This is a genomic window from Acidianus infernus, assembly GCF_009729545.1.
Lineage (GTDB): Archaea > Thermoproteota > Thermoprotei_A > Sulfolobales > Sulfolobaceae > Acidianus > Acidianus infernus.
The window spans coordinates 160001-216745 of record NZ_WFIY01000004.1 but is presented as its reverse complement, the minus strand read 5'-3'; the positions used below and the strand labels follow the sequence as shown (position 1 = coordinate 216745).

Here is a 56745-nt window from a genome sequence, read left to right as displayed (position 1 = left end):
GGAAAGGAAAAATCTACAAGAGAGGACACAATAATTTCAGCAAGGTTATTATCAGACATAACAAATTTAATAGTCTTCGTAGGTGGAGATGGTACTGCAAGAGACGTTGTAGAAGGATCACAATCAAAAGTTCCTATCTTAGGCGTACCTGCAGGAGTAAAAATGCACAGCGGAGTTTTTGCTATAAATCCAGAAACTGCTGGAATGTTAGTTAACGCTTATGCAGAAGGTATGGCAAATATAGTAGAAGCAGAAGTTCTGGATATCGACGAAGACGCTTATAGAAAAGGAATTTATAAGGTTAAACTCTATTATATTACAAAAACAATAAATTTCAAAGGACTTCTTGTACATAGTAAAGAAGAAATCTCTTCACCTTCTTACGAACTTGACGAGATAGCTGAATACATCATAGATAACATGGACGACTCTGTATTTTATATCATGGGGCCAGGTAGTACAGTGAAGGCAATAGAAGAAAAACTTGGATATACCACGAATTTCTTAAGCACAGATTTATTCTTAGGTAAGAGATTAATAAAATCTGGAGTAAATTACATGGAATTATTACAATTAACCGGGGAGTTAAAGATAATTTTAACTCCAATAGGTGGTCAAGGTTTTTTAATTGGTAGAGGAAACCAAGAAATAGGCCCTGAAATTCTTAAAAGATCAGGAAAAGATAATATAATAGTAGTATCTTCAAAAGAAAAAATCTCAAGAATTGATTGTTTAAGAATAGATTCTGGGGATCCTAATGTAGATAAATTATTGCAGGGGATTTATAAAGTTATAGTAGGATATAATGAATTTTATACAATAAAGACGTGTAGTATGACTTGACGTAAATCTAATGATATTACTTTTTAGCGAATCTAATTATTCCGTTTTAAATTTTGGCGAATAAGTATTTGTGTGACTGACACAGACGTTGAGAAACTTGCTGAGGAATTAACTAAGCAACTAGAAGGCTCTCCAAGGTCAAAACTAGTTGAGGCAATAATAATACTTTTACATGCAAGGCCTTTAAGAACATCTGAAATTGCATCTAATTTAGGTTACCAAACAAAATATATAAGTAGCTACTTAAGTTATTGGAAAAAGAAAGGGCTAGTTTATCAAGATGGTGGAAGATGGTATCTTACTCCACAAGGAGAAAACTTAGCTAAGGCCATAATAGACTCATATTCAAATTCCAGGTTCAAGGAAATGCTTGTTATAGCTAAGCAAATGTTAGAACAAGTTAAAGAGCCAATGAACAACAAAAATGAACAAAAAGAGGAAAGAGAAAAGAAGGTAGTTTTGTCGTTTATTGACTCAAAAACCAGTAACACAGTAAAAAAACAACAAAATAAGGACCCAACGGTTTGCATTAAAGAAATTTTAGAAAAATTAGATGATGATGAAAAAGATATTCTATTATATTTAATTAATAAATACAAACAATGGGGCTCAACATATGTTTACATTGATCAAATCCAAGAAGAATATAAAGCGGACCCAGGTTGGTTATTTAAAGTTCTAAGGCAATTACAGACAAAGAGAATAGTTTACTTATATCAAGATCCTAAACTAGGCTTAAGAATCGGGTTCTCAAAATCCTTTAAGGAGAAATTGAACTGTTAAAATCTTCTACTTCTTTAAGTCTATTTTTGTCTCCTAACATTTAGCTTGCGTTTCATTATGCAAACTCTTATTTTTCTTGAAGACAAAAAAGCTAAATAGAGTAGTAGTAATCTATTTAATCAAATGCATCCAGACTTCACTTGAGGTGAAATATTTGTCTTCAAATAAGTCAGTTAAAATGACTGAGGACGAGATAGATAAAGCGTTGGCAAAAGCCGAAAAAGAGGCAGAAAAGAGAGATCATAAGAAAATTTGGATCGATAAAATGTTAAAAAGTGCAAAAACATATTATAAATTATGCCCATATTATGACAAGAAAACTTCTAACTGTTTCCTTATGTTAAGTAGTAATGATAGTAATAAGAAATGCAATAGAGAAGGTAGATACGATAATTGTCCTGTGTTCCTAGCATTTCTGGATAATAAATATCAAGAATATACTTCTAAAAAGAAAATACTTCCTCTAGATTTCTTAGATCTTGCACAGTCAGTGTAAGGGAATGATTTTTGCCCAGGAAGAAAAAAACTGATGAAGAAAACAAAAAAGAAAATAATGGTGAGGAGAGTAAAACCAAAAAGAAAAAAACTCAGAAAAAAGAGAAATTTGTTGATGCAGAAGCGTTATTAGACGAATACTTAGATGAAGTTATTTTAGGCCTAGGTATATCCTTTCTGAAACTAAAGCCTGAGGAGTACAAGGAAATACTAAAAGAACCGTTTGTTGCAGCTGTAGGTCAAGTAAAAACTAAACCTAAATCCAAGACTATAATTAATAGACTAACTGCAAATAGGGATGCTATGATGGAATATATTGCAATGAGATTAGTCAGGATAATTGATATAGAAAAAATGAATTGTGAGCAGTTGGAATTTGTAATTTATAATACTAAAAAAGCTATAGTAGATCTTGCGCCTAAACTTTATAAAGAAGCGTTAAAAAGAAATAGAAAAGATTTAATAGATGTATTGAGATATAATTGGAATTTATATGGAATAGTATCCCCTATAATATGTCCAAAATGCGGATTTAGCTCTATAATGCCTGACTTATCATGTAAAGTTTGTGAATATGTTATGAGCATGAAAGAATTAAAATCACAAATAAATGTTATACAAACACTGAAAGATTATTACTCATTAGATCCAGAAGGATTTAAAGAAATATTAACTTCAGGATATTTTTACTATACTGCAGAAGGTCCTATTCCTCCTTCAAAATTTAGACCTTCTCCGCAAGTTCTTGCTTTTGAGATTGTTTTGAACAAAGATGAGAAAAAGATTCTGAGCAATATTTACAACAATCCCCATGTTCAATAATTGCGTTACAAATCTTACATCTTCTCCTATTCTCTAACTTAATTATGTTAATGGAGTTTCCAAAAGTGTGGTATATTTCATTATCTACAAACTGTTTACTTTCCCATTTAATTATCTCGTTTAAGAAGGCATCTTTTGTTTTTAACTCCCCGGTTATTTCTGAGAAGCCTAAAAGCTCAAATCTTGGGGTAGAATAGAAAGGTATAAAGATTTTTTTGGAATAAAGCTGAATAGATTGTGAGTATAAATCCAAATATCCCATATATCCAGTACTTATTGAATATATAAGATATGATAAGAAAAAATCGGCTGTAAATGGTAATATGATCTTTTTAAAATCTGACTCTCTAATTTTTATCATGAGTTTCCACAAAGTCTTATTTATATCTTCCTCTTCATCTATTTTATCAATTAAAACGTCTAATTTGCACGATTTACATATATTATACAGCAGTTTTTCTATTAAGTTTGCAACGTCCATAAAATTCTCAGTAGTTAATATCATCACTTTATCTTCTCTATCTAAGAACTTTGATAAGCTTAATTCTTTCCTAAATCTTTTTACTATCTCACTTCTAGCACAATATACACAAAGATATTTACCACTAATTAGAACTTCAGCTTGATTTTTACCACATTTAGTGCAAATCAAACTTTCTTTTACTTTTCTTTAACCTTCTTTAAATTAATCTCGTGAAGTATATCAGTTAAATTTATATATAAGCGATACTAAAGGACTGCTGAAAGGTGTGAGGAGATGGCAGCTGGTGGAGTTCCTGTCTTATTATTCAAAGAAGGTACTTCTAGAAGTTCTGGAAGAGAAGCTTTAAAGAATAACATCCTTGCAGCAAGAACCTTAGCCGAAATGCTAAAGACTAGCCTTGGTCCAAAAGGATTAGATAAAATGTTAATTGATAGCTTTGGTGACGTTACGATAACTAATGATGGAGCAACTATAGTAAAAGAGATGGAAATTCAACATCCAGCTGCTAAACTTTTAGTTGAAGCAGCTAAGGCACAAGATGCCGAGGTAGGTGATGGAACTACAAGCGCTGTAGTTCTTGCAGGTCTTTTATTAGAGAAGGCAGATGCGTTATTAGATCAAAACATTCACCCAACAATTATAATTGAAGGATATAAGAAGGCCTTTAATAAATCTTTAGAATTATTATCACAGATTGCAACAAAGCTTGATGTATCAGACCTTAACTCATCTACTGCCAGAGAGAATTTAAGGAAAATAGTTTATACTACAATGTCAAGTAAATTCCTAGCAGAAGGAGACGAATTCAACAAGATAATGGACATGGTAATAGATGCAGTAGCGACTGTAGCCGAACCTTTACCTACTGGAGGTTACAATGTTAGCTTAGATTTAATTAAGATTGATAAGAAGAAAGGAGGAAGTATCGAAGATAGCCAGCTAATTAAAGGTATAGTGCTTGATAAAGAAGTAGTTCATCCAGGAATGCCTAGGAGAGTTGAGAAAGCAAAGATTGCAGTATTAGATGCATCATTAGAAGTCGAGAAACCAGAAATTTCTGCTAAGATTAGTATAACAAGTCCTGAGCAGATAAAGGCTTTCTTAGATGAGGAAGCTAAGTACTTGAAAGATATGGTTGACAAATTAGCATCAATAGGAGCTAATGTTGTTATATGCCAAAAAGGAATTGATGATATAGCTCAGCACTTCTTGGCAAAGAAAGGAATCATGGCAGTAAGAAGAGTAAAGAGAAGTGATATTGAAAAGTTAGAGAAAGCATTAGGCGCTAGAATAATAAGTAATATTAAAGACGCATCACCGGAAGATTTAGGATATGCAGAGCTAGTAGAAGAGAGGAAAGTAGGTAATGATAAGATGGTGTTCATTGAAGGAGCAAAGAATCCTAGGGCAGTGAATATATTATTAAGAGGATCAAATGATATGGCCTTAGATGAAGCAGAAAGGAGTATTAACGACGCATTACATGCATTAAGGAACATCTTATTAGAACCAATGATAGTTCCCGGCGGAGGCGCTATAGAATTAGAGTTAGCGATGAGACTAAGAGAATATGCAAGAACTGTAGGAGGGAAAGAACAATTAGCAATTGAAGCTTATGCTGATGCATTAGAAGAGATTCCAATGATATTGGCTGAAACCGCAGGAATGGAACCAATATCTACATTAATGGAGCTTAGAGCTAAACACGCTAAAGGATTAGTAAATGCTGGTGTTGACGCAATAAATGGTAAGATAGTTGATGACATATATACGCTTAATGTGGTAGAACCAATAAGAGTAAAGAGGCAAGTATTAAAGAGTGCTACTGAAGCAGCAACTGCAGTATTAAAGATTGATGATTTAATAGCAGCTTCTCAATTAAAGAGCAGTAAGGAAAAGGAAGGAGAGAAAAGCGGCGAGAAGAAGGAAGGAGAGGAGTCATCTTCAACCTCGTCAATTAGCTAAAATCTATTTTTATTATATAGTATTGCATCAGAATTTTCGATTTCCTTATATCCATCAATTTCGTCCAAAAGTTTTTTTGCCGTATTTTTTACTTCTTCTATGTCATAATCATTAATTATTTCCTCTAATAATTTCTTTGTTAAATCTATTCCTATAATAAATACAAGTTCAGTAAAATCTGGACTTAATAAGTAATCTACAAGTTTTTTTGGATTTCCTCCATATGAAGAAAAATTATATTTATTTTCAGCTTCTCCTAACAATTTTCTCACTTCATCTAACCTTTTAGGGTCTAGAGTATTTGGGGTCAGTACTTTATTAGCTATATGCCTCAGAAAATCTGGAGGGCTCAAAATTATTTCGCCTAAACATGATATATTATACTCACGTATAAAAGGATTAACGTAGTTAGTTCCTAATTAATATTTAAAAGTCTGAAAAGTAAAAAGAAAATAGTGGATAGTGATGAGTAGTAGAAGGAGGAAGAAGAAAGAATCAGATGATACAGAAGAGGTTGAAAATAAATTAAAAGTTGTTTATTCGGATAAAGACGTCGTGGTAATGACAGCTCCAAATGAGGAAGAACTAAAGCAGATTTTGTTAGATTTACTAAGTGAGAAACCAATGAACTTAAAGGAGTTGCATAGTAAATTATCTGGAATCGCTAGCGAAGATAAGATAAGAAGAGCTCTAGCTAGCCTCACTGAAAAAGGCCAAGTGACTTTACTAGAAGACGGAAGATACGCCAAGTTAGGTACAGAGTAAAAACTGTTTAAATTCGTCTTAATGGGCACGTCTGCCAGTATTTCGAGCATAATTGTGCTTGACTCTCTGTAATTATCCTGTTTAATATTTTGCAAGATGCAATAAAACCGTTTTCTGTTTTCATAAGTTGAAAGAATTCACAACCGCTATCGATTTTTTCTTGAATTAAGCTTATTTTAGGATAAAATTTTATATCTTGATCTATTTTTTCATATTGTTGGAAATTTTCTAATCCTTGTTTTTCCTCTCCTTGATCTACATAGTACCTACAGGTCTTGTAAGTTTTAAAACATCTGTTAGCACTTACTACTATATCTGAAGGAGAATCCAACATTGGAGAAATACAATATCCATTCTTATAAAAAGGGCATATATCACGTTTCTGCAACATCCCTCACTATTACATGAACTCCTAAGATATCATCATCTGATAACCCTGGTATATGAATTCTGTTTATATTTATTTTATCAAGTTTTTCTATATTTATTTTATCAAGTACTTCCTTTATCTTATTCTCATTTACCTTTTTTGAGGAATCTTCAACTATTAAAATATCTGCTATTTTCATGAATATGGAATTAAGTAACAAAGAATTAAAAATCAAACCCTCTAATACCACTTGTGTATGCTTTAGCAAAAGCAAAAGAGGAACTAGCCAATTATCTTAGTAATGTACTTAATGTGGATAAGGAGAAAGTTTTAAATAGTATTGAATATCCTGCAAAGGAGCAAATAGCAGATTTAGCCTTACCATTACCTTCCGTCACTAAGAAATTTGACATTGAGATTAGACGAGAATATAAAGGGAGGTTAATAAAAGAAGTTTGGAAAGATGGACTATTCATTAATGCAAGGTTAAACGAAAAGGAGTTATTAAAGGAGATTTTTACAAATTTTTCTGAAAATTATGGAATAATTAAGACAGAAAGACCTTTGAGAATAGTGGTTGAGCATACAAGTGCTAATCCTATTCATCCTTTACATATAGGACATTTAAGGAATGCCATACTTGGAGACACGTTAGCCAGGATGCTCAAGGCTAGAGGGCATGAAGTAAATGTTAGATTTTATGTAAATGATAGTGGAAGGCAGGTAGCTTTACTTATTTATGGCCTCTCAAAACTAGGATATCCGGATCCACCCAGTGGAGAGAAAAAAGACCAATGGTTAGGACTAATTTACGCAATGACTAACGTCATCTTAGAAATTAAGAAAATAAATGAGGAACTAAAGAGCACAACTAACGATTCAGAATATAAGGAAAAGATAGCTAGAAGGGATGAATTATTAATTTCAGCCTCTGAATTAAGTAAGAGAAATCAAGAATATTTTAACAAACTTTCTGATCAAATAATGAAAGATAAAGATCCAGAAGGCGAGATTTCTAAGATAATAGAAAAGTATGAAAAAGGAGAAGAAGAAATAAAGAAGATAGTAAGAAAATACGTTGATTTTGCATTAGAAGGATTTAAAGAAAGTTTAGAGAAATTGCATATAACGTTTGACAATTTCGATTATGAAAGTGATCTTTTATGGAATAATGATGTAAAATTAGTTTTGGATTTTGCATTAACCTCTGTTGCTAAAATTAACTACAAGGGGACTGTAGCATTAGATTTACAAAATTATATTGACGACGATATTAGGAAGGAGATAAGAATTCCTAAAGGTTTAGAAATACCCCCGCTAGTCTTAATGAGATCTGATGGTACAACATTATATACAGTTAGGGACATAGCATACACTATTTATAAATTTAGACAATTTAATGCAGACGAGGTAATAAATGTAATAGCCGAACAGCAATCCGTACCACAAATGCAATTAAGAGCCGCTTTATATATATTGGGATGGAAAAAATTTGCTATCAATTTGATTCATTTCTCATACGGAATGGTAACACTACAAGGAATGAAAATGAGTGGAAGACTGGGTAAGTACATTTCGCTGGACGAGGTGTACGATAAAGTAGCTGAAGTAGTTAAGGCAAAAATTGAGGAGAAAAAAGGAATATTGGATAATCTTAATGAAATAGTTAATTCTGCTATAAGGTATGCTATAATTTCGGTGTCTGCAAATAAGCCTGTATCGTTCGATGTAAAAAGAGTTGCAAATTTTGAAGAGAATAGCGGTCCTTATTTACAATATACATATGCTAGAGCTTACAACATATTATCTAAATCTACAGAAAATCTAGATATTTCTAAGATAGACGAGAATGAGTTAAAGAATGAGAAAAGAACGCTTCTTTTAATGATAGCCAAATTCCCAGATATATTTATCAATTCCGTAGATCATTTACAGCCTGAAGTTCTTACAGTATTTTTAAGAAGACTTGCGGATGTATTTAATTCATGGTATGATAAAGAAAGAGTCCTTCAAGAACCAGACGAATCAAAGAGAATAACAAGGTTATTTATTGTTAAAGGCGTAGAGACTGTATTAAGAAATGGACTTAATACTTTAGGTATAGCTTCTTTAACTCGTATGTGAAAAATATCTAGGACCCGTAGCTCAGCCAGGACGGAGTGCTGGCCTGCGGAGCCAGTGGTCCCGGGTTCAAATCCCGGCGGGTCCGTAACAATTTCACAAATTGAAAATTTTCTCTATTGATTTAGTAAGAATAAGGGTAATTAAATGGAAAAATTTAGGAGTATCTAATCTTATATATAAAGAAAAAATCACATATCTTTACAATGAAATAATACTTTCACATTTTCTTTATATTTTGTTTTATCTTATTTATTAGATCTTCTGGTATTTGTGGAATTCCGTGAGCTGATTTAGCGTGAACTCTAAGGATTTCTAATAATTCTTCTTCGCTCGACGAGCCTTTTACTTCAAATCCACAGTTCATTCCTATCGATTTGCATTCGAAGTAATACTTTTTCTTTGAAAATAGCTTCATAAGAATATAGGCATATTACTTGTATTAACGTATATGTTAGAAATCTTCTAACTAATCCTTTTGTATTATTTTCCCTTATAATGCATTATGAAATACACATTTAGTTGTGCGGATATAGGGATGAACTGTGGATTTGAAATAATAAATGCAGGAAGTGAAGAGGAGCTATTAGAAATGTTAAAAACTCATGCAAAGATGGAGCATGGAATAACATCAATTCCGCCAGAATTAATAGATAAGATAAAGAAAGCTATTAGGAAGTCTGGTAAATATTCATTTAGTTGTGAGGACATTGGAATGAATTGCGGATTTGAGATAATAGGAGCTTCAAGTGAAGACGAGTTACTTCAACAATTAAGCATTCATGCAAGAATGAGCCATAAGATGAACAATATTCCTCAAGATACAATAAATGCTATAAAACAGAAAATAAAAGTAAGCTAAAACTAATACATTTTTTAGTCTTTTTCTTCTGTTTTCGTGGTTATACCTTTGCTTATTACGGTTATCTAATTAAATGTTAGAAAATAATATAATATGATAGCAATGCAAACTAGTACTGTAAGTTTATTATCGCTCAATAAGATTAAAGTGATAAAGAGAGACGGAAGGAAAGAGGAATTTAAGCTAGAGAAAATCTTGGTAAAAATAGGTTTTGTTCCTTCTGAAGTTATAGACGGCATAGCTAGCGATATAATTCAGAATTCTAAGGATAACACAATTGATACAAGAACAATAGCAGATATTGTAGAGAGGAATTTGATAGAAAATTCTTTGGAACATCCAGAATTAATGGATTTGGCAAAGAAATATGTTTTAGCAAGGATTTATAACCACGTTTATGGAAAGGGCAAATGGAAAGATTTTGACCCAAAGGATCTTTTACTTACTTATAATGCACTTAAAGTTCTTGAAGCAAGATATTTACTAAAAGATCCTAATACCTTACGCTATATAGAAACCCCTCAAATGATGTTCAGGAGAGTTGCAAAGTACTTAGCTAGTGTAGAGCTCAAGTATGGCAAATCAGAGAGTGAAGTAAAAGCACTAGAGGAGAAATTCTACGAGATCATGAGTAATCTTAGATTCTTACCTAATACTCCAACTTTAATGAACAGCGGAACTAGACTGGGAATTTTGTCAGCGTGCTTTGTAATTCCAGTCAGAGATTCAATGACTACGCCAGAGGGCGACGGTATTTATGATGCTCTAAGAGCTATGGCCTTAGTTCACCAGCAAGGAGGCGGTACAGGTTTTGATTTCTCGGAGCTTAGACCTAAAGGAGATGTTGTTGCCTCGACAGCAGGTGTTGCTTCTGGTCCAGTATCATTTATGAAAATCTTTGACGTTTCAACTGACGTAGTAAAGCAAGGAGGAAAAAGAAGAGGAGCTAACATGGGTGTAATGCATGTATGGCATGCTGAAATTGAGGATTTCATTAATTCTAAATCTGGTAAGCTTAAGGACGTTCAATTGCAGAATTTTAACATTTCTGTAGGAGTTTATGATTATTTTATGGAAAAAGTTGAGAGAGGCGAAGAAGTCCCATTAATTACTCCTAGGAAGACTAGAATTCCTGGGACAGATCACGATTATTATATAAATAAAGCAAGAAATTATATGAGCGAAGAGTGGGTTCAAGAAGAGATATTAAATGAGTTGGAAGAAAAAGGTGGAGCAGTTTGGCTTGATGAGAGTAAGATAATTACTGTGGATGAAGCTCTAGCTATAGCAGAAAAAGAAGGTGCTATAATAAGGTGGATAAACGCTAGGTCACTTTTTGAAGAGATAGTAAAAAGTGCTTGGGATAGCGGAGATCCCGGCTTACTATTTATAGATGAGATAAATAGAAGGCATCCAGTTTGGTACCTAGGAAAAATTAATGCTACCAATCCTTGTGGCGAAGAACCCTTATTACCTTGGGAATCGTGTAATTTAGGTTCTATTAATTTAGAGAAGTTTGTTAAGGAGACGGAAAACGGTAAATATATAGATTGGGATGGATTGGCTGAAACAATAAAATACGCCGTTAGACTTCTAGATAACGTGATCGATGCTAATAAGTATCCGCTTAAGCAGATAGAGCAAGCTACCAAGAACACTAGAAAAGTGGGTTTAGGAGTTATGGGCTTAGCTAGGATGTTGATAAGGCTTGGTATACCTTATGATAGCGTAGATGCAATATACTTATCATATCAAGTGGCCAAGTTCATATATTATCATGCGTTTAAGACTTCAATAGAGTTAGCTAAAGAAAAAGGCTCTTTCCCTGCATATGACCCGTTAAGATATCACGATATATGGGAATCCGCTAGGCCATTCGAATACTTACTTGAGGTTACTAAGGTTGAAGGTAAACCTTCTGAGTATGTTCGTAAGCTAACTGCAATTGTTGATAAACTTGACTTTTCTGAGCTTAAGGCAGAAAGAATTAAGTATGGCTTAAGAAATTCTACTGTAGTTTCTGTAGCACCTACTGGTACCATATCAATAATTGCTGGAACTTCATCATCTATAGAGCCTTTATTTGCATTAGCATTCATTAGGAATGTTGCGGTGGGCAAATTTATGGAGATTGATCCTTTATTCTTGGAGTATTTGAGGAAGTATGAATTAGATAATCCAGAAGTTGTAAAGAAGGTTGCTGAAACTGGAACTGTTGGGGAAAACATGTTTATGCCAGCAACAATTAGGAAACTGTTTAGGACTGCTCACGAAGTTCCTCCAGAATTTCATTTATTACATCAAGCAGCGTGGCAACAATGGAACGATTCTGGTACTTCTAAAACTATAAACTTAAGGTCTGAGGAGCCTCCAGAAACTGTAGAGAGAGTATATCTGATGGCGTGGAAATTAGGAGTTAAAGGTATAACAGTTTATAGAGATAAGAGCAAATCACAACAAGTAATATACTTCGGAATAAAGAAGGAAAGGGAAGAGAAGGAGAAAAGAGAACAGGAAAAGAAGCAACAAATAATTCCATCGTCATTTAGAATGGAGAAGAAATTTGTCGAAGTAGATGAGAATTATGCAGGCGGATGTAAGACTTGTGAACTATAATGCAAAATATTTTTATATTTCTTTATCCTATTTTCAATTGATAAACTTATGTCTATTACTCCTCCATGTGAAATTTCAGTAAAGGAAATATTGCCTGCAGTGAGATCTATAATTGCTACAAAGCTCGTAAAGGAGAAAGGTCTTCCATTGTACGAAGCAGCAAAGAAAATGGGGATAACACCAGCTGCAGTGGCAAATTATATGAATAAAAAAAGAGGCAATAGCGTTAGAGAGCTTATAGAACATGACAAGAAAATGATGGAAATGATATCTGACTTTGTTGAGAAAGTATATCTTGGGACTAATGAAGATCTATCAAACTATTATTGTATGTTATGCTCTGAAGGCAAAAAAGTTCTTAAGCGTAGCGGTATAGATGTTCCTTTGTGTGCTTATGAATCATCCCTTATGCTTAAGCAATAATTTTTCTTTTTAAATAAGGTTCTATCAGTCTTCTTATTTTTATTCTAACGTTTTTTATTCCCCATCTTCTTATTGGAATTCTTACTCTATCGAATTCTGTAATTAACTCTTCTCCATCAGCTTTAACACTCTCTATTCTCCCAGAGAAAATTAATGTTGAAATTATGTCGTCGTCGGAGAAATTCTCTAAAATCAATGACAACTCTCCATTTTTATAATCAAAATACAGAGGAATTACTGATGATGGCTCTATTTTATAAATACTTACGTTATATTTAGGTTTACAATCTAATCTAATTATGTCGTTTTTTAGATCCCACGAAATTCTTGCAGGCTTAATTTCGTTCCATCTTCTTGATTTGATAATATATACTGGTCTCTCACTTTCTATTTCTATCTTTCCTAGATTAAATTTCATATTGAATGGATCGGAAGAAATTATAGATAATGCAGAATCTGATTGTAGCGATACAAAGCTTGATGCACTTATAGGATATCTGCTTTCTTCAATGTAGAAAGGATTTAAAAAGTAGAATTTGGGATTATAAAAGTTACTTTCTATTTTATATCCTGCAAGCTCGTATCCTTGGGTGCGTATATTGAGGTTTCCAGTTATTTCTCCTGGGCGAAAATAATACCATCTTTCCTCTATTAATGCTTTCCTTTCCCAAGGAGATGGATTAAAATATCCGTCTCCTTCATCACAAGGTATTAGATCTTTAACTAAATTTATAAGAGCTTTCTCATCTATTTTAGTAAAGCTCCAAGGTATTGCATTTATTTCTAATGGAGTTAGTACTATAAATGGTTCTTTTATGTTATCTTCTCCTTCAGCTAATATTTCACTTCCGTCTACTCCTATTATTTTTGCCTTATATTTCCATAGAACTTTCTTAACATTAGACAACTTAAGAAGTTGAGGCAATTGAGCTATATTTAGATCTTCATCACTTAATTTAACTGTATCAATATTAATAAACGGAATGGAAAAATTTATCATTATTGGTCCGACAAATGCCTTTTCGTCATCTCTCGGGTTCGGGGGTAATTCTTCATCCATTAATCTTTTCTAATTCTCTCCTAATTAAATCTGCTACTCTTTTTCCGTCAGCCCTTCCTCTAACCTTAGACATTACTTTACCCATTAATATGTTAAACGCCTTATCCCTCTTTTTGGTTATTTCCTCCTTAGATGTTTCTATAGTTTCCTTAACAATCTTCTCCAACTCTTCCTCGCTTAAAGAAGAGAAGCTACTAATAATTTTATCAATATTCACATTCTCTCCTTCTTTTTTCTCTTTGCTATACTTTAAAAGTATCTCTGGTATGGAATCTTTTGATATTTTACCAGAATTTAAGGCATCAAATACGCTATCTAGAACGTAATCCGTAATTGCCTCTGGGTCTCCTCCTTGAGACTTTAATGATTTTATCGTATTCTCTAAGGTAGTTGCTATAACAACAGGCGACACTTTAGGATACTTCTTAACGAAGTAATCGAATGAATCTAATCTAGGGCTATTTAGAACTTGTTTAGCTAACTCTTCACTTAAACCAAGGCTAATTAAGCTCTTTAATTTCTCTTCGGGAGTAGGTGGAATAATTTCTTTTGCTTTTTTAATTAGGTCTTCAGTTATTCTTATTGGAGGAATATCAGTCTCTGGATACATTCTTGCTGCTCCAGGCTGTGGTCTTAAGAACCTTGTCGTGCCATCTTCATTAGCTCCTCTAGTTTCCTTAGGTACTCCTTCTAAGGCATATAATATTCTATCTTTGATTACTTGAACTGCTAGATCCAATTTAGATTTTTCTCCTACAATTAATATAAAACCGTCATCATCTTTTACGTTTAATTCATCTTTTACCTTGTTTACCTCTTCTTGAGAAATTCCATAGTTAGGTAATTCGTCAATGTGGAATATTCCTCCTAATCCTGCAAGTACTTTCACATAATCAGAAACTTCTGTACCAAATCTCCTATTTGGCATCAGTTCTATGCCAAATATTCCTTTGAAATGCGGAACTTTTATTCCGTAAACTTTACCTCCTTTCTTTAACTCTCTTAGGATTACATTACTTTTGGTTTCCTTAAATAATTCTGTTAGATCTTTAACTACGTACCCTGAGGATATATTTTCTTTTGTAGCACCACGTTTTATTAACTCGTCTTTTATTTCTAAAAGTTTTAATTGTCTCATTGCCTCGTACTCTATTAGCTTAGGTATCAAATCGAGCTCCTGAACGCCTTTTATTTCAGTTTTTACTCCACCAGTTATTGATACATTTAAGTCTTGCCTTATAGTTCCTAGCCCTCTCTTTACTCTCCCAGTTAATCTTAGCATTTGTCCTATTTTTAGTGCTACTCTCTTTGCTTGTTCTGGACTATGAATATCTGGTCCAGTTGAAATTTCTATTAATGGAATTCCTAGCCTATCTAGATTATAAATAACGGAATCCTTAGTATCTTCAATTTTCCTAGCAGCGTCTTCCTCTATTGCAATAGTTTGAATACTAACTTTTCCATCCTCATCTTCTATATATCCGCCAAGCCCTACTATTGATGTTCTTTGAAAACCAGAAGTATTTGATCCATCTATCACTACTTTTCTCATGACGTATACTTCGTCAACTGGTGTTCCGTGAAACGCTAGAGTCATTGCTAGTCCTATTAATAATGCTTCCTCGCTCATTCTATGAGGAGGTTCTTCATCACATTCTACTAAACATGTAGCTTGTTGAGGTATTCTATATACATATTTCTTGTTTTTCTCCCACTCAAATAATGCTGCTACGTCTATTTCTCCTGTTTCGCTAAATACTGGTCTTAAATATCTTTCTAATGTATTTTTATATTCTTCACTAAGTATAGTCGGGCAATTGCAAAATAGCTTTGTAGACGTATCTAATTGTTGGTGAATTTCTAATCCTACTTTTAGTCCGAGCTTATTATAATCAATCATAATTCCACCTTGGGAAGAAATCTAAACTGTGCCTTGGGTTTATTTCTCCTACTAAATTTGTAAGCATTAATTTCTTAACTTTTTCTTGGTCAGACTCATGCGCAAGAACCCACATCAGTTTGACTATTGCAACCTCTGGTAGCATATCTTCTAATGGAACTACCCCAGCTTCTTGCAATAGCCTTCCTGTAGTATAAACATTCATATTAACTCTTCCGAACAAACACTGTGAAGTCATACCAACAAATACTCCGTCCTTTGTCATTTTCTTTATATAATCCACAAAAGATGTAGCTACATGACCTAATCCAGTACCTTCTAAGATCACTCCTCTGATTTTCTTATCCATTAAATATTCTAAAATGTCAGGGGTTAAACCTGGATAGTACTTTAAAAGAAATACGTGAGTATCAAATTTTGCGTCTTCTTCAACTTCATCTCTTTTGGGAATATAATCCGATCTTAGAATTTCTACTTTATTTTCTTTCCACCCTACTTTAGCTAAAGGTTTATCATTTATTGATTGGAAAGCATCTCTTCTACTAGTATGCATTTTTCTAACCTTAACTCCTCTGTGAGCTAAAGTGTATGTATCTGAGCTTTCTCCATGCATATTTATTACTACTTCACCAAATGGAGCCTTCTTAGCTAGAAGCACAGAAGAGTACAAGTTTATTGCTGCATCACTACTAGGTCTGTCACTACTTCTTTGTGAACCAACTAATACCACCGGTCCAGGCAATTTTAATGAAAAAGCCAGTGCTGATGCAGTATAAGCCATCGTATCTGTTCCGTGAGCAATAACTACTCCTTCATTACCTTCTTTAAACGCTCTCTTTACTGCTTCTGCAATTTTAATCCAATGCTCTGGTGTCATATTTTCACTAAGTATTGCAAAGAGTATTTCAGCAGAAATTTTTGCTATATTATTTATTTCTGGCATGAATTTTATAATATCCTCCGTAGATAATGCAGGTCTTACAGCACCAGTTTCATACTCTATTTTACTTACTATGGTGCCTCCGGTACTTATTATTTTTATTTCACTTTTAGTACTTTTACTAACTTCCTGAGTTTCCTTTTGGCTCTCAGATTTTTTCTTTATAAGCTTTATTTTTGCTGAAATTATTGAAACTCCAATATTATATCCATTATCTAATTTTATGACTATTATATCATCATATGGAGAATAAGAAGGCATTAGAATTCCTTTATAAGTATTGCCATTCTTTTCTATTTCTATCAAATCTCCTATATCTGCATTAATTTGTAATAAGCTCTGAAGAGCGGACCCTCTATAACCTTCAAGCATAGGAAAAAATAATTATATAATGTAAAAAAGCTTATGTAGCTTTCTCCTTAGAAGCTTTTAATATTCTCTTTTCAAACTCCTTCTTATTCCTGACTCTGGGTACTTCTTTGCTCTTGGGTTTTGGCTGAATTTTTGGAGTCTGATTTCTAACCTTTCCTGCCTTCGTTAACGAACCGTGGGATGGCATATCAACTTAATATAACATAAATAAGAATTTAAACTTACAGTTGAAAAAGCAATGGGACTATAATGAAGTTATACTTAGTTGAGCATGCTATAGGTACATTTGCCTTCGATGAAGATGGAAAATTAGTTGATTATGTACTTAATCCAAAGGACATTGGAAAATTAGTTGAAATTCTCCTAAATCATGAAAAAGGAGAACCTTTTCCTTCAACTTTAGAGCTAATATCAAAACTTAAGCCAGAAGAAGTGGTTGTAGAAAATGAAGCGGAAATTCCAAAGCTTAAAGTGAAGGCTTCAGCTACTTTAAACCATAAAGCAGCCAAAATGTTTAGATCTTCACTAGTGAAATTCGCCTTAGATTCAAAATTTGCATCTTCTGAAGGCGAGTTATATAGTTTCCTTTATCAACTTTCCTTTGAATATACAAGGAGGAAACTAAGGACTGCCGCGCAAAAAAGAGACTTATTGGCAATACAAGCAGTTAGAGCAATGGATGATATTGATAAATCAATAAATCTTTTCTCAGAAAGGTTAAGAGAGTGGTACAGCTTACATTTCCCAGAATTAGACAAATTAGTAGAAGACCATGAGACTTACGCCAAAATTGTTTCTACTTTCGGTTATAGAGATAATATAACTTTAGAAGGATTAAAGAGTATTAATATTGACGAGAAACAAGCTAAGAAAATATTAGATGCAGCAAGTAAAAGTATAGGTGCAGATATCTCAGAGGATGATATAAATTCAATAAAACAACTTTCTAATGCTATATTATCATTATATAACATTCGTAATAGTTTATCGGATTATGTAGAGTCAGTAATGAAAGAAGTTGCTCCAAATATTACTGCACTAGTCGGTGCAAATCTAGGAGCAAGGCTATTAAGTTTAGCAGGTAGCCTAGAGGAGTTTGCAAAAATGCCTGCTAGTACTATCCAAGTTTTAGGTGCAGAAAAAGCTTTATTTAGAGCTCTAAGGTCTGGAGGCAGGCCACCAAAGCACGGTGTTATATTCCAGTTTCCAGCAATTCATAGTTCTCCTAGATGGCAAAGAGGTAAGATTGCTAGGGCTTTAGCAGCAAAATTAGCCATAGCTGCTAGAGTAGATAACTATAGCGGGAGATTTATAGGGGATCAATTAGTAGAACAGTTAAATAAGAGAATAGAGGAAATAAAAACTAAGTATGCACAACCTCCTCCAAGAAAACCACAGCCACAAGCTCCGAAGCAGAAGAACTTTAAGAAAGGAGGAGGTGGCGGGAAGAAAAATAAAGGAAAGAAAGGTAAGAGGTGATTAAATGTCAGAAAGTATTAAATCCGTAAAAGAAACAAAAATGGAGAATGTATTTGAATGCGAGTATGAAGACGGAACTACAAGATTATGTACTAAAAATTTAGCTCCAGGATATTCGGTTTACGGAGAGAGACTAATTAAATATAACGGAATAGAATATAGAGAATGGAATGCTTTCAGAAGTAAGCTAGCCGGAGCCATATTAAAAGGATTAAAAGAAAATCCTGTTAAAAAAGGAGTAAAAGTGCTTTATTTAGGAGCAGCATCTGGAACTACACCTAGTCATGTTTCAGATATAGTAGAGAAAGAAGGAAAAGTTTATGGAGTAGAATTTTCTCCTAGAGTTGTAAGAGAGCTTATCTTAGTTGCTCAAAGAAGGCCTAATTTATTTCCAATATTAGCTGATGCTAGATTTCCTCAAAGTTATATGCCATTAATAGAGAACGTAGACGTACTTTATGTTGATATTGCACAACCAGATCAAACTGATATAGCTATTTATAACGCTAAAATATTCTTAAAAGAAGGCGGAAGTTTACTTCTGGCAATAAAGGCTAGAAGCATTGACGTAACAAAGAATCCAGAAGAGATATTTAAAGAAGAAGCTTCTAAACTTGAGAGGAGTAATTTTGACGTGAAGCAAGTAATAAACCTAGATCCTTACGATAAGGATCACGCAATGGTCTTAGCGAGGTTTAAAGGGTAAATGCTTGATAAAATTCTAGAGTTAGGTTTAAAGGAAATCTTTGGTAGTTCTCCCGCAGAAAAAGTTACTTTAAAGGATGCGCTCCAAGGCAAAAATAAGATTAGGCTAAATAACGGTTTTTATCACGAATTAAATTTAGCTGAAGTGAAGGATTTTTCTTCTAAAGTTCCTCTTTATCTATGGTCATTAGTTTATCTTCCTATTATAATTTTAAAACTACCTGAACCAGGTCAGTTTTCTTTAGAAGGCTCAGAGTGGGATAAAAAAGCAGTCAGTTTGATTCTTAATAAAGAAGAAGGAGATAAAATTATATTAAATACCGTAGATGTAGAGGATTTATTAAGGCGATATAAAACATTAATCTTTATAACTCTTAGTAGTAATATATTGTTTTCAGCAAATAGTGAACTTGGCGAAGGTATCTAAAATGACGATTAGGGTAAATGATGTAATAAGGATATTAGAAGATGAAGGCTTAAATTATACTATTATAAATTATCCAGAGAAAAATAAAAAATCTATAGATATAATAGTTGAGTTTAAGAGAGGTTCTCAGGAAAAGAAGAAATTAGTAGTCAAAACTTCATCCGATAAGATAGGAAAAGATGAAATAACAGATTTAAAGAATTTCTCTTATCTAACGCAAAGTATTCCTTTAATAATAACTGATGAAACTGAAGAGGACATAGCTATTGAGAAAGATAAAGTTATTGGTTTGTCACTATTTGGGTTTGAGAGATTACTCAAAGGTGATAAAATATTTGTCTATAGAACTAGGGGAGGAATGTTTGTAAGGATAAGACCAGAAGTATTAAGGCAAAAAATGAGGGAAATGAATTATAGCATGGGAGACGTAGCCAAAATGCTAGGAGTTTCGAGAAAAACTATTTATGACTATGAAAATGGAGATTCCGATGTGTCCATAGAAATTGCAGAGAAGCTCATAGATATTTTTGGTCCAGAAATAATAGGTGACGTTTGTGAAACATACCAAGCAGACGATAAGGTTAGTGTTGATAAAGATCACAAAGTCATAAATATACTAGAATCTAAAGGATTTAAGGTAGCTACGCTTAAATTTACTGCTGTTGATATAATAGCTTCAAATAATTCAAAGAAGTTAATAATAACTATTGAATCAAGAAATCCAGATAATTCTATAAAAAAGATTCAAGAGGCAAGTAAAATAGCCGAAGAATTTAATCTAAATATGATAGTCATCTCTAAGTCCAGCAGTAGAGCTAAAGAATTAGAAAAAGATGGTTTCAAAGTGTATTTAGATCAGAATTTAGATGAGTTAAAATATGAGATTGGTGGAGATTAAAGAAGGTAAAGCAAGGATATTTATTCCGGATCCTAAGGAATACGAGAAAAATGGAAAATTTGACCCTTCTTGGGCCCCTGTATTTTATAATCCTAGGATGACGTTCAATAGAGACATAAGTGTTATAGCGGTGTCTGTAATTTCGCCTAAATCAATAATAGATGCATTAGCAGCATCTGGTATAAGAGGTATAAGATATTACTTAGAATCTAATTCTCCTATAGAAGAAATTATATTTAATGACAAAAGTAAGGTAGCTGTAGATCTAATACGTAAGAATGTAGAAGTAAATGGAGTAAAAGTTGCAAAAATAACTAATAGGGATGCTAATTCATTGTTATACGAAGTTATTACAGATTATGTGGATATAGATCCGTTTGGCTCTCCTTCACCTTTTATCTTATCCTCTGTTAATGCGGTAAAGAATGGTGGGCATGTAGCGTATACTGCTACGGATTTGGCCCCATTAGAGGGAAGTGCAAAAAAGTCTTGTAAAAGAAAATATGATGTCAATAATTCAAAGTTAAGCTTTTCTAAAGAAGTTGGCATAAGAGTTTTACTATCTAAAATAGTAAGGGAGGCAGCAATATTAGAAAAAGCTGTAGAGCCAATATTTGCTTTTTATAATGATTACTACTATAGACTAATAATAAGAGTAACTAGGGGTGCAAAAAAGGCTGATGAAAGTATAGAAAAATTAGGATATTTTTATGAGTGCGAAAAATGCGGCTTTTCTGGGTCTTCAAAAGACCCAATAGAAAAATGCCCCAGATGTGGTAATAAAGTTAAAATTTCTGGTCCTGTATGGCTAGGTAAGATAAATGATGACAGTTTTGTTCATAAAATGATGGATTATTTACAAAACTTTTCCTACATTAAAAACTTTGAAGCAATTTCTATATTACTGCATAAAATTTTGCAAGAAAATAAATATCCTCCAGGTTACTATAACTTAGAATTTATAGCTTCAAAATATAAAATAAATGTTCCAGCAAGAGAAAAGATAATAGAATGTCTAGGAGAAGCATCGCAGACTCATTTTAGCTCTAAAGGCATAAAGACTAGCAAAAGCTTTGATGAAATCTTAGAATGCATGAAGACCTTAGCCAACAAGGTATAATATCCATTCTGAAAGCTTACTGCAAGATCCAGGATTAACATGAGCTCCATTATTACATTTATAAAGAAGCTTGCACGAGAAGCATGGTATTTCTCTTACAGAATCTAAATTTATATAAATATCATTATTAATAGATGAGGACTTAGTCGCAAAGAGTTTTACGACGCTTTTCCCGTTCTCTTTAACTGTTCTTTTAACAATAACTTTCTTTTCAATAAGTCTTTTAACAATCATACTTAATTCTCTTGTAGATAATCCTACAGATTTAGCTAATTCTTGTTGTGAAATACCTTCATCGCCTTTTTCTAATATTTTTTCTTGTATTAAATTCTCATAACTTGATATATTTGATTCCATCAAGAATCACCTATAGCCAAATATATAATATATAGCTTAGAGTTTAATTACTTTGCTATTAGATTTGTTTATAAACTTACTTCAATATCGAAATTTTTAATAATTTCTTTATATCTGTTTCTTATTGTTACTTCTGTGATATTTAATGAATCAGCTATTTCCTTCTGAGTTTTTTTCACGTCCATAAGAGTGCTTATTAAATATACCGCAGCGGCGCTTAATGCTAGATAACCTTTCCCACTAGTTAGGCCATTCCTATACATAATGTTAACCATCTCTGCAGATTTAGTTGCTACGAGTTGGGGCAAGCCTAATTTTTCTACAATTTTTGGAATATATTCAACCGGCTTAATTTTCGGCTTAAAGTTTTGTAGTTGTTTTGATACCTTATGTACTCTTTCTAAAGCTTTCCATAACTCGCTGGAGGAAAGGGAATATCTGGTTTTGATCTCTTGCAAATATTTAGGTATATTATTTACTTGGCATGAATAATATAGTACTGCGGCAATTAACGCATACGAATCTATTCTCTTTGCTAAACCATTCTCAACTAATTTTCTTAATATAAATGCCGCAGTTTCTTTTACATGTTCCGGCAAATCTAATTTTGATGCTTCGCTGTTAAGCATTGAAAGGTATGTGACTAATTTTTTATCCTTAGATGAAACTCTAATTCTATTTTGCAATTTTTGCATTTTCATTAGCTTTATTCTATCTTTTACCTTATCATATCCTATTCTAGTTGAAAGCCCTTGATCGTGAACTTTCAAAGTCAATGGAGATCCAATTCTTTCTCTTTCAAGCCTGTCTTGATAATTATATGCTCTCCATTCTGGTCCTTGATCTATTACTTCGTCTTCTAGTACTGCTCCACAGTTAGCACAAATATATTGACCTCTTTCGGGATCATATCTTATATCTTCTGAGGAACAAACTGGGCATTTCATTTTCTTCTCACCTTCTCTACCAATTCTATGTAAACTTCCTTAGGAGGGTTATAATGAGGAAATGGTTCTATTAGCGCATAAGGAGAGTTAACGTTTCCTATTATATCTAAAACTTTACCTACTCTTTGCTTATTTTCATCAAGAACTACAAAGCCTATTGGATCATTTTTTATAAAATTTATGTTCTTATTTTCAATTTTAATAAGCCACTTATTTTTCAAAGTGTACTTATAAAAATGTCCAAGCTCAATAATTCTTACTTTTCTCATAAACAAAAGTTATGCAAACCCTACGTTTATATTATACTATAATAATACCAACGTAATTTTTACGTTGGTAATACAAGATTGGGATTAAGAATTATGTGCAAGCTATATTTAAAAGCCAAGTTGATGTTAAGAAGAAAGGATATATTTAACATAATCTATTGCAGAATAATTAGGAGAAAAATTATTAATAAGATATCCTAATACCAATGCGATGAGTAATTCAGCTACCAATAGCGCAGAAGAGGCTATTTATAAGAAAATAGCAGAAATAAAAGATGAAATTTCTAAGTTAAAACAAGAGAAAACTCAAGCATTGGAGGATTTAAACAAATTAAAACAAAAGAAGCTAGAAAAAATAGAAAAGCTCAAAGGAATTAGATCACAAATAGATACTGTAAGAAACGAATTCTCACTTAGGCTTGAAGAATTAAAGAAGCTTAAAGATAGAAAACAACAGTTACTGCAAGAAATTCAAGGAATGAGAAAGCAGTTTGACGAGATAAAAGCCATACTTCAAAAAACTCAAGGTTTAGATATTGATGCAATAGAAAGGAGAATACAAAGCTTAGAATGGAGACTTCAAACTTCCTCATTACCTTTAGATGAGGAAAAGAGAATTGTTCAAAAAATAGCAGAATTAGAGAAAAAATTAGGAGAGGCAAGAAAAATGTTAGAAATTAAAGAAAAAGGTACAGTAGAAAGAGCAGAATATCTAGCTAAGAGAATAGAATTATCCACAATAAGGCAGCAAATAGCCAGCATAATAACAGAATTATCTCAGAAAAGGAATATTTTAAATTCGCTAAAAGAAGATAGAGAAAAGACCAAAAAGGAAATAGATGAAATAAATAAACAAATAGAAGAGATTAGAAATAAGATAGGTAATATAAATAATCAGATAAAAGAGAAGAATAATGAAATTGAGAATTATATAAAACAGTTAAAAGGAGAAAAAGTAGAGGCTACATCATCAAGACCAACAAGAGAAGAAATTATAGAAAAGAAGAAGAAAATTGCGGAAGAAAAGCTAAAGTCAGGTCAAAGGCTTACTTTTGAGGAACTTTTAATACTTTATGGTGAAAATGATAAGGAAGATGGCAAAGACAGTGATAATATATATTGATATAGACGATGACTTGAGTTTAGCAGGAATTAAATCACCAGTAATAGGAGAGGCTAACGTAAAGGAAGCCATAGATAAGGCTTCAGAAATAATGGCCGATGATTCAGATTTTAACTCAATGATAGTAGCTTATAATATATATAAGAAAATGAAAAAAGAAGGGCAAGACGTAGAAATTGTATTCCTAGCAGGCTCTCAGAAAGGTGGCTTAGAAGCTCAGAGAAAGATATCAGCTCAATTAGACGAAATAATAAAGGAATTGAATCCTCAGGATAGTATAGTTGTCTATGATAGCCCAGAAGATGCAAAGGCACTACCAATAATACAATCTAGATTAAAAATTTCTGGAGTTCAAAGAGTTATAGTAGAGCAACATAGAGGAGTAGAAGAAACGTATATTCTTTTAGGAAAATATTTTAAAAAGATATTAAACGAACCAAGATATTCAAGGATTTTTTTAGGAGTGCCTGGTGCAATACTTTTTGCTGCAGGAATTCTTGAAGTTTTAGGTTTAATCTCGTACATAGTTCCAGTCATTACAATTCTTATTGGCAGTGCTATGATAATAAGGGGATTTGATTTAGACGAGATGATGGAAAAATGGTGGGAAAACTCTACAATTATGGTAATAGCTGCTTTACTCTCTTCCATATCTTTTGCAATATCACTCATTAATGGGTATTTTACATATATTTCAATTAAAGGTAATAGCGTATATGTTATCTCTACAGTAATTTCTTCGATGTTACCTTATATTACATTTAGCATACTAATATTATTAGGCGCAAAAGCCTTATCTAGTGCTCTAGATAAAAGTATAAAATTATTTCATGACATTATAAAAATTAGTGCTATAATTATTTCATATTATATTATTACAGATGTATTGAAAAACTTAGAGGAAGGAATTTATATAATTCAGTTTCAATCATTTTATGCTTTAACGATATCCTCAATGGTACTAATTTTTGCATATATAATATTAAATCTGATAGAAAAATACAAATTTAGTTCAAGCTAATTTGCTAATTTTATCTCTCACTTCTATAGGTAGATCTTCAAGCTTTTTAACTAAGGCATTTCTAGGCTTTTTAATATTCTTACTTACTATGATATATGAATCTGGAGAATTTTCATCTCTATTTTTTAAAACTCTTACTTTTATGAAATATTTTCCTGTATCGACGTAAAGGTATTTCTTATGCTTTAGCATAAGAATGAGTAAGAAAAAGACGTTTATATTTCTAATTCTTCCTCCTCTTCTATTGGCTTTATGCAGTCTAACTCGTTCAGTTTATCAAATATTTTCTTAACAGCTTTGTACACTTCTTCTTCCCTCTTTGCACCAGTTATTACCATTTTTCCGCTACTGAAAATTAGAAGCACTACTCTAGGGTCGTCCATTCTAAATATTAATCCTGGAAACTGCTCTGGTTCATACATATTGTTTTCAAGGAGGAAGGCGGCTTTATCTAAATTGACGTGAACATGCATGTTCGCAGAGGCTACTATGTTCTGTATCTGTATTTTAGGTTTTCCAGTTATTTTTATTCCGTATTTCTTCAAAGTTTTTATTATCCTTTTTACAGCCTTTATTAGTTCTTCAGTGCTTTTAGCCCCTGTTACCACCATCTTGCCAGATTTAAATATGAGCGAAGTAACTTTTGGACTTTCAAGCCTAAATATTAAGCCTGGAAATTGATCTGGATCGTATTCAACGTTAGGTACACTTCTTTCCATAGCATATAAATCTAGTTGTTGGTCAAGAGTAACTGTAGCTACGATATTTTCTATGCTTATAATTGGTTTATAAGTGATGGAGTTAGAGATTCAAATCACCATATAAATATCTTATATACTCATTTATAAACCCATATTTAAACTACAATATTCTTTAAAAGCTCTAATTTGGGGAATTCCATTATCCCTTCTCCTTCAATTATTACATAAGGTTTAGCTTCTTCCAAAATGCCATAATTTCTTATTAGCGGGCTCATATAATTATTATGAATTAGTGAAATATCATTACCTGCTTGGTAACTACCTATGGCCGGTAAAATTAAGGCTTTTGACCCATTTTTTAATGGTACGAGTAAAAATGCTTGCAATTTCCTTGAGAAGCCTAATTTATCTCTAAGTGAAATTCGTGGATGTTCATGACCTATTATGTAGATAACGTTCTCTTTAGGTTCTATATCCTTATGACCATGGAAAATTATCATGTTATCAGTTACTATTTCATCTTTTATTTCTATATCAAATTTATCAGTTACTAAAGAAATATAGTTATCGTGATTTCCCCTTATTAATGTTAGTTTAACCCCTAGGTCTTTTATTGTAGAAAGTGCAGAAGTTAAATCTTCTTTCTCTTGCTTTCCTAGTCCGTTAAAAATATGTTTGAAGTCTCCATCAATTATTATATTATATGTATTAAATTCTCTAATTATCTTATTTACTATATCCAAAAATTTTTTCTTTTGTACTCTAGGTAGAAATATTCCTTTTCTTGCCATTTCTTCTTCATAGCCTATATGAACATCGGAAATAATTGCAGTATTAATACTCTTTATATAAATTCCAGGTATGTCTCCCTCAATGTATATCCCCTTCTCTATTTCTATCATTTCGAACACCTTTTATATTCCATGAATAAAAATATGCAAAATGCTCTACTTTATAGGCTTAGGTTTGGCAAAAAAATTTCTTACTCAAGCTTCTATAGATGCAATGAGAAAAGTCGACGTATTATATTTAGACGCCTATACCTCACTTTCCTGTGACATAAACAAGGAATACTTAGAAAAATTACTCGGAAGACAGATCATTCTTGCTGACAGGAACACTTTGGAGAATAACTCAAAAAGTATTATAAAACTTTTAGAAGACGGTAAATCGGTTGGTATAGCGACTATAGGAGACCCAATGATAGCCACAACTCATGTGAGTTTAGCTACAGAAGCCAAGAATAAAGGATATAACGTGATGATTATTCCAGGAATTTCTGTTCATTGCTATGTCATTTCAAAATCTATGCTGTCTTCATATAAATTTGGAAGATCTGTTACAGTTGTATATCCTTACGATAAAATTCTTGATACTACCCCTTATGAGGTAATAAAGGATAATTCGTCTAGAGGATTGCACACAATTCTTTATCTTGATTTGAAAGAAGGAAAGCCAATGAGCGCTAAGGATGCAATATCGCTCTTACTTCAAATGGAAGAGATAAAGAAAGAAGGAATTATAACTCCTAGCACTCAAATTATCATAGGCCAAAGATTGGGTTGCGAAGACGAAGAAGTTAAAGCTTTAACAATAAGCGAAGCATTAGAATATAAATATAAAGATCCGCCTCACATTATAATAGTTCCATCTAAAAATCTCCATTATATGGAGGTTGAGGCTTTGAAATGTCTTCATTAAGAGATAGAGTAATTAAATATATTAACGGGATGAATGATAGATTATCAAAAATTAGCATGCCAGATTATCAAAAAATTATAGATCTAGCTAAGCAGTATACTGAAGATGCTAAATATTACTTAGATAAAGGCGACATAGATACGGCAATAGTAGATATAGCATATGCAGAGGGTCTATTAGATGCAGTCCTTATTATAAATAATAAGGATCCTGACTCCGATATTTCAAAAAAGGTCTTTGTAGGCGGTACATTTGATATAATACATCCGGGTCACATAGAATTTTTAAGAGAAGCTTCAAGATTAGGAAGAGTTTATGTCTCTGTTGCAAGAGATAAAAATTCTGAGAAAATCAAAGGTAGAAAACCCATAAACGATGAGGAGCAGAGATTAGAAGTAGTGAAAAGTATTAGGTACGTTTATGACGCATTTTTAGGAGACGAAAAAGACTTCATAAAAAGCGTTGAAAGAGTAAAGCCAGATATAATTTTCCTAGGTCCAGATCAACGCGTGAATATAGAGGAGTTAAAAAAAGAATTAGAAAAAAGAGGTATAAATGCAGAAATAGTTAAAATGCCAGAAAGGATAAATAAATGGAAACATAGTAGTACTACATCTATTATAAATGAGATCATTTCTAGGTATTGCAAATCTTAGATTAAAGCTTCTATTACAACTTCGTCTCCATCTTTAAGAGAAAGTTTTTCTCTCAAATAATAAGGAGAAATTATTTCTATTACGCTTTTAGGATGGGTTGTCCTTAGAGGTATAACTATTGCTGCAGGCTCTAGATCGTTTATTCTGGCAGGATATGCTTTCACTGCACCTAAGACTCTATTCTCATCTCTATATTCTGGTATATTTATATACCTTGAAGTATCTAAAAGAAGCCTATTTTCAAAGGAAATTCTATCATAAATCACAATATTTAATGTTCCTGGAAAAGGAGTAAATCCTAAAAATTTTTTAAATGAATTCTCATAATATGGCAAAGAAAGAAATAGCTTACCTTCTCCTAAACCGGAAGTTACTTTTCCTTTAATTCTTATTTCGTGTTGAAACGCTATCGCTGACGATATTTCATTTAAACAATTTAAAAGAAAATTTTCACCTTTTTCTGTAAGTCTTATTATTTCTCCATCTTTGGTTTCAATTCTAATTATCAAATTAGCATCTTCTAATTCCTTTAATTTCCTAGATACAGATTGTTGAGAAATATTGAACTCTTTCGCTAGAATTTGTTGTGTTATTTCTCCTCTTTCCTTTACTAGATTTATTATCCTACTTAATGTACATATCTCAGTTAGCATTGATTATTACCTGAGCCTAATTCAGCTTCTGCATACTCTCCGTGTATGTCGTCTTCAGTATCTTTAGTTGCCCAGTTCCATTTATCACTCCACGCATTACCTATTTGTATTGGTTTATCTAATTTACTTAATAGAACAATCCTACTGGGTACGTGCTCTGAAATAATTTTATATCCAGTATACTTTTCCATTAATTTAGCAAACTCTCTCACTTCTGAGTGTCTTGGCATTGCATCCCTACTCAACCTTAATGTTGAAGGTCCTACATGCATGTAAGCCTTTACTTCAATATAAGTAGGCATAGCTATTTCAATTAATTTTGCAAAATCTTTCGCATCTTCTTCACTCATATTAAATCCTTTTATCATAGTCATTCTTATTACGGTAGGAGAACTAAAACTCGGTAGTATTTCAAGAGTTTTTAGGAATAAATTCCATGAATTAGCTACTATAGGTCTATTTATTAGCTTATGTTTTCTTTCATTAGGAGCCTGTATTGATACAAAGAGTTGAGTTGGTTCTTCTTCTAAACTAGCTAGAACATCCGGTCTAACTCCACTAGTTACTAGGAATGTAGTTAATCCCCTCTTATGATATTCGTGAATTAATTCCCCTAATCTATCATATAATGTAGGCTCTCCAGTTAAGCTTATAGCTACATGTGCAGGTTTCATAGCTTCTTTAGCCATATTAGGATCTACTCCTTTTCTTCCTAGATAACCAGAAACTGCCCTCTTATGTTCCTCAATACTTTTCTCTGCAATATATTCTGGATCATCTGTTATAGGTAGTTTAGTCTCATCCCATTCTAAGCCAATGTCTTCTGGCTCAAGCCTCCAGCAGTGTATGCATCTAAACCAACACCATGCAGCAGTAGGCGTCATTTGAACGCATCTATGACTTTCTATTCCATAGAATTTCCCTTTGTAACAATACCTCCCCTCAGTTAATGCTTCATGAGTCCAGTGGCATTTCTTATAAGCACTATGATTTCCTATTATATGATACTTCTCTTTTTCCATTTCTTCCATTATTCTACTTAACGTGTCTATCCTTAACGTTGAGACAACCATAATAGTCAGTTTAAAATAGTACATCTAATTTAAAAAACCTTATACAATAGGTGCAGTTAAATCGTGCATATTTAAAATCTTTTCTATGTTTATAGATATTCCAATTAGCATGGTATCCGATAGATATCTTCCCATCATTTGGAGGCCAACGGGTAAGTTATTATAAAATCCTGCAGGTATAGATATCGCAGGGACTGCAGCTAGATTTGCAATTACAGTATTTAAATCCATTGCATACATCTTTATTGGATCATTAATTACTTCGCCTATTTTAGGAGGCAAAACAGGCATTGTAGGTGATAATAAAACATCGTATTTACTAAATAGCTGGTCTAAACTATTCTTTATTAACCTTCTCACTTTTAAAGCCTTTATGTAATATTCCTCATAATAACCTGCACTGAGAATGAAAGAGCCTAGCAAAATTCTCCTCTTAACTTCCATTCCAAATCCTTCTCCTCTGTTCTTACTAAATGTTTCTATCCAGTTTCCTTCAAAATGCTTACTATATCCATATCTAACTCCATCATATCTAGCTAAATTAGAGCTTGCTTCTGACATGGCTATTATATAATAAGCTGGTAAAGCGTATTCTGCATAACCTAGCTTTGTCTCTTCTATTATCGCGCCTTCAGAAGATAACTTATCAATAGCTGTTCTAATAACACTGACTACACTCTTATCAGACATTTCTAAAATATCGCTAAGTATACCTATTTTAATTCCTTTTATAGGTATTTCGCCTGGAGGACTGTCTACCGAATATTTAATTGTTGTTGCATCTTTATCATCTTCTCCAGCTATTATAGAGTATAATAAACCAAGGTCTTCAGCATTTTTTGCCATAGGTCCTATTTGCTCTAGGCTATTGGCATACGCTATTAAACCGTATCTACTTACAGTGCCGTAAGAAGGTTTTAAACCAAAAGTCGCAGTAAATGCGGCCGGAGCTCTGATTGATCCTCCAGTATCACTTCCAAGCGCCAGATCTACATATCCTGCTGCTAATGCAGCGCCACTACCTCCAGATGATCCTCCAGGGGTTCTTTCTAAATCCCAAGGATTCCTTGTTGGACCGAAATAGCTAGTTTCAGTTGTGGAGCCCATTGCAAATTCGTCCATATTAGTCTTTCCTAGTATCACTGCTCCCTCATTTTTTAGTTTCTCTATAACTGTAGCATCATAAGGAGGTATATAATCGCTAAGCATTTTTGAAGCACAAGTAGTTCTTATTCCTTTGGTAGAAATTACATCCTTTACTGCAATTAATACACCTGCAAGTTTGCCTCCTCTTTTAATACTTTCTTTCACTTCTTTTTTTACTTCTTCTTCATCCCTTAGCGTAATGAATGCATTAATATTCTTATCTAATTTATTAATTCTCTCAAACGTTTTAGCCACATACTCTTCTGGGTCTAAATTTCCATTCTTTAAGTCTTCTACAAGTTTGCTAATCATTTTTTATTCCACCGTGCTGGGTCCTATAATATATCCATTTTCCTTCCTTTTTACGTTTTGTAATGCAGAATCTCTATCTAGAGGAGTTTTTATTTCGTCTTTTCTTAATTTGCCTTGAGGTATTGGGTGAAATAAAGGATCAACATTTTCTAGATTTAGCTCGTTAATTTTGTTAAAGAACTCTAGGATTTTTGATATATCATTTTTTATAATTTCCTTTTCATTATCGTTAATCTCAACTAGGGCTAATCTTTGAAGCTTTTCTATCAGTTGATCATCAACTTTTATTTTCATTGTTGAACACTCTCTGCTATCCAATTCAAATAATTTTCTAATCCTCCAGTAACATCTAATGTAATTATTTCTGGTAATTGGTATGGATGTAGTTCTTTAATTCTTTTTATTATTTTCTCTTTAACAGAAGAATCTGTTTTTATAATAAGTAAACTTTCATCGTCTTCAACTACTTTTCCTTCCCATCTATAAGTAGATTTAACATATGGAATTATATTTACACAAGCAGCCAGTTTTTCTTCAACTAAGCTTCTAGCTAATTTCTTTCCTGATTCTAATCCAGAAATAGTGGTAAGAACTATAATAGCTGTCATATTTAATAAGGTATTATGCCGTAAATTAAATCTTGTGAAAATAAAGGATATAATAGACTTACCTTTACCAGGTTTAAAGGAATCTTTAGAATACGGAATTTCAGAGGCCGAGTACTTAGGTAAGGAATTTATAGGAATTACGTTATCAAACGGGGATGGAATAATTTTACATGTAAATCCATATTCTGATGAAATAATTGGAGCGTATTTAATGACTATTAAACAAAATAGTGAGAAAAGGCTAATTGGTGTCTTTAAATATGAGGGAGGTAATACTTATTTTATTTATGAAATAACTGATTTAGTTGATTACATTAATAGATTGACTAATGAAAGAGTAGTTTACGTTGAAGTGATAAAGGATGTTCTCGAAGACTTTTTACTTAACGCGGTGGCTAGATGAGGATACTTTCTCAAAACTTTTAACATTTGCTAGATTCTTGGGTAGAGAGAATGGTGTCTCCGAATTCGTAATAGACATTGAAAGGGCAAGAAAAAATAGAGTAAGAGTAGAAGAAATAAAGGAAACACTAAAAGATATTGGCGTAAGTTTAACAGAAGAAGAGTATAGAGAATTGCAAAAATTGCTTCCCACGTATGATGTAGAGTTTTCAATAAATAGAGGCAAATTGATAATTATACCTCATGTTTATGTTATGGATATCATCAAGAAAAGTGAGGGCAAAATACCTATAAAGTATAATAAGCAAGATAAGATTTTTGAAACGTATCCATATTATTATTACGATTTAAAAGAGCTATTTATAGAGAATGGTTTAACGGTAAAAGAATTAAATTTAGAATTTAAGAAATTTGATTTTTCATTAAGCGTAACTTTAAGGGATTATCAGAATGAAGCAATACAAAAGTGGAAGGATAATAATTATCGTGGAGTTATCGCATTACCTACTGGGGCAGGAAAGACAATAATTGGTATAAAAGCTATAGAAGAAACAAAGGTTCCTACATTAATAGTAACTTTCACCAGAGAGCAAATGTTACAATGGAAAGAAACTATAATGAAATTTTCCTCAATTAGACCAGAAGTTGGCTTATATTATAGTAACGAGAAAGAAATTAAGCAAATAACGCTTTCAACTTACCAAACAGCATTTAGACATGTTACTGAATTAAGCGATAAATTCGATTTATTAATAATAGATGAAGCCCATCATTTGCCTGCAGATAAGTTTAGAGAAGTAGCGTTAGGAATTTTAGCAACAAAAAGGTTAGGCTTATCGGCTACTCCATTTAGAGAAGATGGTCGTCATGAAGAGTTATTTAAGTTAATGGGAGGAATTGTCTATTATAAGCCAGTAGATGAGCTAATTAAAAAAGGATATTTAGCTCCCTATGACATAGTGCAAGTTAAGGTCTTTTTAACCGCCGAAGAAAGGAAGAAATATCTTACTTTACTCAATAAATTTAGAGTATTGTCCAAGAATAAAAAATTGAAGGAACTCATAATACTAGCTAAAAACGGAGATAGTAATGCAATTGAAGCCATAAAGGTCTACAATGAAATTAAAAAAGTAGTAAATTTTGCCCAGAATAAAATGCTTAAAATAGAGGAGATATTAAATAAAGAGAAAGGAAAGAAAATTCTAATTTTTACTCAATATGTAGATCAGGCAAAAGAAATAGCCAGAAGATTCAATACTTTACTAATTTCTGGAAAAATGTCTAAAAATGAAAGAAAGAAAGTTCTTGATACGTTTAAGTTTATGAAAAGCGGAGTACTTACATTAACTACTGTAGGTGATGAAGGCTTAGATATTCCAGATGCTAGTGTTGGGATAATAGTTACTGGTACAAGTTCAAGAAGGCAATTCATTCAAAGACTAGGTAGAATACTAAGGCCTGTTAATGGTAAGAGGGCAATACTTTACGAAATTATAGTAGCTGGTACACAAGAAGAATATCAATCAAAGAAGAGGAAAGAAGATTCTATTCTAGACGAAATTCAGATTTCCTCGGAATATTCAGATGATATGTAATAATAAAGAGATAAAGATGCAAGTTCTAAAATCGGATTATTAACAGAGTTTACGTGAATTTTAATGTTGCCATTAGTGTCTCGCTTAATATATATTAGTGGGTAATTATCTATACTAATTATAGGTATTCCATCTACCCCTAAACTATTAATTAAAATTTCTTTATTATCTAATATCTTCTTTAAAGTATATCCAGGTAAAAATTCTGGGCTCTCTACCTTAATTTTACCTTGTACCTTGAGCTTTCCTCCATCAAATATTATTTCTTCATTTCCGTGGATTCTTACTCCATCTACCCAGATTAAAGAGTCAATTTTTCTATTACAAGAGTCACTTATTAATGATAAAGAAGGTAAAACTAATTGAATTCCATTAGACTTAACGCTTGTTGGTTTTACTACTATAACATCTCCTTTTCTTACTTCTTTAACCTCTAATGGAAAGCAGAATTTTCCTTGAGAGTATGGCACAAGAGTATTTTTTAACTTTAATCTTAAAATACTAATGGATGAAGCAAAGCTCGTAAGGTCTGAATAAATGATGAGTAACCGGGCTTACGACATCTGGTGGCAATCATGAGATGGTTAAAAAAGAGGGAAATAGTAATTTATTTCTTATTATATAGGAAATTTGGATATGACGTTTTTAATCTAGGCGAAGCATTAGATGTTTTAAAACCGTTCTTCTCTAAGAAAGTATCTTTATCTGCTATAAAATATATGCAAAAAATCGGATTAATAAACAAGATAGATTTTTTAGAATATAGACTATCCAACTTTGATGAATACATTTATTTGATGTCAATTGATTATTTAAAAAGAAGGGCTACTCTTCGTCATAAAATTCAATAGTTATCTTTACTTTAACGTCTTGTTTAGAAAGTGGTGGAATTTTATCTCCGAAATCTACTCCTATAGAAACAGGATTTCCTAAAGAGTCCGTGAATTTAACATCAGCAACATAATGAGTTTGCGGACCTTGTGACATTGCCTTCATTAATTCATTATAGATTCTAGATAATGCCATTTGAAGAGATAATGGACTTGAGAAGTCTTCCGGCTTTAATTGTATAGAAGCTAGATTTCCCATTATTTGTCCTATTTTAGCTTTTCCTTCAAATTCTACCTTATATGCGGGCTGTGACATTTACTATCAAAACTCAATATATTTTCAACCTATTAAAAGTAGTGGAGGGAAAAGAGATGTTAAAAAATAATCTTATGCCTTTTTCCTGATAGTTACTTCTATTGTTGATACTCTAGATTGCCTTCCGTCTTGGCTAGTTACTACTTGGCTTCCTATTCCTATTGACTTTATCTCTATCTTGTCTGGTAAGAACCTGTTTCTAACTATCTCTACTGTGTCTACAGCTTTGCTTATTGCTCTTCCTCTGGCTTTGATTACTATTTCTGGAACTCCTTGATTTAATAAAGTTAGAGCTGCTAATACATAGTTCATTACAGGTTTTTTACCAACTAATACTACGTTGCTTGGAGTTGGAGTGGTCGTGCTCATTTTATCACCCGATTTTCGGTCATTAAACACTCACTCTAAGTTAAAAAGTTATCCGACAAGGTAACATCTAGTTTTTCGATTTATAAAGTAGTCCTAAACATAGAACAAAAACAGCATGGTAACTTCAGTATTTTTAAAAGCATGCCCAAATTGCGGTGGTCCATTAGAGGATTATAGAGCATTAGCCGGCTTACCTTGCTCTAAGTGCCTGCCTGGTGATATATCTCCGTTCAAAAATCTATCTATAGATGAGAAAATAAGGCTAATATATAATATTTTAGTTCATGAAAATAAACTAAAAGGATATTGGAATTTGTATTATTATCATCAACTATCACAAGAGATAATTGATTACTTTAAAAAAATAACCGGTAAGGAACCATGGTCCTTACAAAAGCTTTGGCTAAGAAGGCTTATAGAAGGCTCTAGTTTTTCAATGTCTGCTCCTACGGGAATGGGGAAGACAACCACAATAATTGTTTATTCAACTTATTTGCAAAACTCTAATAAAAACGTACTTTATATTGTTCCAACAAAGTCATTAATGCAACAAATATGTGAAAAAATAGAAAAAATTGGGAGTAAGACATCTTGTGGAAAAGTGGGTCAAGGGATTAGTATTGTGACAGTGAATTATATAAATAAAAATTTTGAGGAAATAAAAGAATATAGACCGGATTTTGTGGCAGTAGATGATGCAGATGCCATAGTAAAAAGCGGAAAAACTGTAGATAGATTAGTAACCTTAATGGGTATACCACAAGAAGTTTATGAAGACGCAATAAAACTTGTAAAACTGAAAAGGCTATTAGCAATAGAGGAAAAAAGAGATGAAATTGAAACCAAAATTGCTGAAATAGAAAGTAGGATTTCAAAGTATTATGGAACAGCTTCTCAATTAGTTGTTGCAAGTGCAACTTTAAGACCTAAGGGAATTAAACAAAAAGCTTTAAAATACATAACTGGATTTGACGTTTCAACTGCTCAGATATATGCAAGGAACATTATAGACGCGTTTACAACGTCACCTCTAGTCGATATTGTAAATAAATTAGGTAGTGGTGGGTTAATACTAGTTTCTAAAGAATATGGTAAGGATAAGATAAAAGAGGTAAACGAAAGCTTAGAGAAATTAGGATTTAAAACAGCTATAGCTTTAAGTGGTAGGAAGTTTTTAGAGAAATTTTCTAATGGAGAAATAGATATAATTATAGGTTCTGCATCATATTATGGAGTAGCAGTAAGGGGTATAGACGAGCCAAAAAGGTTAAAATATGTAATATTCTACGGTGTCCCCAAATCTAGGATTAGGCTTTCTCAAGCAATTTACAATCCTTACACTTTACTAAAAATTTCAAAGTTATTTAACGTTAATATTGACGATAACCTAATACTATCGTTATCTCCGTCAGAAGCGCAGCTAATAAAACTTGCATTTCTTAAATCGCAAAAACTGACAGGAAAACTAGGAGAGATCCAGAAGATTTTAGAAGGTAAAATAGACGAAGTAAAATCTGTATTAAAGACAGTTTCTAATGAAGTAATTTCAGATACATTTTTAATAAGAAAGATAGGGAAGGAATTTTATATAGAGTATCCAGATGCTATAACTTACTTGCAAGGTTCAGGTAGAAGTAGCAGGCTATTAAATGGAGGTCTCACTTTAGGTTTAGCCATTACAATAATAGATGATGTTAAGCTGTATGAAATGTTAAAGCGCAAATTACAGTATATGATATATAACTTTAATCCTACTAATTTTGACTCTTTAGATATAGCGAAAGTTAAAAATGAAATAGAAAGAAGTAGAAATGATAAAAACGAAGAACTTCATATTTCCACTGGCCTAATGATAGTAGAATCTCCTACAAAGGCAAGGACTATTGCAAAAATGTTTGGTGCTCCAGCAAAAAGAAACATAGCAGGAGTCCCAATCTATGAGACAGTAATAGTAGATGCAAATAATGTACATATCTTAGATATAGTAGCTACTAAAGGTCATGTAGCTGATTTAACCACAGAAAATATAGGATACTATGGAGTAGAAATACGTAATGAGGACAAGTATCCTTACTATTCTCCATTATATAAATGCATGAATTGCAAGAGAGTATTTTCTCAAGAAATTGATAAATGTCCATATTGCGGTTCAACGTTAATTTCGTCCTCAATGTCTACAATTAACGCTATAAGAAAGATAGCCATGGAAGTAGAGAAAGTTTACATAGCAACAGATCCAGATGTTGAAGGTGAAAAAATTGCTTTCGATGTGGCAGCTAATATTTCAGCTTATAATCCAAACATTTATAGAATCAAATATCATGAGGTAACTAAAAAAGGTATACTAGAAGCATTAGCTAATCCTACAAGTATTGATCTAAACTTAGTAAAAAGCCAAATAGTTAGAAGGATTGAAGATCGTTGGGTCGGATTTGAATTAAGTAAATTACTACAGATAAAATTCTCTAATAGGAATTTCGGTGCAGGGAGAGTTCAGACGCCAGTATTAGGCTGGATAACTAAGAGGACTGAAGAATATAAGAAAAACATGTGTTATGTAGCTAGCATAAAACTAGGAAATTATACACATAAGGTATTCTTAGATAATAAGCATGTAAAAATAGATAAGGTAATAGTTAAGAAAATTGAAGATAAAGATGACATAATACTTCCGTTACCTCCTTATACTACGGATTCATTGCTTATTGATGCTTATAATTTGTATAAGCTTCCTGCAGAGAGAGTTATGAAAATAGCTCAAGAGCTATTTGAATCTGGGCTTATAACTTATCATAGGACTGACAGTATACATGTTTCAAATAAAGGAATAGAAATAGCTAAAGAATATTTAGATAAAAAAGGCTTAATAAAAAGTTTCATGCCTAGAAGCTGGGGTAATGAAGGAACTCATGAGGCAATAAGACCTACTAGACCGATTGATGCAGAAGAGTTAAAAAAGGAAATAGAAGATAATCCGCAAGCTTACTTCATTAAATTTACTTGGGCTCACTTTGCGATCTACGACATGATATTTAAGAGGTTTTTAGCTAGTCAGATGAAAGAGGCCATAGGTAAATATACTAAATATCAAATAAAAGTTCTAGATAACGTAAGTGAAATTACAGTTTTAACTAGTATAAAAGGAGGATTTTCAGATATTTTGAAGCCAAGAATTTATGAAATACCAGAAGGAGAGATTCAAGTTAATCCAATAATAACTAAAGGATCTAAAGTTAGGCTCTACACTTACGCTGAGGTAATTAAAGAAATGAAAGATAAGAACATAGGCAGACCTAGTACATATGCAAAAATTATTCAAACATTAATGAGGCATGGATATATTGTAGAAAGTAAAAAGAAATATGCATTAATAGCAACAAAGAAAGGAATTAACGTTTACCATTATTTAAATTCTAAGTTCTCATCTCTAGTGTCAGAGAACACTACGGCAGAATTGTTAGAGAAAATGGATATGATAGCTGGAGGTAAGCTCGATGCAGATAATGTATTAACTGAAATATTAGGGCAAATAAAATCCTTAGTAACTTCTCTTAATTCTGAGCAACAAATATGATATTCTTTTTCTATCCTTAGTTTCGCTACCTATCGAGACCTCTTCTAAAGTTATCCCTTCTTTTAATCTATCTTTTAATGCGTTGTAAATATCTACTGCCTTATTTATTTCAAATCCATATCCTTTTAAGTCAACTTCGTTACTATTGTGATTAAGTATTTCTATTATTTCTAAAACATGATCTTCGACGGATTTTGATCTACTAACCACTACCTCTAATGGTTTATTCATCATCTTACTTCACACATGAGAAACAGTTCTCAAAAATAAATCTATTGTCGTATTGATTTAGATCATAAAAATATATTAAATTCAGTAACACGGGCCCATATCACCATTCAACTTTTAGGGCATTTCATCACTATTTATGAATACTTCATATTTTGTATATAAGCTACTGCATTTAATAATAGATACGGGGCTACTCTCTTATTCACGTAATAGAATCTTGGAGATATATTATAAACTAATGGATCTACAGGGTCGTTAATCCTCATTTCGCCTATTTCCTCAAATGGTATACGCCTAATTATCTCTTCTGGGTTATCAATGATCTCCTTAGGTTTGAATATTAAATCTGTAGTTGTATTACTATTTATTGCTCTAAGTGAGGCTATGAATGTTTCGTCACCATTTATAGGATTAAATGAAGTATAGAAGTCGCATGATTTTACTATATTTTCTAAATCTTCCATTAGACACCATCTAGTTTCTCTACTGTCTACATCAATAAAACTTACAATTCTATATTTGGATTCTGGCTTTCTCATTTGTTTTAACTTTGCCTCCAAGCTTTTTTGTGAGATTCCAAGGCTTTCTGAAAGTTCAGCTAGCGTATAAGCGCCTCCTTTTAGCGTATCATATATTATTGTTGAGATTCCCGTAATCCAAGGTTTTATTGGAGCCTGTAAAAGTACCGCATCTCCCAATGGAGTACTTCCATCATATTTTATTATTTTTATCTTTCCTCTTTTTATTTTATTAATAAACTTTATAGTGTTTTTAATTGAGAAATACTTAGATATAGTTTGTCTTAATGCGTCTTTAATTATCAACTTATCCTCTTTTGCATCTATTTTTCCAAGTTTTCCATAGCTTATCTGTATCTCTTTTAATGTAGAAATAAATAATGGCGATCTTAATATTGATCTTATTATAATTCTCTTAAGCTCTTTCTCATTATATTTTAACAATTCCTCTAGAAGGTCTTTTTCCGTATAATTGATTGAGAAGCCATAAATAGAGTATCTAGCATAATTGTTCAGGGAGTCTTTACTAGTAGCTAGGTATAGTAAAATATGTGCCAAAGTGCTTGCAATTTTCTCATTAATTAGTGTAGAATAGACAATTTCCTTATCTCTTTTTTCCTCTATTATGACATTCGGGGATGGCAGTGGTAGATTACGCGAAACATATTTGCCTATAATGTCAGAAATTTCCTTCCTTTTCTCCTTAAATAATACGTATATCTCCTTGGGTAAAAGATATGATTTAGAAATTCCATCTCCTCTCCATACTGGAATTTCTCCGTCTCCCTTATCTGCAGGCAATACATCAACAACCATCCTGGAAGTGTTTATTCTTACGATCTTCCATAGCTTTCCTCCTATTCTTATAATATCTCCACTTCTAATGTGCTTGTATACATATATGGCGTCGATTTCACCAATGTTTTTATCCTCCCATTTTAAAGTGAAAGTATCCGTACTATTAATCATTGAGAAGAATTCCGAAAATCCCCTAGACCAAGAGTAACCATTATTCCTATTAAAGTTCCATAGTTTAAAGAAGAATTTTCCAATGCTTAGTTTATCCCCTTTTATTGTAATTAAATTGTTTTTAGCTAAGTATTCTATTAATTCATTGAAAGTTTTTTCTGATAAATTCCTAAAAACGTATGAAGACGTAAGAATTTTGTATGCTTTTTCTTTCTCTACTTCATCATATTGTAAAATCATTCCTAGAATTTCCCTTGCTGCAACGTCAAGCGGTTTGCAAATATTTTGTCTTTCAACTTTTCCAAGCTTAGCTAGTTCACTAATAGCGTAAGCTTCAAGTAAATCGTGATCATAAATACAAATTATTTCTCCTCTAGGCTTGCCATAAATTTTATGCCCACTCCTTCCTAGTCTTTGTAGGAATGAAGCTACTGAAGGAGGAGGTCTAAACATAATTATTTTCTTAATATCTCCTATATCAATTCCTAGCTCAAGAGTTTTCGTACAAATAACTCCTTTAGCTTTGCCCGTTCTTAAATATTCTTCAACGTTTGATTTACTTTCTCTGGATATTGAAGAGTGATGAACGTAAAAATCTTTATCGTATTCTTCTAGTTCCTCATGCAATCTTTCTGTTAAAAATCTAGAATTTGTAAAGATTAGGGAAGGTTTTTCTACAGAAGAAATTATATGCTTTGCAACGTTTTTCCAAATATCTCCTGCAGAGTTTAGTTTTACTATAGAAAGCTCAAACTCTTTCTTGTCATTAACCTTCACTATTTCTGATTGCCTACTAGACGAACCAAAAAGGAAAGAGGCTACTAAGTCTTCATCATTTATTGTTGCCGATAAACCAATTCTTTGGAAATCGTAACCTATATAATCTTTTAATCTTTCTAGCAATACGGATAATTGAACCCCTCTTTTTGACCCAATGAGCTCATGAATTTCATCAACTATTACCCATTTCACATTCTTGTACTTTTCTCTAAATCTAGTAGCCCAATCTAAGTCTATTTCTAAGCCTTCTGGAGTTGTAACTAAAATGTGAGGGGTAATTTTTAATCTTAAATTCTTTTCTTTTTGCGGTACTTCTCCGTGCTTTCTATTAACATAGAATCCTAGTCTAGAAGCCCACCATTCTATTCTTAGAGTTAGATCATTTATTAAAGCCTTAAGAGGAGTTATGTAAATTAAAGATACGGGTTTAACGTTTGTTCTTAACATCATATCTAAGATTGGGATAAGTGCAGCTTCAGTTTTGCCGTATCCAGTTGGCGCAATTATTAGGGTGTTTTTCCCAGATAATATGGGCTCTAAGGACTTTTGTTGTATTTCTGTCATATTTTTCCAATTTCTTTCCTTCATTAGCTCTAGCAAACGATCGTCCAATTTTCGCATTTTACTTTTCACCGTTTATTTTGTATCCACGTATGAAAGCAACTTTTACAGTTATTTTTAAAAATTTAAATTCAGCCATCAAAGTTATGGAAGAAAAATACGTTTGTCTGACGTGTGGAAAGACATTCTATAGTGGACAAGGAATTATTCTTACGGTTGCAGATAGGAAATTGTATTTCCATAGTAAGGCTTGCGCCTATAAGTTCCTTAAGGAAGTTATATTAAATGCAGACAAAGACTGTATTTCATCTACCGTAAAGGATGTGTACAAGAAATATGAAGATCTTGCAAAGAAAAGAGAAGAAAATGCTAAAAAGAAGATCTGATTAGGTCTTTTCCTCACCTTTCAGTGTCCGCCACAATCTTCATCTTTATGTAAACAGTTTTATTAGTTAAAAAACGTTTAAGAATTTCTGGACAATCATGGTTGACGTAAAAAGAGTCAATACTTACGAGTGGCGAATAGAAAAAAGCGGTTGTATGAGAGTTCCTGTTACTATATTTGCTGACGACGTTTTAATAGATAAAATGAAACAGGATTTAACCTTAAAGCAGGCAACAAACGTAGCTTGCTTACCCGGTGTTCAAGAAGGAGTTTATGTACTTCCAGATGGGCATCAAGGGTATGGATTTCCTATAGGTGGAATTGCAGCTACTGCAATTGATGAAGGAGGAGTAGTTAGCCCAGGAGGAATAGGTTATGATATTAATTGTGGAGTAAGATTACTTAGAACAAATTTAGATTATGAAGACGTAAAACCTAAATTAAAAGATCTAGTAGAGGAGCTTCATAGAAATGTCCCTAGTGGAGTTGGTAGTGAAGGAAAAGTAAAATTATCAACTCAACAATTAGATGAGGTTCTAGCAGAAGGAGTAAAGTGGGCTATAAATAAGGGATACGGATGGGCAGAAGATATGGAACATATAGAACAACACGGTAGTTGGGATCTTGCGGATCCATCTAAAGTAAGTGATATAGCTAAGAAAAGAGGAGCCTCACAGTTAGGCACTTTAGGTGCTGGCAATCACTTCTTAGAAGTTCAAGTAGTTGATAAGATTTATGATGAGAGGATAGCTAAAGCACTAGGGATAACGCATGAAGGACAAGTAATGGTCATGGTTCATACTGGATCTAGAGGGTTGGGTCATCAGATTGCGAGCGATTATTTACAGATAATGGAAAGAGCTATGAAAAAATATAATATCACAGTTCCAGATAGAGAATTAGCAGCAATACCGTTTGAAAGCAGAGAAGGTCAAGATTATTTTCACGCAATGGTTTCTGGAGCAAATTTCGCGTGGACTAATAGGCAGTTAATAACACATTGGGTTAGAGAAAGCTTCGGAAACGTATTTAAGGTCGATCCTGAAAAATTAGACCTCCATATTATTTACGATGTAGCTCATAACATAGCTAAGATTGAAGAGTACGATGTAGAAGGAAAAAGGAAAAAGCTGCTAGTTCACAGGAAAGGTGCAACCAGAGCCTTCCCACCTGGTAGCCCTGAGATTCCAGCAGATCATAGAAATATTGGACAAGTGGTTCTTATACCAGGTAGCATGGGTACAGCAAGTTACGTTATGGCAGGAATTCCAGAAGGAAGGAGAACGTGGTATACTGCACCTCACGGTGCAGGTAGATGGATGTCTAGAGAAGCCGCTGTAAGAAGTTACCCTGCTAATACAGTTGTCGAAAACTTAGAAGAAAGAGGAATAATTGTAAGAGCAACAACCAGGAGAGTCATTGCAGAAGAAGCACCAGGGGCTTACAAAGACGTAGATAGAGTAGCAAAAGTAGCAGATGCAGTTAAAATAGCAAAACTAGTTGTAAGATTAAGACCAATAGGCGTGACCAAAGGATGAAAAGAGAAGATTTACTCACGGAAGTAGTTGGAGATATAACTTTAGAAGATATAAAAGGCCTAGACAAATATATTGAACTTTTCAATAAGATTTATGGATTTTCTGCCGAAGCTCTTTACAGAGGAGCTGAGATTTTAAAGGATATGCAGAAAGATGCAGACCTTAGATTCATATCTTTTACTGCAAACCTAGTTTCTACAGGTTTAAGAGGGTTATTTGCAGACCTTATAAGAAACGGTTACTTTAACGTTGTAATAACTACTGGAGGTACTATAGATCACGATATTGCTAGAAGTTGTGGCGGCAAGTACTATAAAGGGTCTTTTGATTACGACGATAAAATGCTAAGGGAGTTGCGCATTCACAGGTTAGGTAATATATTAGTCCCTATGGAGTCTTATGGTTTAGTAGTTGAGAGGGTAGTTAAGAATGTTGTAGATGAAATAGTTAAAGAGAAGAAAGAGTGGGCTGGATACGAGTTATTATGGGAATTTGGTAAAAGGATAAATGACCCTCATTCAATACTCAAAGCTGCTTATGAGAAAAAAGTACCAATTATTGTTCCTGGGATAGTAGACGGTAGCTTTGGTACTAATCTATTTGTTAGGTCACAATTTACTGGCTTACGTTTAAACCTTTTTGAGGATATGAGGCTAGTTAAGGATCTAGTATTCTCATGCAAGAGATCTGGGGCATTAATAATAGGAGGAGGAATAAGTAAGCATCATACTATATGGTGGAATCAGTTTAAGGATGGTTTAGATTATGCTATCTATTTAACTACAGCCCAAGAATACGACGGCAGTTTAAGTGGTGCGAAACCTAGAGAAGCTATTTCATGGAATAAAATTAGAGAGCATTCTAAAAACGTCGTTATTTACGGAGATGCTACAATAATTCTACCAATTTTGGCTTCAGCCTTATTAAGCTAAATGTCTTAGTAATATATCTGCGGTGAATAATTTGTCAGAGAAGTTTGCCAGTATTTCGCCTGCTGAGTTCTTTAAGAGGAATCCCGAACTGGCAGGATTCTCAAATCCTGCGAGGGCGCTTTATCAAGCTTTAAGAGAAATGGTGGAAAATTCTCTTGACGCAACTGACGTTCATGAGATTTTACCTTCTATCAAGATTATAATAGACTTAATTGATCAGGATAAGCAAATTTACAAATTAACTGTCGAAGATAATGGAATAGGAATTCCACCTCATGTTGTGCCAGATGCCTTTGGTAGAGTCCTTTACAGTTCAAAATATGTAATTAGACAAACTAGAGGTATGTACGGACTTGGAGTAAAGGCTGCGGTTCTTTATAGTCAGATGTATCAAGATAGGCCAGTGGAAATAATGACCTCACCTATAAATTCAAAGAGAATTTACTTTTTCAAATTGAAGATTGACGTGACGAAAAACGAACCAATAATCTATGAAAGATCGTCAATTCTTAACGATAAAGGATTTCACGGAACGTCTGTTACGTTGTATTTACTGGGAGATTGGCAGAGGTCTAAGGCTAGAATATACGAATATATTAAAAGAACTTATATTGTAGCACCTTATGCTGAATTCTTCTTTAAAGACCCAGAAGGTAACGTTGTATATTATAAGAGGCTTACTACGAAAATTCCTGAACCACCAAAGGAAGTGAAACCCCATCCTTACGGTGTTGATATAGAATTATTAAAGAATATGATTGCAAAACAAAAGAACGATTATGAAGTTAAAGATTTCTTAACTAAGGAATTCCAAAGCGTAGGAGATGTTACAGCGTTAAAAATACTAGAAATGGCTAAGATTAATCCTGATAAGAAGATAAAATCTTTGAAAGATGACGAGCTTGCAAGACTTACAGAAGCTATGAAAAAATTTGAAGATTTTAGACCTCCGTCTCCTGACGCATTATCCGTAATTGGAGCGGATCTTATAGAATTAAGCCTCAAGAACATGTTTAACCCGGAATTCGTTGCAGCATTAACAAGAAAGCCCAAGGCGTATCAAGGTCATCCTTTCATAGTGGAAGTAGGGATTGCTTACGGCGGAGCTATACAGCCAATGGAAGAACCACTAGTATTAAGATATGCTAACAAAATTCCCTTAATTTACGATGAGAAATCTGATGTAATCTGGAAAGTTGTGGAAGAAATAGACTGGAAGAGGTATGGAATAGAAGAAGAACAAAAGCCGCTAGTAGTTATGGTTCACCTTTGCAGTACTAAAGTTCCATATAAGAGTGCAGGAAAGGAAAGCATTGCAGATGTTGAAGAAATAGAGAAGGAAATAAAGAACGGTATAATGGAGGTTTCCAGAAAGTTAAGATTGTACATTTCAGAGAAAAAGAAGGAAGAAGAAGCAAGGAAGAAAATGCTTACTTACCTTAAGTATATTCCAGAAATAGCTAGAAGCTTAGCTGTATTCGCCACCGATGATAAAAAGGAGCTAATTCCCAAAGTTCAGGATGAAATACAATCAAAGCTTTTTGAAATAGTGAAAAAGAAGTTAGATGTAAAAGATGAAGAGGAATATAAAATGTATAGGGTGGAGGCATTATGAGCGAATTCATATCAAAGGTTGATATAGAGGCTAGGAAAAGAGCAGCGGAAATATTAAAGAAAAAATTCCTAACTTTGCTAGATCAAATTAACAAAGGAGAACCATTAGTTTTAGAAATTCCTAAGAGAACTTTAAATAATACGGTATATGATGAAAATAGGAAATTACTTTTATTAGGAGAGGAAAAATTAAAGAGAAGTTTTCTAGATCTAAATGAAGCAAGAAGATTTATGCAAACTACATTAATGGCAAGCATAATCTATGATGCTCTAGTTAATAATGAATACCCAACTATACGTGACTTATATTATAGAGGAAAGCACTCGATCGTATTAAAGGCGCCTAACGGTAAGACGTATGAGGAAAATACTTGGGATGAACAGAAGGAATCGGATAGCGTAATAGTCGACATTGAAGTATTTACTTCATTATTAAGAGAGGATATGTTAATACTAAGTAAAGAAAAGGGAAAAGTAGTTGGTGACATGAGAATAAGAAGCGGAAACGATGTCATAGATTTAAGTAAAATGGGCCACGGTGCTTACTCCATTGAACCAACTCCGGATTTAATAGACTTCGTAGACGTTAAGGCAGACTTTGTACTAGTTGTAGAGAAAGACGCAGTATTCCAGCAACTTCATAGAGAAGGATTCTGGAAGAAATATAACGCAATACTAGTTACAAGCGCTGGTCAACCAGATAGAGCTACAAGAAGATTCGTAAGGAGACTGAATGAGGAACTGAAATTACCGGTTTATATATTGACTGATGCAGACCCTTATGGATGGTATATTTATAGTGTATTTAGAATAGGTTCAATAAACTTATCTTATGAGAGCGAAAGACTTGCTACTCCTAATGCAAGGTTCTTAGGTGTGTCCATGGGTGATATATTTGGTACTCCCAAGAAAAAGGCTTATTTAACTGAAAAGGAGAGGAATGCTTTTATCATAAAGGCAAAGGATTACGATATAAAGAGAGCATTGGAAATAAAGAATTATGAGTGGTTTAAAACTAAAGCTTGGCAGGAGGAAATAGATATGTTCTTACAAAAGAAGGCTAAGCTAGAAATCGAAGCAATGGCTAGTAAAGGACTAAAGTTCCTTGCATTCCAGTATATTCCAGAAAAGATACAAACAAATGACTTTATTAGCTAAATCAGCCGAGACAGGTTATTTCATCAAATCAAAGATCTGGGGCTCTTCATTCAAAGATAGATTATTGCATTTGCCCTAAAAATCTTTACTTTACTTCTTCATCTATATATCCTAAAATTTCGTTAAAAGTATTCTTTTTACATACATTACAATAAATATAAATAGTCTTTTGTCTTCCTATATCAAAACTGATATTAAGAATTCTCTCAGTACCACAAGATGTGCACTTAACTTTCCAACCCATACAGATTTAAGTTTCTTTGAAAATAATAAAACTGCTGTGAAGAGAGTATCCTACTGAAGCGATGATGAAGGGCCAAAGCTCGGAGCAATAAACATAAGAGTTAAAAACTATCCAATAAATCTTGAGGATGGATAATCATGGGTGTAAATTACGCCAAAGTAGGTGACTTAAAAGAAGGTAATTATATAGTTATAGATGGAGAACCTTGTAGAGTAGTTGAAATAACGAAAGCAAAAACCGGTAAGCATGGTGCTGCAAAAGCTAACGTCGTTGCAGTAAGCATATTCACCGGGGCTAAAAAGACACTAATGGCCCCAGTCGACGATCAAGTTGAAATTCCGATAATTGAAAAGCATGTAGGGCAAATATTAGCAGATATGGGCGATAAAATTCAAGTAATGGATATGGATACGTACGAGACTTTTGAAATGGAAAAGCCAAAAGAGGAAGACTTAGCAAGCAAAATAAGACCTGGTGCAGAAGTAGAATACTGGACTATAATGGGGAGAAGAAAAATTGTAAGGGTAAAGTGAATTGTTAGATAATTTAAGAGATGCTGTAAGGAAATTTTTAACCGGCTCGTCTTCTTATGATAAGGCTGTAGAAGATTTCATAAAGGAATTACAAAAATCCTTAATTTCTGCAGATGTTAATGTAAAATTAGTTTTTTCACTAACAAATAAAATAAAGGAAAGATTAAAGAATGAAAAACCGCCAACCTATATTGAAAGAAGAGAATGGTTCATAAAAATAGTTTACGATGAATTATCCAACCTCTTTGGTGGAGATAAAGAACCGAAAGTAATTCCAGATAAGATACCTTACGTTATAATGTTGGTAGGAGTTCAGGGCACCGGAAAAACTACTACTGCAGGAAAATTAGCTTACTTTTATAAGAAAAAAGGATTTAAAGTAGGTCTCGTAGGAGCAGATGTTTATAGACCTGCCGCACTAGAACAATTACAACAATTAGGCCAACAAATTGGAGTACCAGTTTATGGAGAGCCAGGAGAGAAAGATGCTGTAGGAATAGCCAAAAGAGGAGTAGAAAAATTCCTGAGAGAAAAGATGGAAATAATAATAGTTGACACGGCAGGACGTCATGGTTATGGTGAAGAAGCAGCATTACTAGAGGAGATGAAGAACATTTATGAAGCAATAAAGCCTGATGAAGTAACTTTAGTAATTGATGCTTCTATAGGTCAAAAAGCTTATGATTTAGCTTCAAAATTTAATCAAGCATCGAAGATAGGTACTATAATTATAACCAAAATGGACGGTACAGCAAAAGGCGGTGGAGCTTTATCAGCGGTAGCCGCAACTGGGGCAACGATAAAATTCATAGGAACTGGAGAAAAAATAGACGAACTTGAAGTATTCAATCCTAGAAGATTTGTGGCAAGAATCCTAGGAATGGGCGATATTGAAACCATTCTAGAAAAAATTAAGGAAGTAGAAAATTATGATAAAATGCAGAAGAAAATGGAAGAAGTAATCTCTGGTAAAGGTAAGCTAACATTGCGTGATGTATATAATCAGCTCATAGCATTAAGAAAAATGGGTCCATTATCAAAGTTGTTTCAACTATTACCCGGGATCGGAATGCTTGGTCAAATTCCTGAAGATCAGCTAAAAGTAGGAGAGGAAAAAATGAGAAAGTGGCTAGCGATAATGAACTCTATGACGTATGAGGAATTAGATAATCCATCAATAATAGATAAGTCAAGAATGAGAAGAATAGCTTTAGGTTCTGGAACTGAGATAGAAGACGTCAAAGAATTAATAGAGCATTATAATTTAATGCAAAGGACTATTAAGATGCTTAAGAGGAGAAAGAAAGATGTCGAAAAACTCCTTGGACAATTTGGAGGAGAAAGCACTTGAATTATTAAAAAAATATCCTCTTTGTGATAGTTGCTTAGGTAGATGTTTTGCTAAATTAGGCTATAGGTTTACAAATAAAGAAAGAGGTAAAGCGATAAAAACTTACTTGGTTCTAGAACTTGATAGGAAAATTAAAGATCACGAGTTGGAAGACCTTAATGAAATTAAGGAAATTCTTTTCAACATGGGAAAGGAATATTCTGGAATATTTGAGATATACTTTTCCAACGAAAAATTTCAGGAAAGGACTTGTTATATTTGTAATTCAGAAATTGATGAAATAAAAGAGGACTTTTTTAAAAAAGCCCTAGATTTTCTCAAGAAACAAGGTAAGGTAAAGTACGTATTAGGAGTAAAGCTCTCAGAACAACTATCTAGATTAGAAAACGAATTTATCTTCAGCAACGGGCTGATATACTACGAAAGCATAAGGAATGAGATAAAGAGAGAAGTAGGCAAAATGCTAGCAAAAGAAGGTTACGAGCCGTGCATTGAAAACCCAGACGTTGACATAATTTATGATTTAGGAACTAGGAGTATCTATACTATATCAAAAAAGTACAAAACATTATACTTATATTCTAGGCTATCTAGAAGAGTACCTATATCAAGTTGGTATGGAAAAGATTCGCTGGAAGAAGAATTTAACGGAAAAGAGATCCTTGTTCCTTTTACAGAACCTTCTGAGGTAAGAATACTTGACGAATATCCATTAATAATCTCAGACGAAGATAGAGAGGAAATAGAGGTCAAAGGATATTTTATGAGAAAAATTGGAAAAATAGCTGGAAGAGAGATATCAGCAATAATGACTGCTAAGCCGGAAAAGAGGATGTATTCAGTTCTTATTTATTCAAAAGAAGAAATAGGAGAAAGAGTGTTAGGAAATATTAAACTTTTAACCGTTGAAGCTAGAGATTTTAAAGAATTAAAGGAAAAATTAAAAGATATAAAAGGAGAGATAATTTCCATAGATCTTCTAGAAAGTGAAGGAAAACACAAAATTTTGGAAAACAAACTAACCCTATGATTGGTTTAATAGGCTTAGGAGTAATGGGTTGGAGAATAGGAGCAAACTTGGCTAACGATAAAAAATTAGATATTGTATGGGATAGAAATGAAGAAAAAAGGAAAGAGTTCGCTAAAAAGTATAACGTTAAAGAGGCTAAAACCCCGCAAGAGTTGGTTCAATCTTCTGATATTATAATCTCAATGTTAGCAGACGATAATGCAGTAAATTCAGTAATTTCCCCTTTAGCGCAGCTAATGAAAGGAAAAATACTAATAGACATGTCAACAATTTCCCCTTCCTTAAGCATTACACTAGCAAATAAAATTAAGGAAAACGGAGGAGTAATGTACGATGCACCAGTTATAGGGACTTCAGTATTTGTAGAACAAAAGAAAATCACCGTATTAGTAGGAGGTCCTAAAGAATATTTTGATAAAGTAAAAGATTTACTATCATCGACGTCAAACAACATAGTATATATGGGAGATAACGGCTTCGGTCTTTATGCAAAATTAGTAAATAACTTATTACTAGGAGCATACGCTGTTGCCTTAGCAGAAGCGTATAATTTTGGAATAAAAAGCGGTCTTGATAAAGATAAAGTTGCTAAAATTTTGATGGAATTAAGTAGTGCAAAGTCTCCAACGTCAGAAATTAAAACTCCAAAAATGGTTAGCGGAGATTATTCAACTCAATTCGCCACAAAACATATGAGAAAAGATTTAGAAATAATACAAAGAGAAGCGCAGAATTTGAAGGTAATAACTCCCATGTCGTCATTAGCTTTACAATTTTATAGAATGGCGGAGGCATTAGGTTATTCAGAAAGCGACTATGTATCTGTCCTAGAGATATTCAAAAAACTATCACCTAGTTAAAATTTTTGATAATCTTTCCTTAAATTTATCAAAAGAGAAATTTAAAGTCACATCCCTAAAATCGTTTTCATACTTAGAGGCTTCAATTATAGCATTTGCAGCCTCTTCCACGTTAGAGTACCCAAAACCGTACTTACCTTCTTTTACAATATCTAGCCAAGCACCACCACTTTTATGGACTACTGGAATTAGTCCCGCAGACATTGCTTCAACGATACTTATTCCAAAATGCTCGTTAACTTTAGGATGAAAGTAAACCTTTGCTTTACTCAAATAATTAATTATATCGTCGTGAGTAAAATCTTCTACAATTTTTACATTGCCTAACTTTCCTGAAATGCTCTTAACTTCTTCAAGGTATTTCTTACTTCTACCCGAAGAGCCTAATAAAACAAAAGTAAAATCCTTAAGAACTTTAGCTACGGAAAACAAGTTCTCAAGGTTCTTCTCTGGAGCAATTCTAGAAATGCTTAAAACAAGCTTTGGATCTCTATTTCCCTTAATTTTCAAATATTCCCCAACTTCAACTGGCGGATAAAGTACCTCGTAAGAATATCCAGAAAGTTCCAAAATTTTCCCAGTCCAAGTAGAATTTGCTAGTAATTTACTCTTACTTTTAGAAAAGAAAAGTCTGTGGAAATATTTATAAGGCAAGAAATAAGCCCTCATTTTCATATTTTTAATATAAGGCTCGTTATCTTCAGCGTTAATTATCTTCAAGTTATCAGTTAAAGACCAAGGGAAGTGAATATAACTATAATCCGCATTAGTTATATCTCCTATAGTACTAAAAGTATTTCCTGGTCTCGTTAGTATGCTGGTAAAAAGGGCCTTATAAAGGCCAAATTTTATAGGAAATTTCTTCACGACGATTTCATCTGGCACTACGAAATTTTTATCCCATTTTTTTACCTTCTCTACATCTATGTAGAGTGTAACTAACTTAACCTTAAATCCCATGGACTTCAAGGTACTTAAAACAGCAATTGCAACTCTCTCGCTACCTCCTAGTACCTCAAAACTATGGTGATATAAAGTATATTCGACCACGAACATTTATTCTAAAACTATAATTAAAAACCTATGAAGAGGGCACTAATAACAGCCTCAACTGAAGGCATTGGAAAAGGAATTGCTAAAGCTTTAGCAAAACAAAGTTTCTCACTAGTTATAACTTCCAGATCTGAGGAAAAAGTAAAGAAGACTGTTGAAGAACTAAGAGCTATTAATCCTTCAATTTGGGGAAAAACCTCAGATATGACAAACCTAAAAAGTTTAGAAGAGTTAGTATCTTTTTCCATTGATAAGTTGGGCGGAATAGATCTCCTTGTTGTAAACACAGGAAATCCCAGCAAAGAGCCGTCACTCTTTGAAGAAACTACAGACGAAGACTGGGAATATTCAGTAAAATTATATCTATTAAGCGCAGTAAAACTAACTAAATTAGTCCTACCTAAAATGAAGGAACAACGCTTCGGTAGAATAATCTATTTATCATCATGGACTGTAAAGGAACCACAAGATATATTCGTTTTAGCCGACGTTTCAAGGGCTCCACTAATACAATTAGCTAAAATTCTCTCAAAGGATTATGGTAAGTATAATATTACCTTCAACGTCATTTTGATGGGCAGTTTTAACACTCCTGGAGCTAGGAGAGGAATTGAGAGATTAGCAAAAGCTAGGAAGAAATCTTTCGAAGAAGTATGGAAAGAGGAAGTACTCGACAGAATACCCTTAGGAAGGATAGGAGATCCGGAGAAAGATTTAGGAAAACTAATCCTTTTCCTTTATGACTCCGATTACATAACTGGCACTTCAATATTAATAGACGGCGGAAATACTAGGGCAGTATAACCATCTGTGGTCAGCGGAAATACTAGGTCAGTACAACAGGGGAAGATGAAGAATTATGAAAATGCGGAAATACTATGGCAGTAAACATTTTCTCTTTAAAAGTAATACTTTGAGGGAATCCTTCACTATTACCCTTGAAGGATTAATGGGATTAACAATTAGAACACTCATGGAAAGGTTTTTAACCTAAGTGCCTTAACATAAAATTGACATGAGCTCTAAAAAGGCAATAAAAGTAAAAACTCCATCTGGAAAAGAAGTAGAGTTAGCTCCAGAAAAAGCCTGGTCATTAGCACCAAAGGGAAGGAAAGGAGTAAAAATAGGATTATTTAAAGACCCAGAAACCGGAAAGTACTTCAGAAGGAAATTACCAGACGACTACCAAATCTAAACTTTTTTACCGTACTTTTCTTCTTATGTTGATGAAACTCATCTTAAAATTAAGTGGAAAAATATTTGATGAAGAAGACCCACAAAAACTTCTCACATTGAAGGAAGTAGTAAAAGAACTAGTAAATGAAGGAAATAGAGTAGGAATAGTAACCGGAGGAGGAAGTACAGCAAGGAAGTATATATCCTTAGCTAGAAGGATGGGTTCAAACGAAGCTTACCTAGATTTATTGGGCATATGGGCTTCAAGGTTAAACGCTTACTTAGTTGTTTTCTCTTTAAACGACTTGGCATACATGAAAGTTCCAGAAAGCCTTGAGGACTTTATCCAGGCTTGGTCTTACGGAAAAGTAGTAGTAACCGGAGGTTTCCAGCCAGGGCAGTCAACTGCTGCAGTTTCAGCTTTAGTAGCAGAAGCTTCCAACGCTGACTTATTAATAATAGCAACGAACGTTGACGGAGTTTACGATAGAGACCCTAGAATATATAAAGACGCGAGGCTATTGACAAAAATTAACACAGAAAAGTTAAAGGAAATTTTAGAAAGAACGCAATCAGTAAAAGCTGGTACTTACGAATTACTAGACCCGATGGCAATAAAAATAGTTGAAAGATCCAAGATTAAGGTTATAGTCATGAACTACAATAAGCTAGGAAAACTAAAAGATATAATAGCCGGGAAAGAAATTTCAACCTTAGTGGAGCCAGAATAATGTCAGTCCTAGATCAGGAGGAATTTATACAATTAAGAAAATTTAAGGGAAAGGCAAATAAAGAAGAATTACAGAAAATATTAGAGGAGATTGAAGAACAAGTGAATAAAGGAGTTTCATTACGCTCATCAATAATATTCACCTACGCAAATTACGTTGAAGAAGTAAAGAAAAATAAAGATTTTTATAATTTGATCTCAACAATTTTGGAGAAATATTCACCAAAATTAGGCGTAGAAAACGTAACAGAATTAATAATTAACACACTTTCATAGTTCGAAAAACAAACTCCTCATTACAGTGTAACTTATATTGCCTTTTCAAAGATAGAGATTTTTAGGTGCGATTTTTGAAAGTAGGAATTTTGGACTCAACGCTAAGAGAAGGAGAACAAACACCAGGAGTAGTATTTACAACAGAGCAAAGAGTAGAAATAGCAAAGGCGCTCTCAGAACTAGGAGTATCAATGATAGAAGCAGGACACCCTGCAGTTTCACCAGACATTTACGAAGGAATAAAAAGGATAGTAAAATTAAAGAAAGAAGGGGAAATAACTCCGGAAATAGTAGGTCACAGTAGGGCAGTTAAAAAGGACATTGAAATAGCAGCTGAATTAGAAGTTGATAGGATAGCAATATTTTACGGAATAAGCGACATTCATTTAAAGGCTAAAACAGGAAAAACCAGGGAAGAAGCATTAAGCATAATAGCCGAGGCAGTGTCTTATGCAAAAGAACACGGAGCAAAAGTAAGGTTTACTGCAGAAGACGCAACCAGAGCAGACTTAGAATATTTAACTCAAGTTATAAAAACTGCTAGAGACGCGGGAGCAGACAGGATAGGCATAGCGGACACTGTAGGAATCCTTTATCCTTCAAAGACTAGGGAATTGTTTTCATACTTATCAAAAATCCCGGGAGTTGAATACGATATTCACGCTCACAACGATTTAGGTTTAGCAGTAGCAAACTCATTAGCCGCAGTAGAAGGAGGAGCAACAATAATCCATGCAACAGTTAACGGCTTAGGAGAAAGAGTAGGAATAACACCATTACAAGTAATAGCAGCAGCACTAAAATACCACTTTAACGTCGAAGTTGTAAAGCTTGAATTATTACCTAAAATATCGAGCCTTGTGGAAAAATATAGCGGAATCCCTACACCTCCAAACTTCCCAATAACTGGAGATTACGCATTCTTACACAAAGCGGGAATTCACGTCCAAGGAATATTAAACGACCCAAGAACTTACGAATTCATGCCGCCAGAAACTTTCGGAAGAAATAGGGATTACGTTATTGATAAATACACAGGAAAACACGCTTTAAAAGACAGATTCGAAAGATTAGGAGTTTCATTATCTGAAGAAGAACTAGAACAAGTTCTAGCAAAAATAAAATCAAACCCTAACGTAAGGTTTTACAGAGACGTTGACTTATTGGAAATTGCTGAAGAAGTTACTGGAAGAATATTAAAACCAAGACCGCCAGAAAAAGTTGAGGCATTAATATCAATAAAATGCGACTCAAACGTTTACACTACAGCAGTTACTAGGAAAATATCAGTAATACCCGGCGTAAAGGAGGTAATGGAAATATCGGGGGATTACGACATTTTAGCCAAAATAGAGGCAAAGGATCCAACAGAGTTAAATAATATAATAGAGAGCATAAGGTCAGTAAAAGGGGTGTCGTCAACACTAACATCACTAGTTCTAAAGAAAATGTAACGCATTAAGCTTTTTAAAAATCAAATGGAAATAATAACTTGCGGGTGTGCCCGAGCGGCCCAAGGGGGCGGACTCAAGATCCGCTGGCGAAGGCCATCCGGGGTTCAAATCCCCGCACCCGCATTGTGGGAGATACCCCGCCCCAATTTCTTATCTAAGGGAACCTACGTAAAGGTACCTTAACTTATATTTCAATATAGTAATACCTTCCCTTATTCTCGCTTAGAGAGAATTTGTCCATACGTATAA

Annotated in this window: 64 protein-coding genes and 2 tRNA genes (1 of these 66 running past the window's edge); 39 read left to right on the top strand and 27 right to left on the bottom strand. The window is 33.3% G+C overall.

The window, feature by feature from the left end:
- From D1867_RS01320 to D1867_RS01305, 4 genes are all read left to right on the top strand, one after another.
- Positions 1-843: the 3' portion of an ATP-NAD kinase family protein gene (locus D1867_RS01320; protein WP_155862476.1), read on the top strand. Its footprint begins 219 nt before the window's first position; the window shows 843 of its 1062 coding nt (coding positions 220-1062); its start codon lies beyond the left edge, outside the window; the stop codon is at positions 841-843.
- 72 nt (positions 844-915) lie between these two features.
- Positions 916-1626 carry a helix-turn-helix domain-containing protein gene (locus D1867_RS01315; protein WP_338077919.1) on the top strand — a complete coding sequence of 237 codons (711 nt, stop codon included), beginning with the start codon at positions 916-918 and terminating at the stop codon, positions 1624-1626.
- A gap of 154 nt (positions 1627-1780) precedes the next feature.
- The gene (locus tag D1867_RS01310) at positions 1781-2122 is read left to right on the top strand and encodes a hypothetical protein (RefSeq protein WP_155862475.1); all 342 of its coding nucleotides are present in this window, start codon (positions 1781-1783) and stop codon (positions 2120-2122) included.
- Between the two features lie 11 nt (positions 2123-2133).
- Complete coding sequence (locus D1867_RS01305) at positions 2134-2943, top strand: hypothetical protein (RefSeq protein WP_155862474.1); 810 nt, start codon at positions 2134-2136, stop codon at positions 2941-2943.
- Here D1867_RS01305 and D1867_RS01300 read toward each other — a convergent pair.
- The gene (locus tag D1867_RS01300; protein WP_155862473.1) at positions 2846-3595 is read right to left on the bottom strand and encodes a hypothetical protein; all 750 of its coding nucleotides are present in this window, start codon (positions 3593-3595) and stop codon (positions 2846-2848) included. The two genes, D1867_RS01305 and D1867_RS01300, sit on opposite strands and share 98 nt — an antisense overlap.
- Before the next feature lie 105 nt (positions 3596-3700).
- Here D1867_RS01300 and thsA point away from each other — a divergent pair, with 105 nt between their 5' ends.
- A complete protein-coding gene (thsA, locus tag D1867_RS01295; RefSeq protein WP_155862472.1) occupies positions 3701-5392 on the top strand; it encodes a thermosome subunit alpha in 1692 nt (563 codons plus the stop codon).
- Here the strand turns inward: thsA and D1867_RS01290 are convergent.
- Positions 5389-5748: a hypothetical protein gene (locus D1867_RS01290; RefSeq protein ID WP_338078076.1), complete on the bottom strand. Its 360-nt coding sequence runs from the start codon at positions 5746-5748 to the stop codon at positions 5389-5391. The genes thsA and D1867_RS01290 overlap by 4 nt on opposite strands.
- Positions 5749-5857: 109 nt before the next feature.
- On the opposite strand from D1867_RS01290, the gene D1867_RS01285 reads away from it, so the two are divergent.
- The gene (locus D1867_RS01285; RefSeq protein ID WP_155862470.1) at positions 5858-6157 is read left to right on the top strand and encodes a regulatory protein RecX; all 300 of its coding nucleotides are present in this window, start codon (positions 5858-5860) and stop codon (positions 6155-6157) included.
- A gap of 7 nt (positions 6158-6164) precedes the next feature.
- On the opposite strand, the gene D1867_RS01280 is transcribed toward D1867_RS01285, so the two are convergent.
- The gene (locus tag D1867_RS01280; protein ID WP_155862469.1) at positions 6165-6545 is read right to left on the bottom strand and encodes a hypothetical protein; all 381 of its coding nucleotides are present in this window, start codon (positions 6543-6545) and stop codon (positions 6165-6167) included.
- The gene (locus tag D1867_RS01275; protein WP_152941037.1) at positions 6532-6726 is read right to left on the bottom strand and encodes a hypothetical protein; all 195 of its coding nucleotides are present in this window, start codon (positions 6724-6726) and stop codon (positions 6532-6534) included. Before D1867_RS01275 ends, D1867_RS01280 begins: the two co-directional genes overlap by 14 nt.
- Positions 6727-6779: 53 nt before the next feature.
- Between D1867_RS01275 and D1867_RS01270 the strand changes: the two genes are divergently transcribed.
- Together D1867_RS01270 and D1867_RS01265 are read left to right on the top strand one after the other, a co-directional pair.
- Positions 6780-8651, top strand: coding sequence for an arginine--tRNA ligase (locus D1867_RS01270; RefSeq protein ID WP_338077918.1), 1872 nt, complete (start codon positions 6780-6782; stop codon positions 8649-8651).
- A gap of 10 nt (positions 8652-8661) precedes the next feature.
- A tRNA-Arg gene (locus D1867_RS01265) sits at positions 8662-8736 on the top strand.
- Positions 8737-8868: 132 nt separating this feature from the next.
- Here the strand turns inward: D1867_RS01265 and D1867_RS01260 are convergent.
- The gene (locus D1867_RS01260) at positions 8869-9072 is read right to left on the bottom strand and encodes a DUF1059 domain-containing protein (RefSeq protein WP_373468255.1); all 204 of its coding nucleotides are present in this window, start codon (positions 9070-9072) and stop codon (positions 8869-8871) included.
- A gap of 81 nt (positions 9073-9153) precedes the next feature.
- Between D1867_RS01260 and D1867_RS01255 the strand changes: the two genes are divergently transcribed.
- The 3 genes from D1867_RS01255 (at position 9154) to D1867_RS01245 (ending at position 12549) form a co-directional block, all read left to right on the top strand.
- On the top strand, positions 9154-9510 hold the full coding sequence (locus tag D1867_RS01255; protein ID WP_155862467.1) for a DUF1059 domain-containing protein: 357 nt from the start codon (positions 9154-9156) through the stop codon (positions 9508-9510).
- A gap of 93 nt (positions 9511-9603) precedes the next feature.
- Entirely contained in the window at positions 9604-12126 is a 2523-nt protein-coding gene (locus D1867_RS01250) for an adenosylcobalamin-dependent ribonucleoside-diphosphate reductase (protein WP_420809273.1), read from the top strand.
- Positions 12127-12174: 48 nt separating this feature from the next.
- Positions 12175-12549 (top strand): transcriptional regulator, encoded by a 375-nt coding sequence (locus D1867_RS01245; RefSeq protein WP_155862465.1) that lies wholly within the window; start codon positions 12175-12177, stop codon positions 12547-12549.
- On the opposite strand, the gene D1867_RS01240 is transcribed toward D1867_RS01245, so the two are convergent.
- From D1867_RS01240 to D1867_RS01225, 4 genes are read right to left on the bottom strand one after another with little or no spacing between them, the layout of a single operon-like run.
- Positions 12539-13609, bottom strand: a complete 1071-nt coding sequence (locus D1867_RS01240) for a hypothetical protein (RefSeq protein ID WP_155862464.1) — start codon at positions 13607-13609, stop codon at positions 12539-12541. The two genes, D1867_RS01245 and D1867_RS01240, sit on opposite strands and share 11 nt — an antisense overlap.
- Positions 13602-15509 carry a Glu-tRNA(Gln) amidotransferase subunit GatE gene (gene gatE / locus D1867_RS01235; RefSeq protein ID WP_155862463.1) on the bottom strand — a complete coding sequence of 636 codons (1908 nt, stop codon included), beginning with the start codon at positions 15507-15509 and terminating at the stop codon, positions 13602-13604. The genes D1867_RS01240 and gatE overlap by 8 nt, the downstream gene beginning before the upstream one ends.
- Entirely contained in the window at positions 15502-16821 is a 1320-nt protein-coding gene (gene gatD / locus D1867_RS01230; protein WP_155862462.1) for a Glu-tRNA(Gln) amidotransferase subunit GatD, read from the bottom strand. Before gatD ends, gatE begins: the two co-directional genes overlap by 8 nt.
- A 31-nt stretch (positions 16822-16852) precedes the next feature.
- The gene (locus D1867_RS01225) at positions 16853-17008 is read right to left on the bottom strand and encodes a 30S ribosomal protein S30e (RefSeq protein WP_152941053.1); all 156 of its coding nucleotides are present in this window, start codon (positions 17006-17008) and stop codon (positions 16853-16855) included.
- A gap of 59 nt (positions 17009-17067) precedes the next feature.
- Between D1867_RS01225 and D1867_RS01220 the strand changes: the two genes are divergently transcribed.
- The 5 genes from D1867_RS01220 to D1867_RS01200 are packed head-to-tail and all read left to right on the top strand — an operon-like array spanning position 17068 to position 21450.
- Entirely contained in the window at positions 17068-18300 is a 1233-nt protein-coding gene (locus D1867_RS01220) for a C/D box methylation guide ribonucleoprotein complex aNOP56 subunit (protein WP_338078074.1), read from the top strand.
- Between the two features lie 4 nt (positions 18301-18304).
- The gene (locus D1867_RS01215) at positions 18305-19006 is read left to right on the top strand and encodes a fibrillarin-like rRNA/tRNA 2'-O-methyltransferase (RefSeq protein ID WP_155862460.1); all 702 of its coding nucleotides are present in this window, start codon (positions 18305-18307) and stop codon (positions 19004-19006) included.
- Positions 19007-19432 (top strand): DUF61 family protein, encoded by a 426-nt coding sequence (locus D1867_RS01210; protein ID WP_155862459.1) that lies wholly within the window; start codon positions 19007-19009, stop codon positions 19430-19432.
- 1 nt (position 19433) lies between these two features.
- On the top strand, positions 19434-20330 hold the full coding sequence (locus tag D1867_RS01205) for a helix-turn-helix domain-containing protein (protein ID WP_155862458.1): 897 nt from the start codon (positions 19434-19436) through the stop codon (positions 20328-20330).
- On the top strand, positions 20311-21450 hold the full coding sequence (locus D1867_RS01200; RefSeq protein WP_155862457.1) for a tRNA (guanine(26)-N(2))-dimethyltransferase: 1140 nt from the start codon (positions 20311-20313) through the stop codon (positions 21448-21450). The genes D1867_RS01205 and D1867_RS01200 overlap by 20 nt, the downstream gene beginning before the upstream one ends.
- On the opposite strand, the gene D1867_RS01195 is transcribed toward D1867_RS01200, so the two are convergent.
- The 3 genes from D1867_RS01195 to D1867_RS01185 all read right to left on the bottom strand — a co-directional run bounded on the left by D1867_RS01195 (position 21433) and on the right by D1867_RS01185 (position 23023).
- On the bottom strand, positions 21433-21807 hold the full coding sequence (locus D1867_RS01195) for a winged helix-turn-helix domain-containing protein (protein WP_155862456.1): 375 nt from the start codon (positions 21805-21807) through the stop codon (positions 21433-21435). The genes D1867_RS01200 and D1867_RS01195 overlap by 18 nt on opposite strands.
- A gap of 68 nt (positions 21808-21875) precedes the next feature.
- Positions 21876-22754 (bottom strand): transcription initiation factor IIB, encoded by an 879-nt coding sequence (locus D1867_RS01190; protein ID WP_155862455.1) that lies wholly within the window; start codon positions 22752-22754, stop codon positions 21876-21878.
- A complete protein-coding gene (locus D1867_RS01185) occupies positions 22751-23023 on the bottom strand; it encodes an H/ACA ribonucleoprotein complex subunit GAR1 (RefSeq protein WP_155862454.1) in 273 nt (90 codons plus the stop codon). The genes D1867_RS01190 and D1867_RS01185 overlap by 4 nt, the downstream gene beginning before the upstream one ends.
- Positions 23024-23234: 211 nt before the next feature.
- On the opposite strand from D1867_RS01185, the gene D1867_RS01180 reads away from it, so the two are divergent.
- Both D1867_RS01180 and D1867_RS01175 read left to right on the top strand, forming a co-directional pair.
- Complete coding sequence (locus D1867_RS01180) at positions 23235-24146, top strand: coiled-coil protein (RefSeq protein WP_155862453.1); 912 nt, start codon at positions 23235-23237, stop codon at positions 24144-24146.
- Positions 24118-25167 (top strand): DUF373 family protein, encoded by a 1050-nt coding sequence (locus D1867_RS01175; RefSeq protein WP_155862452.1) that lies wholly within the window; start codon positions 24118-24120, stop codon positions 25165-25167. Before D1867_RS01180 ends, D1867_RS01175 begins: the two co-directional genes overlap by 29 nt.
- On the opposite strand, the gene D1867_RS01170 is transcribed toward D1867_RS01175, so the two are convergent.
- From D1867_RS01170 to D1867_RS01160, 3 genes are all read right to left on the bottom strand, one after another.
- A complete protein-coding gene (locus D1867_RS01170; protein WP_155862451.1) occupies positions 25159-25359 on the bottom strand; it encodes a DUF5622 domain-containing protein in 201 nt (66 codons plus the stop codon). The genes D1867_RS01175 and D1867_RS01170 overlap by 9 nt on opposite strands.
- Positions 25360-25382: 23 nt before the next feature.
- On the bottom strand, positions 25383-25949 hold the full coding sequence (locus D1867_RS01165) for a TATA-box-binding protein (RefSeq protein WP_256445595.1): 567 nt from the start codon (positions 25947-25949) through the stop codon (positions 25383-25385).
- Positions 25950-26023: 74 nt separating this feature from the next.
- On the bottom strand, positions 26024-26770 hold the full coding sequence (locus D1867_RS01160; RefSeq protein WP_155862450.1) for a metallophosphoesterase: 747 nt from the start codon (positions 26768-26770) through the stop codon (positions 26024-26026).
- A 40-nt stretch (positions 26771-26810) separates the two neighbouring features.
- On the opposite strand from D1867_RS01160, the gene dph5 reads away from it, so the two are divergent.
- Both dph5 and D1867_RS01150 read left to right on the top strand, forming a co-directional pair.
- Complete coding sequence (gene dph5, locus D1867_RS01155; protein WP_155862449.1) at positions 26811-27569, top strand: diphthine synthase; 759 nt, start codon at positions 26811-26813, stop codon at positions 27567-27569.
- Complete coding sequence (locus tag D1867_RS01150; RefSeq protein WP_155862448.1) at positions 27557-28225, top strand: DUF357 domain-containing protein; 669 nt, start codon at positions 27557-27559, stop codon at positions 28223-28225. Before dph5 ends, D1867_RS01150 begins: the two co-directional genes overlap by 13 nt.
- On the opposite strand, the gene D1867_RS01145 is transcribed toward D1867_RS01150, so the two are convergent.
- From D1867_RS01145 to cutA, 5 genes are read right to left on the bottom strand one after another with little or no spacing between them, the layout of a single operon-like run.
- Complete coding sequence (locus D1867_RS01145; protein ID WP_155862447.1) at positions 28222-28878, bottom strand: DUF120 domain-containing protein; 657 nt, start codon at positions 28876-28878, stop codon at positions 28222-28224. The genes D1867_RS01150 and D1867_RS01145 overlap by 4 nt on opposite strands.
- A complete protein-coding gene (gene twy1, locus D1867_RS01140) occupies positions 28872-29951 on the bottom strand; it encodes a 4-demethylwyosine synthase TYW1 (RefSeq protein WP_155862446.1) in 1080 nt (359 codons plus the stop codon). The genes D1867_RS01145 and twy1 overlap by 7 nt, the downstream gene beginning before the upstream one ends.
- 39 nt (positions 29952-29990) lie before the next feature.
- On the bottom strand, positions 29991-31409 hold the full coding sequence (gene gatA / locus D1867_RS01135; protein ID WP_155862445.1) for an Asp-tRNA(Asn)/Glu-tRNA(Gln) amidotransferase subunit GatA: 1419 nt from the start codon (positions 31407-31409) through the stop codon (positions 29991-29993).
- A gap of 3 nt (positions 31410-31412) precedes the next feature.
- Positions 31413-31703, bottom strand: a complete 291-nt coding sequence (gene gatC / locus D1867_RS01130) for an Asp-tRNA(Asn) amidotransferase subunit GatC (protein WP_013776203.1) — start codon at positions 31701-31703, stop codon at positions 31413-31415.
- Positions 31700-32017, bottom strand: coding sequence for a divalent-cation tolerance protein CutA (cutA, locus tag D1867_RS01125; RefSeq protein ID WP_155862444.1), 318 nt, complete (start codon positions 32015-32017; stop codon positions 31700-31702). The genes gatC and cutA overlap by 4 nt, the downstream gene beginning before the upstream one ends.
- A 34-nt stretch (positions 32018-32051) precedes the next feature.
- On the opposite strand from cutA, the gene D1867_RS01120 reads away from it, so the two are divergent.
- The gene (locus D1867_RS01120) at positions 32052-32420 is read left to right on the top strand and encodes a hypothetical protein (protein WP_240872149.1); all 369 of its coding nucleotides are present in this window, start codon (positions 32052-32054) and stop codon (positions 32418-32420) included.
- Positions 32380-34014: a DEAD/DEAH box helicase gene (locus D1867_RS01115; RefSeq protein WP_155862443.1), complete on the top strand. Its 1635-nt coding sequence runs from the start codon at positions 32380-32382 to the stop codon at positions 34012-34014. The genes D1867_RS01120 and D1867_RS01115 overlap by 41 nt, the downstream gene beginning before the upstream one ends.
- Here D1867_RS01115 and D1867_RS01110 read toward each other — a convergent pair.
- Positions 33981-34484 carry a hypothetical protein gene (locus D1867_RS01110; RefSeq protein ID WP_155862442.1) on the bottom strand — a complete coding sequence of 168 codons (504 nt, stop codon included), beginning with the start codon at positions 34482-34484 and terminating at the stop codon, positions 33981-33983. The two genes, D1867_RS01115 and D1867_RS01110, sit on opposite strands and share 34 nt — an antisense overlap.
- Positions 34485-34589: 105 nt before the next feature.
- Between D1867_RS01110 and D1867_RS01105 the strand changes: the two genes are divergently transcribed.
- Positions 34590-34865 carry a hypothetical protein gene (locus tag D1867_RS01105; protein WP_155862441.1) on the top strand — a complete coding sequence of 92 codons (276 nt, stop codon included), beginning with the start codon at positions 34590-34592 and terminating at the stop codon, positions 34863-34865.
- On the opposite strand, the gene D1867_RS01100 is transcribed toward D1867_RS01105, so the two are convergent.
- Both D1867_RS01100 and albA read right to left on the bottom strand, forming a co-directional pair.
- Positions 34840-35160 (bottom strand): hypothetical protein, encoded by a 321-nt coding sequence (locus D1867_RS01100; RefSeq protein WP_013776209.1) that lies wholly within the window; start codon positions 35158-35160, stop codon positions 34840-34842. The two genes, D1867_RS01105 and D1867_RS01100, sit on opposite strands and share 26 nt — an antisense overlap.
- A gap of 72 nt (positions 35161-35232) precedes the next feature.
- Entirely contained in the window at positions 35233-35529 is a 297-nt protein-coding gene (gene albA, locus D1867_RS01095) for a DNA-binding protein Alba (protein WP_048054665.1), read from the bottom strand.
- 115 nt (positions 35530-35644) lie between these two features.
- Between albA and rgy the strand changes: the two genes are divergently transcribed.
- A complete protein-coding gene (gene rgy / locus D1867_RS01090; protein WP_155862440.1) occupies positions 35645-39103 on the top strand; it encodes a reverse gyrase in 3459 nt (1152 codons plus the stop codon).
- Here rgy and D1867_RS01085 read toward each other — a convergent pair.
- Complete coding sequence (locus D1867_RS01085) at positions 39068-39334, bottom strand: ribonuclease P subunit p25 family protein (RefSeq protein WP_155862439.1); 267 nt, start codon at positions 39332-39334, stop codon at positions 39068-39070. The genes rgy and D1867_RS01085 overlap by 36 nt on opposite strands.
- A 134-nt stretch (positions 39335-39468) precedes the next feature.
- Positions 39469-42222 carry a DEAD/DEAH box helicase gene (locus tag D1867_RS01080; RefSeq protein WP_155862438.1) on the bottom strand — a complete coding sequence of 918 codons (2754 nt, stop codon included), beginning with the start codon at positions 42220-42222 and terminating at the stop codon, positions 39469-39471.
- 86 nt (positions 42223-42308) lie between these two features.
- On the opposite strand from D1867_RS01080, the gene D1867_RS01075 reads away from it, so the two are divergent.
- The 5 genes from D1867_RS01075 (at position 42309) to D1867_RS01055 (ending at position 47789) form a co-directional block, all read left to right on the top strand.
- Positions 42309-42548 carry a hypothetical protein gene (locus D1867_RS01075; RefSeq protein ID WP_152941094.1) on the top strand — a complete coding sequence of 80 codons (240 nt, stop codon included), beginning with the start codon at positions 42309-42311 and terminating at the stop codon, positions 42546-42548.
- A gap of 97 nt (positions 42549-42645) precedes the next feature.
- Positions 42646-44085, top strand: coding sequence for an RtcB family protein (locus tag D1867_RS01070; protein WP_205737128.1), 1440 nt, complete (start codon positions 42646-42648; stop codon positions 44083-44085).
- Complete coding sequence (locus tag D1867_RS01065; RefSeq protein ID WP_155862437.1) at positions 44082-45017, top strand: deoxyhypusine synthase; 936 nt, start codon at positions 44082-44084, stop codon at positions 45015-45017. The genes D1867_RS01070 and D1867_RS01065 overlap by 4 nt, the downstream gene beginning before the upstream one ends.
- A gap of 31 nt (positions 45018-45048) precedes the next feature.
- Positions 45049-46632, top strand: coding sequence for a DNA topoisomerase VI subunit B (locus tag D1867_RS01060; RefSeq protein ID WP_155862436.1), 1584 nt, complete (start codon positions 45049-45051; stop codon positions 46630-46632).
- Positions 46626-47789 carry a DNA topoisomerase IV subunit A gene (locus D1867_RS01055; protein WP_338078072.1) on the top strand — a complete coding sequence of 388 codons (1164 nt, stop codon included), beginning with the start codon at positions 46626-46628 and terminating at the stop codon, positions 47787-47789. The genes D1867_RS01060 and D1867_RS01055 overlap by 7 nt, the downstream gene beginning before the upstream one ends.
- An 85-nt stretch (positions 47790-47874) precedes the next feature.
- Here D1867_RS01055 and D1867_RS12190 read toward each other — a convergent pair whose 3' ends face one another.
- A complete protein-coding gene (locus D1867_RS12190; protein ID WP_170283896.1) occupies positions 47875-48033 on the bottom strand; it encodes a hypothetical protein in 159 nt (52 codons plus the stop codon).
- 137 nt (positions 48034-48170) lie between these two features.
- On the opposite strand from D1867_RS12190, the gene D1867_RS01050 reads away from it, so the two are divergent.
- From D1867_RS01050 to D1867_RS01035, 4 genes are read left to right on the top strand one after another with little or no spacing between them, the layout of a single operon-like run.
- Complete coding sequence (locus D1867_RS01050; RefSeq protein ID WP_013776220.1) at positions 48171-48566, top strand: translation initiation factor IF-5A; 396 nt, start codon at positions 48171-48173, stop codon at positions 48564-48566.
- A gap of 1 nt (position 48567) precedes the next feature.
- A complete protein-coding gene (locus D1867_RS01045; RefSeq protein ID WP_155862434.1) occupies positions 48568-49917 on the top strand; it encodes a signal recognition particle protein Srp54 in 1350 nt (449 codons plus the stop codon).
- Entirely contained in the window at positions 49874-50947 is a 1074-nt protein-coding gene (locus D1867_RS01040; RefSeq protein ID WP_155862433.1) for a pseudouridylate synthase, read from the top strand. Before D1867_RS01045 ends, D1867_RS01040 begins: the two co-directional genes overlap by 44 nt.
- Positions 50944-51807: an NAD(P)-dependent oxidoreductase gene (locus D1867_RS01035; protein WP_155862432.1), complete on the top strand. Its 864-nt coding sequence runs from the start codon at positions 50944-50946 to the stop codon at positions 51805-51807. Before D1867_RS01040 ends, D1867_RS01035 begins: the two co-directional genes overlap by 4 nt.
- On the opposite strand, the gene D1867_RS12675 is transcribed toward D1867_RS01035, so the two are convergent.
- A complete protein-coding gene (locus tag D1867_RS12675; RefSeq protein WP_162309144.1) occupies positions 51796-52857 on the bottom strand; it encodes a glycosyltransferase in 1062 nt (353 codons plus the stop codon). The two genes, D1867_RS01035 and D1867_RS12675, sit on opposite strands and share 12 nt — an antisense overlap.
- 33 nt (positions 52858-52890) lie before the next feature.
- Here D1867_RS12675 and D1867_RS01025 point away from each other — a divergent pair, with 33 nt between their 5' ends.
- The 6 genes from D1867_RS01025 (at position 52891) to D1867_RS01000 (ending at position 56619) form a co-directional block, all read left to right on the top strand.
- The gene (locus tag D1867_RS01025) at positions 52891-53664 is read left to right on the top strand and encodes an SDR family oxidoreductase (RefSeq protein WP_155862430.1); all 774 of its coding nucleotides are present in this window, start codon (positions 52891-52893) and stop codon (positions 53662-53664) included.
- Between the two features lie 211 nt (positions 53665-53875).
- The gene (locus tag D1867_RS01020; protein WP_013776226.1) at positions 53876-54055 is read left to right on the top strand and encodes a chromatin protein Cren7; all 180 of its coding nucleotides are present in this window, start codon (positions 53876-53878) and stop codon (positions 54053-54055) included.
- A gap of 31 nt (positions 54056-54086) precedes the next feature.
- Positions 54087-54767: a UMP kinase gene (pyrH, locus tag D1867_RS01015; protein ID WP_155862429.1), complete on the top strand. Its 681-nt coding sequence runs from the start codon at positions 54087-54089 to the stop codon at positions 54765-54767.
- Positions 54767-55042 carry a hypothetical protein gene (locus tag D1867_RS01010; protein ID WP_155862428.1) on the top strand — a complete coding sequence of 92 codons (276 nt, stop codon included), beginning with the start codon at positions 54767-54769 and terminating at the stop codon, positions 55040-55042. The genes pyrH and D1867_RS01010 overlap by 1 nt, the downstream gene beginning before the upstream one ends.
- Before the next feature lie 65 nt (positions 55043-55107).
- On the top strand, positions 55108-56496 hold the full coding sequence (gene lysS, locus D1867_RS01005; protein ID WP_420809272.1) for a homocitrate synthase: 1389 nt from the start codon (positions 55108-55110) through the stop codon (positions 56494-56496).
- 40 nt (positions 56497-56536) lie between these two features.
- A tRNA-Leu gene (locus D1867_RS01000) sits at positions 56537-56619 on the top strand.
- Positions 56620-56745: the final 126 nt, after the last annotated feature.

Bases quoted from the DNA above. Each gene is read 5' to 3' on its own strand.
- D1867_RS01215 (WP_155862460.1), top strand. From the start codon at position 18,305: ATGTCAGAAAGTATTAAATCCGTAAAAGAAACAAAAATGGAGAATGTA.
- D1867_RS01170 (WP_155862451.1), bottom strand. From the start codon at position 25,359: ATGCTAAAGCATAAGAAATACCTTTACGTCGATACAGGAAAATATTTC.
- gatE (WP_155862463.1), bottom strand. From the start codon at position 15,509: ATGATTGATTATAATAAGCTCGGACTAAAAGTAGGATTAGAAATTCAC.
- D1867_RS01225 (WP_152941053.1), bottom strand. From the start codon at position 17,008: ATGCCATCCCACGGTTCGTTAACGAAGGCAGGAAAGGTTAGAAATCAG.
- D1867_RS01205 (WP_155862458.1), top strand. From the start codon at position 19,434: ATGACGATTAGGGTAAATGATGTAATAAGGATATTAGAAGATGAAGGC.
- D1867_RS01175 (WP_155862452.1), top strand. From the start codon at position 24,118: ATGGCAAAGACAGTGATAATATATATTGATATAGACGATGACTTGAGT.
- dph5 (WP_155862449.1), top strand. From the start codon at position 26,811: ATGCTCTACTTTATAGGCTTAGGTTTGGCAAAAAAATTTCTTACTCAA.
- D1867_RS01160 (WP_155862450.1), bottom strand. From the start codon at position 26,770: ATGATAGAAATAGAGAAGGGGATATACATTGAGGGAGACATACCTGGA.
- D1867_RS01105 (WP_155862441.1), top strand. From the start codon at position 34,590: ATGAGATGGTTAAAAAAGAGGGAAATAGTAATTTATTTCTTATTATAT.
- D1867_RS01065 (WP_155862437.1), top strand. From the start codon at position 44,082: ATGAAAAGAGAAGATTTACTCACGGAAGTAGTTGGAGATATAACTTTA.
- D1867_RS01085 (WP_155862439.1), bottom strand. From the start codon at position 39,334: ATGAATAAACCATTAGAGGTAGTGGTTAGTAGATCAAAATCCGTCGAA.
- D1867_RS01180 (WP_155862453.1), top strand. From the start codon at position 23,235: ATGAGTAATTCAGCTACCAATAGCGCAGAAGAGGCTATTTATAAGAAA.
- D1867_RS01100 (WP_013776209.1), bottom strand. From the start codon at position 35,160: ATGTCACAGCCCGCATATAAGGTAGAATTTGAAGGAAAAGCTAAAATA.
- D1867_RS01195 (WP_155862456.1), bottom strand. From the start codon at position 21,807: ATGGAATCAAATATATCAAGTTATGAGAATTTAATACAAGAAAAAATA.
- gatC (WP_013776203.1), bottom strand. From the start codon at position 31,703: ATGAAAATAAAAGTTGATGATCAACTGATAGAAAAGCTTCAAAGATTA.
- D1867_RS01145 (WP_155862447.1), bottom strand. From the start codon at position 28,878: ATGCTAACTGAGATATGTACATTAAGTAGGATAATAAATCTAGTAAAG.
- gatD (WP_155862462.1), bottom strand. From the start codon at position 16,821: ATGCTTGAAGGTTATAGAGGGTCCGCTCTTCAGAGCTTATTACAAATT.
- D1867_RS01025 (WP_155862430.1), top strand. From the start codon at position 52,891: ATGAAGAGGGCACTAATAACAGCCTCAACTGAAGGCATTGGAAAAGGA.
- D1867_RS01275 (WP_152941037.1), bottom strand. From the start codon at position 6,726: ATGAAAATAGCAGATATTTTAATAGTTGAAGATTCCTCAAAAAAGGTA.
- D1867_RS01250 (WP_420809273.1), top strand. From the start codon at position 9,604: ATGATAGCAATGCAAACTAGTACTGTAAGTTTATTATCGCTCAATAAG.
- D1867_RS01020 (WP_013776226.1), top strand. From the start codon at position 53,876: ATGAGCTCTAAAAAGGCAATAAAAGTAAAAACTCCATCTGGAAAAGAA.
- D1867_RS01150 (WP_155862448.1), top strand. From the start codon at position 27,557: ATGTCTTCATTAAGAGATAGAGTAATTAAATATATTAACGGGATGAAT.
- D1867_RS01185 (WP_155862454.1), bottom strand. From the start codon at position 23,023: ATGAGAAAAGTAAGAATTATTGAGCTTGGACATTTTTATAAGTACACT.
- D1867_RS01240 (WP_155862464.1), bottom strand. From the start codon at position 13,609: ATGGATGAAGAATTACCCCCGAACCCGAGAGATGACGAAAAGGCATTT.
- pyrH (WP_155862429.1), top strand. From the start codon at position 54,087: ATGAAACTCATCTTAAAATTAAGTGGAAAAATATTTGATGAAGAAGAC.
- twy1 (WP_155862446.1), bottom strand. From the start codon at position 29,951: ATGGTTGTCTCAACGTTAAGGATAGACACGTTAAGTAGAATAATGGAA.
- D1867_RS01075 (WP_152941094.1), top strand. From the start codon at position 42,309: ATGGAAGAAAAATACGTTTGTCTGACGTGTGGAAAGACATTCTATAGT.
- rgy (WP_155862440.1), top strand. From the start codon at position 35,645: ATGGTAACTTCAGTATTTTTAAAAGCATGCCCAAATTGCGGTGGTCCA.
- D1867_RS01200 (WP_155862457.1), top strand. From the start codon at position 20,311: ATGAGATTGGTGGAGATTAAAGAAGGTAAAGCAAGGATATTTATTCCG.
- D1867_RS01210 (WP_155862459.1), top strand. From the start codon at position 19,007: ATGCTTGATAAAATTCTAGAGTTAGGTTTAAAGGAAATCTTTGGTAGT.
- D1867_RS01010 (WP_155862428.1), top strand. From the start codon at position 54,767: ATGTCAGTCCTAGATCAGGAGGAATTTATACAATTAAGAAAATTTAAG.
- albA (WP_048054665.1), bottom strand. From the start codon at position 35,529: ATGAGCACGACCACTCCAACTCCAAGCAACGTAGTATTAGTTGGTAAA.
- D1867_RS01285 (WP_155862470.1), top strand. From the start codon at position 5,858: ATGAGTAGTAGAAGGAGGAAGAAGAAAGAATCAGATGATACAGAAGAG.
- D1867_RS01050 (WP_013776220.1), top strand. From the start codon at position 48,171: ATGGGTGTAAATTACGCCAAAGTAGGTGACTTAAAAGAAGGTAATTAT.
- D1867_RS01070 (WP_205737128.1), top strand. From the start codon at position 42,646: ATGGTTGACGTAAAAAGAGTCAATACTTACGAGTGGCGAATAGAAAAA.
- D1867_RS01040 (WP_155862433.1), top strand. From the start codon at position 49,874: ATGTCGAAAAACTCCTTGGACAATTTGGAGGAGAAAGCACTTGAATTA.
- D1867_RS01190 (WP_155862455.1), bottom strand. From the start codon at position 22,754: ATGAAATGCCCAGTTTGTTCCTCAGAAGATATAAGATATGATCCCGAA.
- cutA (WP_155862444.1), bottom strand. From the start codon at position 32,017: ATGACAGCTATTATAGTTCTTACCACTATTTCTGGATTAGAATCAGGA.
- D1867_RS01245 (WP_155862465.1), top strand. From the start codon at position 12,175: ATGTCTATTACTCCTCCATGTGAAATTTCAGTAAAGGAAATATTGCCT.
- D1867_RS01115 (WP_155862443.1), top strand. From the start codon at position 32,380: ATGTTCTCGAAGACTTTTTACTTAACGCGGTGGCTAGATGAGGATACT.
- D1867_RS12190 (WP_170283896.1), bottom strand. From the start codon at position 48,033: ATGGGTTGGAAAGTTAAGTGCACATCTTGTGGTACTGAGAGAATTCTT.
- thsA (WP_155862472.1), top strand. From the start codon at position 3,701: ATGGCAGCTGGTGGAGTTCCTGTCTTATTATTCAAAGAAGGTACTTCT.
- D1867_RS01255 (WP_155862467.1), top strand. From the start codon at position 9,154: ATGAAATACACATTTAGTTGTGCGGATATAGGGATGAACTGTGGATTT.
- gatA (WP_155862445.1), bottom strand. From the start codon at position 31,409: ATGATTAGCAAACTTGTAGAAGACTTAAAGAATGGAAATTTAGACCCA.
- D1867_RS01035 (WP_155862432.1), top strand. From the start codon at position 50,944: ATGATTGGTTTAATAGGCTTAGGAGTAATGGGTTGGAGAATAGGAGCA.
- D1867_RS01080 (WP_155862438.1), bottom strand. From the start codon at position 42,222: ATGCGAAAATTGGACGATCGTTTGCTAGAGCTAATGAAGGAAAGAAAT.